We start from the raw sequence: 55314 nt of genomic DNA on the forward strand, positions 1-55314 counted from the left end.
GGGGGTTAACCGGCGCGCCGCCCTGAACACCCGGGGGTCGGCCCGGCCCCTTCACCTTTCCCTGCCCCCCCCCGGCCCCGGGGGGGGGGGCGGGCCCCCCCCCCGGGGGGGGGGGCCGCCCCCCCGGCCGGGCGGTTCAGCGGAACCCGGCCGCGTGACGGCGCGCCCACTGCGCGACGGTGCGCGGCGTGCGGCCCGACACCGCTCCACGTCGGGGCTGAAGCGCCGCTGGGCGGGCGTCGGTTCGCCGAGGACGGACAGGGTGGTCGCGACGACCGGCTCCGGCATGAAACGCCGGCATCCGTGCGCGCGCCTCCTCCCGCCTCTGCTCGACGAAGCGCACCGGCTCGCCGATCGCCCCGCCACCGGCCTCCGCCCGCTGCCGGGGCCTCGTCGGGACGGGGCCGGTCAACTCGTGGACGCGACCGGCGTGTCCGCCCTTCCGGAGGGCCGCGGCGGCGACCTCGGCGATGTCGGCCGGGTCGACGGGGGCAGGCCGACGTCGCCGAAGGGGGCCGCGACGGTGCGGTGGGCGCGGACCGGCTCGGCCCAGGCCAGGGCGTTGGAGTGGAAGCCGCCCGGCCGCAGGATCGTCCGGTCCGGGCCCGCCTCGCGTACGGCGTCCTCGATCGCGCCCGTCAGGCTTCCATGACAACCCGCCCGCGGTTGGCAGTGGCCCGGGAGGGCTGCGACGGGAGGGCGTGACGCCGTCTGGTCCGATGCCTGACGGGTACCCGGTGCGCGAACGGCGGTGAGGGGCACCGCCGAGGCAGGAAGGAGGACACGCCGTGACTCAGCACGTGCGGGACCTCATGACCGCTCCTCCCGTGACCGTGGAACCGCAGGCCTCGGTCACGGACGTGGCACGCATCATGCGGGACGAGGACATCGGGGTCGTCCTGGTCACCGACGACGAGCGGCTGCGCGGCATCGTCAGCGACCGGGACCTCGTGGTACGCGCCCTCGCGGAGGGCCAGGACCCGGGAGAGACGACGGTGGCCGGCGCCTGCAGCGACGACCTGGTCACCGTGGGCCCCGACGACGATCTGGACGTGGTGGTCCAGGTGATGCGCGAGCACGCCGTCCGCCGTGTCCCGGTGGTCGAGGAGGGCCGGCCGGTCGGCATCATCTCCCTCGGTGACCTCGCCATCGAACGCGATCCGGAATCCGCGCTCGGTGACATCAGTGCCGCCAAGGGCAACCAGTAGGCCCGGTCCGGCCCGGTCCGCCGTGTGACCGGGCCGCTCCCGGGAACCCGGCCCCCATGGACGATCAGGCGGACATCCACGGGTCGTACTGGCTGCACACGGCGCCTCCCGGTGATCCGGCACCCCCTCCGGAGGGGCCGCTCACCGTCGACGTCGCCGTGGTCGGCGGGGGCATCGCCGGGCTCAGCACGGCCTGGGAGCTGGCCCGGCGAGGCCGCTCCGTGGCCGTGCTGGAGGCGCACCGGATCGCGGCCGGCGTCACCGGCCACACCACGGCCAAGATCAGCGCCCAGCACACCCTCGTCTACGACCACCTGCGGCGCACCCGCGGCCCGGGGGCGGCCAGGCTGTACGCACGCTCGCAGATGGACGCAGTCCGGCACGCCGCGGAGAACGCCGAGGAACTGGGCGTCGACTGCGAGTGGGAGGACACCGCCGCCTACACCTACGCCGAGGACCCGGCCCGCACCGACGAGCTGAAGGCCGAGGCGGAGGCCGCCCGGGAGGCGGGACTGCCCGCCGAGTACGTGACCGAGACGGAACTGCCGTTCCCCGTCGCGGGCGCGGTCCGGGTCGCCGAACAGGCCCAGTTCCACCCCCGCAAGTACCTGCTGGCCGTCGCCGACGGCATCCGGCGCCTCGGCGGCACCATCCACGAGTACAGCCGTGTCACCGACCTCCACGAGGGCGAGCCCTGCGAGCTGACCGTGGAGTCCCCGGCCTCCGCGACGACGGTGACCGCGTACTCCGTCGTCGTCGCCACCCACTACCCCGTCTTCGACCGCGCCCTGCTCTTCACCCGCCTCTCCCCGCGCCGGGAACTGGTGCTGACCGCGCCCCTCGACGCCGCCGGGGCGCCGCACGGCATGTACATCACCCAGGAGCAGAACACGCGGTCCGTGCGCACCGCACCCCTTCCGGACGGCCGGCGCCTGCTGATCGTGACGGGCGAGCACTTCACACCCGGCACGGGGCAGGACGTCGAGGAGCGCTTCGAACGGCTGGCCTCCTGGGCGACCGACCGCTTCGGCGACCTGTCCTTCACCCACCGCTGGGCCACCCAGGACAACGATTCCACCGACTCCGTGCCCCTCGTCGGCCCCCTGCACCCCGGCAGCAGGAACGTCTACGTGGCCACCGGCTTCGGCGGCTGGGGCATGAGCACCGGCATCATGGCGGGCCGTCTGCTGACCGAGCGGATCACCGGTCGTGACTGCCCGTGGAGCGACCTGTACGACCCCCGCCGCATCGCCTCCGTCGTCCGCGAGGGCGCGGCCTTCCTCAAACACCAGACCGACGTGGCCCGCCACTTCGTCGGGGACCGTCTGCCGAAGGCGAGCGGCCCGTCGGTGGACGAGATCGCCCCCGGGGACGGCGCCGTCGTCCGCGTCTCCGGAGAGCGCCGCGCGGTGTACCGCGACGAGTCCGGACAGCTCCACGCGCTCTCGGCGCGCTGTACCCACATGGGCTGCATGGTGGCCTTCAACCGCGCCGAGCAGGCCTGGGAGTGCCCGTGCCACGGTTCACGGTTCGGCGTCGACGGCCGGGTCGTCCAGGGCCCGGCGCAGAAGCCGCTGGAGCGCCGCGACCTGTGACGCCGTGGTCGGCCGGAGCCGCTCAGCCGACCAGCACCACCTCCAGCGTGCGCGGGCCGTGCACCCCCTCCACCCGGTCCAGTTCGATGTCGCTCGTCGCCGACGGACCGGAGATCCACGTCGACGGCCGGGCCGGATCGAGCCGCTCGAGGGCCCGCGGGACGGAGGAGACGACCTGGTCGGGGACGCGGACGACGCAGATGTGGTGGTCGGGGACGAGGGTGATGCGACGGCGGCCCTGGTCGGGGCCGCCGTCCAGCACGATCGTCCCCGTCTCGGCGACGGCCACCGCGCACGCCGTGACCACGCTGTCGATCCGGTCCAGCTCGTGCGGGGTGCTGTCGGCCCGGTCCGGGACCTGTTCGACGTCGGCCGCCGCGAGCCACTCCGGCTCCAGTCCCGGCGGCACCAGCACGGTCCGCGCGCCCCGCGCCGCCAGCATCCCGGCGATCGTCGCCGCCAGGTCACCGGGCGAGCACCGGTGCACGATCGCCCGGTAGTCCGCCAGGTTCTCCGCCAGCAGGTCCACCGTCCCCTCGGTGCCGAGGTCCCCGTGCTCGCGCGCGTAGTCCCGGGGGACCGCCCGCTCGTACGGCGTGTCGTCCTGCGGCGCGGCGGCCAGCGCGCGCCGCACCCGGCCCAGGACCCGTTCCCTGCTGCTCATTCCGAGGCCTCCTTGCCGCCGTTGGTCCGTTGCCACCAGTCGCGGAACGGCTCCGCGGGCACCGCCGGCAGGTCACGGGTACCGCTCCACGCCCTGCCGGGGCCCGGCAGCGTCCGCGGGTGCAGCCGACGGGTACGGGACGCCAGCCGCTGTCCCGTCCGCAGGATCCCGGGACGGGCGAACGCCCAGCGCGCCGCCCGCATCGCCGCCCGTTCGGCGGCGTGTCCCTTGGCGGGCTTGAGCACCACCCGGTTGCCCTCCCGGGTGACCGGCCCGCCCTCGACGACCCGCTCGCGCAGGTGCACCAGCACCTCCGGGATGTCGATGGCGACCGGGCACACCTCGTAGCAGGCGCCGCACAGGGAGGAGGCGTACGGGAGTGAGGCGTCGATCTCGCTGGCGGTGCCCCGGAGCTGGGGGCTGAGGATCGCGCCGATCGGGCCCGGGTACACCGAGCCGTAGGCGTGGCCGCCGGCCCGCTCGTACACCGGGCAGACGTTCAGGCAGGCCGAGCAGCGGATGCAGCGCAGGGCCTGGCGGCCGACCTCGTCGGCGAGGGTGTCGGTGCGGCCGTTGTCCAGCAGGACCAGGTGGAAGGTCCGCGGTCCGTCCCCGTCGGTCGTGCCGGTCCACATGGAGGTGTAAGGGTTCATGCGTTCGGCCGTGGAGGAGCGGGGGAGGGTCTGCAGGAAGACCTCCAGGTCCCGCCAGGTGGGCACGACCTTCTCGATGCCGACGACCGAGATCAGCGTCTCGGGGAGGGTCAGGCACATCCGCCCGTTGCCCTCCGATTCCACGACCACGAGCGTGCCGGTCTCGGCGACCATGAAGTTGGCGCCGGAGACGCCCACCTTGGCGCGCAGGAACTTCTCCCGCAGGTGCAGCCGGGCCGCCTCGGCCAGTTCGGCCGGGGTGTCGGTCAGACCCTCGGGGGCCGGGCGGCCCCACTCGCTCATCTCGCTCGCGAAGATGTCCCGGATCTCGCCGCGGTTTCGGTGGATCGCGGGGACGAGGATGTGCGAGGGCCGGTCCTTGCCCAACTGCACGATCAGCTCGGCGAGATCGGTCTCGTAGGCCCGGATGCCCTCGGCCTCCAGCGCCTCGTTGAGGCCGATCTCCTGCGTGGCCATGGACTTGACCTTGACGACCTCCGACTCGCCCGTCTCCCGGACGAGCGCGGCGACGATCCGGTTGGCCTCCTCCGCGTCGGCCGCCCAGTGGACGGTGCCGCCCGCCGCCGTGACCGCCTCCTCCAACTGCACCAGGTAGCGGTCCAGATGACGGAGCGTGTGGTCCTTGATCTGCTTGCCCGCCTCGCGCAGCTCCGCCCAGTCCGACACCTCGGCGACCGCCTTGGCGCGCTTGGCGCGGATGGTGTGCGTGGCGTGCCGCAGATTGCCGCGCAGCGTCTCGTTGCCGACGGCCTCGTGCGCGGCTCGGGGAAACGCCGGCATCCCTACGAACGTGCCGCTCATGCCGCCGGCTCCTCCTCCGTGCTCGCCAGGATCTCCGCGATGTGCACCGGCCGCATGCCCGAGCGCAGCCGGGTCATGGTTCCGCCGATGTGCATCAGGCAGGAGTTGTCGGCCGCGCACAGCACCTCGGCTCCCGTCGACTGCGCGTTGCGCACCTTGTCCGCGCCCATCGCCGCCGAGACGTCGGAGTTCTTCAGCGCGAACGTGCCGCCGAAACCACAGCACTCCTCCGCGCCGGGCAATTCGACGAGCTCCAGCCCCTTGACCGCCCGCAGCAGCCGCCGGGGCCTCTCCCCGAGTCCCAGACCGCGCAGTCCGTGACAGGTCGGGTGGTAGGTCACCGTGTGCGGGTAGTACGCCCCGACGTCCGTCACCCCGAGCACGTCCACCAGGAACTCGGTCAGCTCGTACGTCTTCGGCACCACCGGCGCCAGCGTCGCCGCGAGGCCGCCCCCGCGGCCCTCGGCCCGCGCCCGCTCGCCCATCCGCGGATACAGCTCCCGCACCATCGCCCCGCACGACCCCGAGGGCGTCACGATCGCCTCGTACTTCCCGAAGACATCGGAGAAATGCCGGGCCAGCGGTTCCGCCTCATGGCGGTAACCGGTGTTGTAGTGAGCCTGTCCGCAGCAGGTCTGGGCCATCGGGAAGTCGACCTCGACGCCCAGCCTGGTCAGCAGTTTCACCACGGCACGGCCGGTTTCCGGATACAGCGTGTCGTTGACACAGGTCAAGAACAGTGCGACACGCATCGCGGCTCCTAGGGGTTGATCATCGGATGAGTGCAGGGTAGCCCGGCACGGGGGCGGCGGGGAGACCCCGGCTCACCGTGGCGAGCCGGGGCTCCGGTCACCGGGTGGCGAGCCGGGCCTCCGCCTCGCGCCAGCGGGCGGTGCCGCCCTGCGGTTCGTAGCGCGTCAGGGGCTGGGTGCGGGCGAGCAGCCGCCGCATGGCGTGCCGGTCGCCGACCAGCCCGTGCGCCCGGGCCTGGACGAGGACGTTGCCGAGGGCGGCCGCCTCGGTGGGGCCGGCCACCACCGGCAGCCCGCAGGCGTCGGCGGTGAGCTGGCACAGCAGCGCGTTGCGGGTGCCGCCGCCGACGATGTGCACGACGTCGACGGGGTGACCGGCGAGCCGCTGGGCGTCCTCGACCGCGCGGCGGTGCGCCAGGGCGAGCGAGTCGAGGATGCACCGCGTGATCTCGCCGGGCGACTCGGGCACCGGCTGCCCGGAGGCCCGGCACGCCTCGGCGATCCGCTCGGGCATCCGGCCGGGCGCGAGGAAGGCGGCGTCCCCGGCGTCCACCACCGAGCGCAGCGCCGGTGCGGCGGCCGCCTCGCGCAGCAGCCCGCCCAGATCCGGGTCGCCCCAGGACCGTACGCACTCCTGGAGCAGCCACAGGCCCATGATGTTGCGCAGGTAGCGGACCGTGCCGTCCAGGCCCAGCTCGTTGGTGAAGTTGGCGGCGCGGCTCGCCTCGCTCAGGACGGGCGCCTGAAGCTCCAGGCCGGCCAGGGACCAGGTGCCGGTGCAGATGTAGGCGAACCGCTCGCCCGTCGCCGGCACGGCGGCCACCGCGGAGGCCGTGTCGTGCGAGCCGACGGCCGTCACCGGCACCGGGCCGGTCAGGCCCGTCTCCTCCAGTACCTCCGTCCGCAGCAGGCCGGCCGGATCGCCCGGCTGCCGCAGCGGGGGGAACAGCCTGAGGTCGATGCCCAGCCGCGCGGCGACGTCGTACGACCAGTCGCGCGTCCGGGGATCGACGAGCTGCGTGGTGGAGGCGTTGGTCAGCTCGGTGCCCTGCTCGCCGGTCAGCCAGTACGTCAGCAGGTCGGGGATGAGCAACAGACGTGCCGCCTGGGCGAGTTGGGCCGAAGAGGCCGCCGCCGTCAACTGGTAGAGGGTGTTGAAGGGCGCGTACTGCAGGCCCGTCGCCGCGTACAGCTCGGCGGCCGGCACGGTGGCCCACACCTTCTCCGCGACGCCCTCCGTGCGGGCGTCGCGGTAGTGCACCGGGTTGCCGAGCAGTGCCCCGTCGGCGTCCAGCAGGCCGTAGTCCACGGCCCAGCTGTCGATGCCGACGGAGTCGAGCCGGCCCCCGGCCGCGGCGCCGGCCGCCCGCAAGCCGTCCAGCACCCCCGCGTACAGCCCGAGCACGTCCCAGCGCAGCCCCTCCGGGACCCGCACGGGCCGGTTGGGGAAGCGGTGCGCCTCGGCCAGCTCCAGCGAGTCCGGGGTGACCCGGCCGACCATCACCCGCCCGCTGGAGGCGCCGAGGTCGACGGCGGCGTACGAACGCACGGCCGTCACCGCAGGAAGGCGGCGGCGACGCCGGCGTCGACGGGGACGTGCAGCCCGGTGGTGTGGGTGAGGTCCCCGCCCGTGAGCGCGAACACCGCGTTGGCGACGTGCTCCGGCAGCACCTCCCGCTTGAGGATGGTCCGCTGCGCGTAGAACTCGCCCAGCTTCTCCTCCTCCACCCCGTACACGGCGGCCCGCTGTGCGCCCCAGCCACCGGCGAAGATGCCGGAGCCGCGCACCACACCGTCGGGGTTGACCCCGTTGACGCGGATGCCGTGCTCACCCAGCTCGGCGGCGAGCAGCCGCACCTGGTGGGCCTGGTCGGCCTTGGTCGCGGAGTACGCGATGTTGTTCGGTCCGGCGAAGACGGCGTTCTTCGAGGCGATGTAGACGATGTCGCCGCCCAGCTCCTGCGCGATCATCACCCGGGCCGCCTCCCGCGACACGAGGAACGACCCGCGGGCCATGATGTCGTGCTGGAGGTCCCAGTCCTTGGCGGAGGTCTCCAGCAGCGGCTTGGAGATGGAGATCCCGGCGTTGTTGACGACCAGGTCGACCCCGCCGAAGGCGAGCACGGCCGCCTTGAAGGCGTCGGCGATCTGCTCCTCGGAGGTGACGTCGACGGTCACGGCGACGGCCTTGTCCGGCCCGCCCAGCTCCTCGGCGACGGCCGCGGCGTTCTGCGCGTTCAGGTCCGCGACGACGACGCACGCGCCCTCGGCGACCAGCCGGTGCGCGATCGCCCGGCCGATTCCGCTGCCGGCGCCCGTCACCAGCGCCACCCGGGTGGCCAGCGGCTTGGGCTTCGGCATCCGCTGGAGCTTGGCCTCCTCCAGCGCCCAGTACTCGATGCGGAACTTCTCCGACTCCTCGATCGGCGCGTACGCCGAGACCGCCTCGGCGCCCCGCATGACGTTGATGGCGTTCACGTAGAACTCGCCGGCCACCCGCGCGGTCTGCTTGTCCTTGCCGAAGGAGAACATGCCCACGCCCGGGACCAGCACGATCGCCGGGTCGGCGCCGCGCATCGCGGGGGAGTCGGGCTCGGCGTGCCGCTCGTAGTAGGCGGCGTACTCCTCGCGGTAGGCGGCGTGCAGCTCCTTCAGCCGGTCGATCGCCTCCTCCAGCGGGGCGGTCGGCGGCAGGTCCAGGACGAGCGGCCGCACCTTGGTGCGCAGGAAGTGGTCCGGGCAGGAGGTGCCCAGGGCCGCCAGCCGCGGGTGCTCGGCACGGGAGACGAAGTCCAGCACGACGTCCGCGTCGTTGAAGTGCCCGACCTGCGGCTTGTCCTGGGAGGCGATGGCCCGCACGTACGGGGCGAGCGCGGCGGCCCGCTCCCGGCGCTCGGCCTCGGGCAGCGCCTCGTACCCCTCGATGACGGGCCCGAAGGGCTCGGCCTTGCCCCGCTCTTCCAGGAACGCCTCGGCGGTGCGGATGATGTGCAGCGAGTTGCGCTCGCACTCCTCGGCGGTGGCGCCCCAGGCGGTGATGCCGTGCCCGCCGAGGACGCAGCCGATCGCCTGCGGGTTGGCCTCCTTCACGGCCGCGATGTCCAGCCCCAGCTGGAACCCGGGCCGCCGCCACGGCACCCACACCACGCTGTCCCCGAAGCACTCGGCGGTCAGCTTCTCCCCGTCGGCGGCGCAGGCGAGCGCGATGCCCGAGTCGGGGTGCAGGTGGTCCACGTGGGCGGCGTCGACCAGCCCGTGCATGGCGGTGTCGATCGAGGGCGCGGCCCCGCCCTTGCCGTGCAGGCAGTAGTCGAACGCCGCGACCATCTCGTCCTCGCGCTCGACCCCGGGATAGACGTCGACGAGCGCCCGCAGCCGGTCCAGCCGCAGCACGGCCAGCCCCGCCTCGGTGAGCGTCCCGAGGTCCCCACCGGACCCCTTCACCCACATCAGCTCGACGTCGCCGCCGGTGACGGGGTCGGTCTCGGAGCCCTTGGCGGACGCGTTGCCGCCGGCGTAGTTGGTGTTGCGGGGGTCAGCACCGAGTCGGTGGGACCGGGCGAGGAGAGCGGCGGCTTCGGCGTGCGGTGCCATGACTGTCAGTCCTTACGTAGTGAGAGACGGCGAGTGCAGCGCCCCAGAAGGGGCGCGGGGAACTGCGCGACCAGCCACGAACGGCCCGCAGTCCGCAACGAACAGAACCCGGCAGACGCTCACGCCCCCCAGCCGGCCTGCTCGCCACCGACCCGCTCGGCGACGATCTTCTCGGCCCACCCGGAGGCCTTGTACGCGGCGATGGGGTCGGGGGCCAGCCCCATCTCCTCCCGCAGCTCGCGCAGCAACGGCCGCACGTCCGTGTTGTACGCGTCCATCAGCACCGCGTTCGCCTCCAGCACGTCGCCGGCCGCCTGCGCGGCGGACAGCGCCGACCGGTCGACCAGCAGCGCCTTGGCCGTCGCCTCCTGGACGTTCATCACCGAACGGATGATCGCCGGGATCTTCGCCTCGATGTTGTGGCACTGGTCGAGCATGAACGCGACGTCGGGCGTGAACCCGCCCCCGCGCACGACCTCGTACATGATCCGGAACAGCTGGAAGGGGTCCGCCGCGCCCACCATCAGGTCGTCGTCGGCGTAGAAGCGCGAGTTGAAGTCGAACCCGCCGAGCTTCCCCTCCCGCAGCAGCGTGGCGACGATGAACTCGATGTTGGTGCCCGGCGCGTGGTGCCCGGTGTCGACGACGACCTGGGCCTTCGGCCCGAGCTTCAGGCAGTGCGCGTACGCCGTGCCCCAGTCCGGGACGTCGGTCGTGTAGAAGGCCGGCTCGAAGAACTTGTACTCCAGCAGCATCCGCTGCCCGTCCCCGAGCCGCTCGTAGACCTCGGCCAGCCCCTCGGCGAGCCGGTCCTGGCGGGCGCGGATGTCGTCCTGGCCGGGGTAGTTCGTCCCGTCGGCGAACCACAGCTTCAGGTCGTTCGAGCCGGTGGCGTCCATGATGTCGACGCACTCCAGGAGATGGTCGACGGCCTTGCGGCGGATCGCCGCGTCGGGGTGGCAGATGCTGCCCAGCTTGTAGTCGTCGTCCTGGAAGGTGTTGGAGTTGATCGCGCCCAGGCGGACACCCCGGTCCTCGGCGTGTTTCGCAAGTGCGGAGTAGTCCTCCACCTTGTCCCACGGGATGTGCAGGGCGACGGTCGGGGCCACGCCCGTGACGGCGTGCACCTGGGCGGCGTCGTCCAGCTTCTCCTGCGGCGTGCGCGGCACGCCCTGCTGGGCGAACACCTTGAAGCGGGTCCCCGAGTTCCCGTACGCCCACGACGGCGTCTCGACGGCCTGTGTCTTCAGCGCGGCCTTCACCGCGGCGAGGTCGGTCACTTCGGGCTCCTGTGACATCGGTCCGGAGGTGACTCCGGACGTGCTTCGGACGAGCTTTGGAAAAGCTCTTGATGAAACGATTCAGAAGGGGAAGCTATGAGCCCGCCGGGGGAGTGTCAAGCCCTCTGTCCAGGTCGGCCTTCCGTGACCGGTGCGTGACCTTCACCTATCGAAAACTTTTCGAGGCGGACCCATTGACGTGACATGCCCGCCGTGCCTAACGTCCCGGCAATCCAGTTGAAACCTTTCACGACGCTGTGACGGCCCCTGGTGGGTCCGGTCCGCAGACGTCGTCGAGGAGCCACCCATGACCCACCCGTCCGACACGGGACCGGCCCCGGTGCTGGCGCTCAGGGACGTCGCCAAGTCCTTCGGCGCCGTACGCGCCCTGCGGGGCGTCTCCCTGGAGCTGTTCCCCGGCGAGGTGCACGCCCTCGCCGGTGAGAACGGTGCGGGCAAGTCGACCCTGATCAAGACGCTCGCCGGGGTGCACCGACCGGACGCCGGCCAGGTGCTGCTCGACGGTGAGCCCGTCGTCTTCCACGGCCCCGGTGACGCACGCGACGCCGGTATCGCCGTCATCTACCAGGAGCCCACGCTCTTCCCCGACCTGTCGATCGCCGAGAACATCTACATGGGCCGCCGGCCCAGGCGCGCCCTCGGCCGCATCGACCACAAGGCCACCCGCCACGCCACCGCCGCGCTGATGCAGCGCCTCGGCGTCGACCTCGACCCCGACCGCCCGGCGCGCGGCCTGTCCATCGCCGACCAGCAGATCGTGGAGATCGCCAAGGCCCTCTCCTTCGACGCCCGGGTCCTCATCATGGACGAGCCGACCGCCGCCCTCACCGGCAGCGAGGTCGCCCGCCTCTTCGGCGTCGTGCGCACCCTGCGCGAGCAGGGCGCGGCGGTGCTGTTCATCTCGCACCGGCTGGAGGAGATCTTCGAGATCTGCCAGCGGGTGACGACCCTGCGCGACGGCGCCTGGATCGCCAGCGAACCGCTGGCCGGGATGACCGAGGACGACCTGGTCCGCCGGATGGTCGGCCGCGACCTCGACGAGCTCTACCCCAAGCAGGACGTCACCCCCGGCGAGGTCGCCCTCAGCGTCCGCCGGCTGACCCGGGAGGGCGTCTTCACCGACGTCTCCTTCGAGGTCCGCCGCGGTGAGATCGTCGGCCTGGCCGGACTCGTCGGCGCCGGGCGCACCGAGGTCGCCCGAGCGGTCTTCGGCATCGACCGCTGGGACGCCGGCGAGGTCGAGGTCGACGGACGCAGGCTCGTCAACGGCGCCCCCTCCACCGCCATGGCCGCCGGGCTCGCCCTCGTCCCCGAGGACCGCCGCGCCCAGGGCCTGGTGATGGACATGTCCATCGAGCGCAACATCGGCCTCACCGGACTCCGTACGACCGTCAGGGCCGGCCTGATGGACCGCGGCGCCGAACGCAGCCGCTCCCTCGACTGGGCGGTCAAGCTCCAGGTGAAGTACGCCCGGATCGCCGACACCGTGAACACCCTGTCCGGCGGCAACCAGCAGAAGGTCGTCCTCGCCAAGTGGCTGGCCACCGGCCCCAAGGTGCTCATCGTCGACGAGCCGACCCGGGGCATCGACGTCGGCACCAAGGCCGAGGTGCACCGACTGCTGTCGCAGCTGGCCGCCGACGGCGTCGCCGTCCTGATGATCTCCTCCGACCTGCCCGAGGTCCTCGGCATGGCCGACCGCGTGCTCGTGATGCACGAGGGCCGGCTGACCGCCGAGATCCCCCGTTCCGACGCCACCGAGGAAACCGTGATGGCCGCCGCCACCGGGAGGGCCGCCGCATGACGGTGATCACCCCGAACCAAGCCCCCGCCGCCGAGGTGCCCAAGTCCAGCGGCACCCGGCTGGTCGACCGCGTCTTCAAGATGCGCGAACTCGCCATCCTGGTCGTCTTCCTGGTGATGATCGCCGTCACCCAGGCCGGCAACAGCGAGTTCCTCTCCGAGCAGGGCATCAAGGACCTGCTGCTGAACGCGACCATCCTGGTCCTGGTCGCCACCGGCCAGTCCCTGGTGGTGATCACGAGGAACGTCGACCTGTCCGTCGGCTCCACGCTCGGCATCACCGCCTTCGCCGCGGGCGTCTACCTCCAGGGCGGCGGCAACCCGGTCGTCGCGATCGCCCTCGCGGTGCTGCTCGGCATCGGCGTCGGACTGCTCAACGGACTGCTGGTCAGCCTCGGCCAGGTCCCGGCCCTCGTCGTGACCCTCGGCACGATGTACATCGTCCGCGGCATCGACTCCATCTGGGTCGGCTCCCGGCAGATCACCGCGGCCGACCTGCCCGGCGGGTTCGTCGACTTCGGCTCCGGCGGCATCTCCGCCGTGCCGTACCTGGCCCTGATCGCCCTCGCCGTGCTGATCGCCACCGCCTACTACCTCAAGCACTTCGGCAGCGGCCGCGAGCTGTACGCGCTCGGCTCCAACCCGGAGGCCGCCCGCCTCGCCGGCATCCCCGTCCGCAAGCGGATCCTCGTCGCCTACACCTTCTGCGGCGCCCTCGCGGGCCTCGCGGGGGCGATGTACCTCGCCCGCTTCGGCAACGTCGACTCCGGCACCGGCAACGGCTACGAACTCACCGTCGTCAGCGCGGTCGTCGTCGGCGGCGTGGTCTTCACCGGCGGCTCCGGCAGCGTCTACGGCGCCGCGCTCGGCGCGCTGCTGCTGACCTCCATCAACAGTGTGCTGCCCGCCCTCGGTGTCAGCTCCGTCTGGGTGCTCGCCATCAACGGCATCCTGCTCCTCCTCGCCATCGCCGTGGACCGCGTGGTCGCGCTGCGGGTGGCGTCGGCCCTGAAGAAGAGGAACGCCCGCCATGCCTGAGTCCGGATCCTTCGCGAGCCGCGCGGTCCGCTGGGACACGGTCGTCGGCGTCCTTTTGATCGTCCTGCTGCTGTTCTCCTTCACCTTCGTCGACGGCTTCGGCAACGCGCTGAACCTGTCCTTCCTGATCGGCAACACCCTGCCGATCGCGCTGATCGCGCTGCCCATGACCCTGCTGGTGGTCTCCGGGGAGATCGACCTGTCGGTCGCCTCCACGGCCGGCCTGTCCGGCGCCGTGATGGGCGCCCTGTGGAACCAGGGACTGACCATCGAGGCGATCATCCCGATCTGCCTGCTGCTGGGCGTCGTGTGCGGTCTGATCAACGGCCTGCTGGTGACCCGGCTCGGACTGCCGTCCCTCGCCGTCACCATCGGCACCCTCGCCGCCTACCGGGGCATCGCGCAGATCGTGCTCGGCTCCGACGCGGTGACCGACTTCCCGAGCCAGTACCTGGACTTCGCGGCCGGACGCGTCGGCGACACCTTCGTCCCGCAGGCCTTCCTGCCCTTCCTCGTCCTGCTCGCCATCGCCGTGGTCGCCCTGCACGCCACCCCGTTCGGCCGGTCGCTGTTCGCGATCGGCGCCAGCGAGGAGGCCGCGCGCTTCGCCGGCATCCGCGTCAAGCGGCAGAAGCTGCTCCTGTTCACCCTGACCGGACTGATGGCCTCCCTCACCGGCGTCTTCTGGGCACTGCACTACGCCAGCGCCCGCTACGACAACGCCACCGGGCTCGAACTCTCCGTCATCGCCGCGGTGCTGCTCGGCGGCATCGACTTCGACGGCGGCAAGGGCACGCTCGGCGGTGCGATCGCGGGAGTCTTCCTCCTCGGCGCGCTGCAGAACGTGATGAGCCTCCAGGACGTCTCCGCCCAGTCGCAGATCGTCGTCACCGGCGTCCTGCTCGTCGTCTCCGTGCTCGGCCCCCGGGTCGCACGCCAGATCTCCGTCGCGAGGGCGGGCCGTAGAGCCGCCGCCTCGACCCCGACGGCCTGAAACCCCGCTCACCCTCGTAAAGGACCCGTCATGCGCAAGTCATCCCTCCGCCGTGCCTGCGCGGCCCTCGCGGCCGTCACCTCCCTCGCCCTCGCCGCCACCGCCTGCGGCGGCACCACCAAGGAGGACGTGAAGAACGAGAGCACGGGCGCGGCCGCCTCCGGCGCCAAGGCCGACCCGAACGCGGCCACCAAGAAGGGCCTGACCGTCGGCTTCCTGCCCAAGCAGGTCAACAACCCGTACTTCACCACCGCCGACAAGGGCGGCGAGGCGGCCCTGAAGGAGCTGGGCTCCAGCTACAAGGAGGTCGGCCCGTCCAGCGCCACCGACACCTCCGGCCAGGTGAGCTACGTCAACACCCTCACCCAGCAGCAGGTCGACGCGATGGCCGTCTCCGCGCAGGACCCGGGCGCCCTGTGCACCGCGCTCAAGCAGGCCATGAGCAACGACATCAAGGTCGTCACCTACGACTCCGACACCAACCCCGAGTGCCGCAACGCCTTCATCTCGCAGGCCTCCGCCGAGGACCTCGGCCGCACCGAGGTGCAGCTGCTCGCCGAGCAGATCGGCTACAAGGGCGAGATCGCGATCCTGTCCGCCGCGCAGACCGCGACGAACCAGAACATCTGGATCGACTTCATGAAGGAAGAGCTGAAGGACCCCAAGTACAAGGACATCAAGCTCGTCAAGGTCGCGTACGGCAACGACGACGCCCAGCAGTCCTTCCAGCAGACCCAGGGCCTGCTCCAGGAGTACCCGAACCTGAAGGGGATCATCTCCCCGACCACCGTCGGCATCAAGGCCGCCGCCCAGTACCTGTCGGGCTCCAAGTACAAGGGCAAGGTCAAGCTGACCGGCCTCGGCACCCCCAACGACATGCGCAAGTACGTCAAGAACGGCACCGTCGACGCCTTCGAGCTGTGGGACCCGGCGAAGCTCGGCGCGCTGGCCGCGCAGACCGCCGTCGCCCTGGTCTCCGGCCAGATCACCGGCAAGGAGGGCGAGACCTTCAAGGCCGGCGGCACCACCTACACCATCGGCAAGGACGGCGTGATCAGCCTCGGCAAGCCGACCGTGTTCGACGCCAAGAACATCGACCAGTTCAACTTCTGATCCCTGGGGGGATGTTGATGCAGCGCGTGTGCTTCCTGCTGAAGGTCCGGGCCGACCGCCTCGACGAGTACCGCGAGCGGCACGCCGCCGTGTGGCCGGAGATGCTCGAAGCCCTCTCGGCCACCGGCTGGCACAACTACTCGCTCTTCCTGCGCGAGGACGGCCTGCTGGTCGGCTACCTGGAGACCGAGGACTTCGCGGCCGCCCAGGCCGGCATGGAAGCCACCGACGTCAACGCCCGCTGGCAGGCGGAGATGGCGCCGTTCTTCGAGTCGCTGGACGGCGCCCGGCCCGACGAGGCCATGAAACCGCTCACCGAGGTGTTCCACCTCGCCTGATCCCCCGTGTCACACCTGCGTGCCCCACCCCGTCCCCCTCCCTCACCTCGCCCGACGATGGAGTCCCGAGATGAAAAGACGAACGTTGCTGGGCGCCGCGCTCGCCGGTGCCGTGGTCAGCCCCGCCCTCGCCTCCGGCACCGCCCGCGCCGCCGACCCCGGCCCGTCCGTCACCCGGACCGGCACCACCACCCTCGACAGCCAGGCCATCTTCTTCGTGTCCTACGACGGCCTGGTCAACAACAACGCGTTCCAGAAGAACGGCCTGCTGACCTACAAGGGCTACCAGTACGCCGTCTGGTACACCGCCGACCGCAACGCCGTCGTCGGCCGCCGGGTCCTCGGCGGCACCACCTGGTCCACCGTCAGGGTCGGCCACACCCTGCGCTACAACGACTCCCACAACGTCATCTCCATGGGCGTCTCCAAGATCGACGGCCGCCTCCACCTGAACATGGACTCCCACAGCGACGGCTTCACCTACGTCAAGTCGGTCGCCGGGCTCATGGACAACCCGGCGGGCCTGAGCTGGACCGCGAGCCGCTTCGGCACACCGCAGTCGACGCTCGACGGACTCGCCCTCACCTCGCAGTTCACCTACCCGCAGTTCGTCTCCACCCCCGACGGCAGGCTCCAGCTCAGCTACCGCGTCGCCGTCTCCGGCAACGGCCGCAACGCGCTCGCCGAGTACGACGGCACCTCCTGGACCGCTCTCGGCGAGTGGAGCGGCTCCACCGGCACCTACACCAGCGAGCACGGCTCCAGCACGGCCCGCAACATGTACCTGCACGGCATCGACTACGACCGCAACGGCCGGCTGCACTCCTTCTTCACCTGGCGCGAGCAGAACGGCGCAGTGATGTGCAGCAGCGGCGGCATCACCAACCACGACACCGGCTACGTCTACTCCGACGACCGGGGCCGCACCTGGCGCAACAACGCGGGCACCGTCGTCGGCGTGACCGGCGGCTCCGACAAGGTGTCCGTGAACGACGCCGGTCTGGTCGTGGACCCGCTGAACCCGGACCACTCCCTGATGAACCAGGAGAGCCAGTTCACCGACTCCGCGGGCCGGCCGCACGCGATCATCTCCTACGTCCCCGGCCGCTTCGGCCAGTGCACGACGAACTACGTCGCCGACCGGACGAGGAACGGCCGTGCCTTCCACGTCCGCAAGAACGCCTCCGGCGCCTGGCAGAAGACCGAGATCCCGGTCCCGCTGAACTCCAGCCAGCGCACCAAGCTGGTCCTGGACAAGTACGACAACGCCTACGCGATCTTCCCCTTCGGCCGGATCGCCGGAGCCTCCGCGGCCTCCGGACACACCGACTGGAGGCTCCTGTTCGACGGCGGCGGCCTCAACGCCTTCGGCGAGGTCGTCGTCGACGAGACACGCGTCGCGCAGGACAACGTCCTGTCCTTCATGTACCAGGAGAAGTCGAGCGGGACGACCCCCTCGGCACTCCACGTCGTCGACTTCGGGCTCCCCGCCTGACCGGTCTGGTGTGCGGCGGGATGACGGTAATGTGAAGGCCTCGCCCGCCGCCCCTCGTTCCCCTGGAGGTCCCCGCCTGATGGCTCAGTCGGTGGGTATCAAGGACGTCGCCCGTGCCGCCGGTGTCTCCGTCGGCACGGTGTCGAACGTCATCAACCGCCCGGACACCGTCGCCACGGAGACCCGGGCCCGCGTGCTGTCCGCGATCGACCGGCTCGGCTACGTCCGCAGCGAGTCCGCGCGCCAACTCCGCGCCGGCCGCAGCCGGATCATGGGGCTGCTCGTCCTCGACATGGGCAACCCCTTCTTCGTGGACGTCGCCCGCGGCGCCGAGCGGGCCGCCCGCCGGGCCGGGCTCGGCGTGATGGTCTGCAACAGCGCCGAGAGCGTCGGCGAGGAGGCCGAGTACCTGGCGCTCTTCGCCGAGCAGCGGGTGCGGGGCGTCCTGCTCACCCCGGCCGACGCCACCGGCCGCAACATCGACTCCTTCCGCCGCCACGGCATCCCCTTCGTGCTGGTCGACCGGGTCTCCGAGGGCACCACCGAGTGCTCTGTCTCCGTCGACGACGTGGCCGGCGGCGCCCTCGCCGTACGCCACCTCATCGACGCCGGACACCGCTCCATCGCCTACGTCAGCGGCCCGCCCGGCTTCAACCAGGTCCGCGACCGCCGCACCGGCGCCCTCAACGCCCTCGCGGAGGCGGGCCTCGGCCCCGAGCACCTGCGCGAGCTGCCCACCGAACGGCTCGACGTCGCCGCCGGCCGGGACGCCGGCGCGCGCCTGCTCGGCCTCGCCGACCGCCCGACCGCCGTGTTCTGCGCCAACGACCTGCTCGCCCTCGGCGTCCTGCAGGCGATGTACGCCGCCGGGATAACCGTCCCCGACGACCTCGCGATCGTCGGCTACGACGACATCGAGTTCGCGGCCGCCGCGGCCGTCCCGCTCACCTCGGTCCGTCAGCCCGCCGTCACCATGGGCGCCCTGGCCGCCGAGATGCTGCTCGAGGAGACGGAGGAGGACGGCGGCAGGCACGAACACCGGCGGGTGGTGCTCCAGCCGGAACTGGTGGTGCGGCGCTCCAGCCTGTCGGCGCGCTGAGCCCCCGTTCAGTAGTGGGTTCGTGATCCCCGGGGCCGGCCCGGGCCCGGACATGTGCTGAACTGGGCGCGGTCCACACACCCGCTCGTCCCGGGAGCCTCTGTTGTCCCTCACCTACCGTCAGCACGGCGTCGTCCTCACCGACCGCCACTTCACCGTGCCCCTCGACCACGCCGACCCGGGCGGGGAGACGATCGAGCTGTACGCCCGCGAGGTCGTCGCGAGCGACAAGGCGGGGCAGGACCTGCCGTGGCTGCTGTACCTCCAGGGCGGCCCCGGTTTCGGCGCCAACCGGTTCGTCGGCAAGCCGGCCTGGCTCGGGCGCGCCCTGAAGGAGTACCGCGTCCTCCTCCTCGACCAGCGCGGCACCGGCCACTCCACACCCGCCAACCGGCAGACGCTCCCGCTGCGCGGAGGCCCCGCCGAGCAGGCCGACTACCTCGCCCGCTTCCGCGCCGACTCCATCGTCCGCGACTGCGAGCTGATCCGGCGCGAGGTCACCGGCGGCGCCCCCTGGACCGTCCTCGGCCAGAGCTTCGGCGGCTTCTGCACGGTCACCTACCTCTCCCTCGCCCCCGAGGGCCTCGCGGCCGCCGTGATCACCGGCGGTCTGCCCTCCCTGGACGCCCACGCCGACGACGTCTACCGCGCCGCCTACCCGCGCATGGAGCGCAAGGCCGCCGCGCACTACGCCCGCTACCCGCGGGACGTCGAGCGGGTCCGCCGTATCGCCGACCACCTGCTGGCGCACGAGGTGACCCTGCCCAACGGCTACCGCCTGACCGTCGAGGCCTTCCAGTCGCTCGGTATCCTCCTCGGCGGCGGCGAGGGCAGCCACCGGCTGCACCACCTCCTCGAGGAGGCCTTCGTCCCCACCCCGCACGGCCCCGCCCTGTCGGACGCCTTCCAGGAGGAGATCCAGGGCCTGCTCTCCTACGCGGGCCACCCCCTCTACGCCCTCCTCCACGAGGCGATCTACGGCCAGGACGCCCGCCCCACCGCCTGGTCGGCCGAGCGGGTGCGCGCGGAGTTCCCGCAGTTCGACGCGGCGAAGACGCTCGCCGGCGACGGGCCCCTGCTGCTCACCGGAGAGACGATCCACCCCTGGCTGTTCGACTGCGACCCCGCGCTGCGGCCGCTGCGCGAGACCGCCGAGCTCCTCGCCGCCCGCACCGACTGGACCCCGCTGTACGACACCGCCCGCCTCGCCGCCAACGAGGTGCCGGTCGCGGCGGCGATCTACCACGACGACCTGTACGTCGACACCGCCCACTCGCTGCGCACCGCGCGTGCCGTCCGGGGCCTGCGCACCTGGGTCACCGACGAGTTCGAACACGACGGCGTCCGGGCCGGTGGCCCCCGCGTCCTCGACCGTCTGCTGGCCCTGACGCGCGACGAGGCCTGACACCGCCCCCGGCGCCCGCGGACGCCCGGCCCGACGTCGCGGCGGCGGGGCCGCGGGCCGCGGTTAGGCTGCGGGCATGACCGAGCCGACGCCCCCTCAACTCCAGCCCCTGCCCGAGGAGTGGACCCGTGCCCTCGCCGTCGTGGCGCACCCCGACGACCTCGAGTACGGGTGCTCCGCGGCGATCGCCGCCTGGACCGACGCCGGCCGCGAGGTCGCCTATGTGCTGGCGACCCGCGGCGAGGCCGGCATCGACACGCTCCCGCCCGCCGAGTGCGGCCCGCTGCGCGAACGTGAGCAGCGGGCGAGCGCGGCCGTCGTCGGCGTCTCCACGGTCGAGTTCCTCGACCACCGGGACGGCGTGATCGAGTACGGGCCCGCCCTGCGCCGGGACATCGCCGCCGCCATCCGCCGGCACCGACCGGAGCTGGTGATCACCCTGAACCACCGCGACACCTGGGGCGGAGTCGTCTGGAACACGCCCGACCACGTCGCCGTCGGCCGCGCCACCCTCGACGCGGCCTCCGACGCCGGCAACCGCTGGATCTTCCCCGAACTCGCCGAGGAGGGCCTCGAGCCGTGGAACGGCGTCCGCTGGGTCGCCGTCGCCGGATCCGCGACCCCCACCCACGCCGTGGACGCGACCGCCGGGATGGAGCGGGCCGTGGCCTCCCTGCTGGAACACCGCACCTACCTCGAGGCGTTGACCGACCAGGAGCCGGAGGCCTACGCACGCAGCTTCCTGACCGAGGTCGCGACGTCCGTGGCCCAGCGGTTCGGCGGACGGCCGGCCGTGGCGTTCGAGCTGTTCAACCGATAGGAGACCGGTGAACGACGCGGACATGCTGGCCGACCGCTTCGAGGAGCACCGCCCGCACCTCAAGGCCGTCGCCTACCGGATGCTCGGCTCCCTCGCCGAGGCGGACGACGCCGTCCAGGAGACGTGGCTGAAGCTCAGCCGCGCCGACACCCGTGACGTCACCAACCTCGCCGGCTGGCTGACCACCGTCGTCGGCCGGGTCTGCCTGGACATGCTGCGCTCGCGCACGGCCCGCCGGGAGCTGTCCATGGACGACGGCCGGGACGCCTTCGTGCCGGACCCCGTCATCCGCCCTCTGTCGCACCTCGACCCGGAGCAGGAGGTGCTCCAGGCCGACTCGGTGGGACTGGCCCTGCTCGTCGTCCTGGAGACCCTGGAACCCGCCGAACGGCTCGCGTTCGTGCTGCACGACCTGTTCGCCGTGCCGTTCGACGACATCGCCCGGATCGTGGAACGCAGTCCGGCCGCCACCCGGCAGCTCGCCAGCCGTGCCCGCCGCCGGGTCCACGGCGCCACACCCTCGGCGGAGCCCGACCTCACCCGCCAGCGGGAGGTCGTCGACGCGTTCCTCGCCGCCTGCCGCACGGGCGACTTCGAGGCGCTGCTCGCCGCGCTCGACCCGGACGTCGTGCTGCGTGCCGACGCCGGGGCGCTGGTGCGGGGCGTGTCCGCGTCCAAGCTGGTGCGCGGCGCGCCGGCGGTGGCCCAACAGGCTCTGCTCTTCCGCCGGATGGCTCCGTACGGCCGTGTGGTGCTGGTCAACGGCGAGATCGGCGTCGTCAACGCGGCCGACGGGCGGCTGCGGTCGGTCATGGGCGTCACGGTCGCCGACGGCAGGATCGTCGCCCTGTACATCCTCGCCGACCCGGAGCGCCTGGCCGGACTGGAGGTGCCCGCCTGAGCCGGGACGGCGGGGACGGCCGGTGACGGCGGGGACGGCCGGGTGGCGGGCGGGTTCACCCGGGGCGGCACGGGGCCGTCCGGCCGTGGTGCCCGCGTCGGCACCGCAGGTCAGTAGGGTCGTCGGCAGCGCAGGTCAGTAGGGTGGGCCGAATGCGAGAACAGATGGTGGACCGGAGCGACCTGCGCGGCGACTGCGGGAACTGCTTCGGGCTGTGCTGCGTGGCCCTGCCGTTCGCCCGCTCCGCGGACTTCGCGATCGACAAGGACGCGGGCAGGCCGTGCCCCAACCTGGGGGAGGACCACCGCTGCGGCATCCACGCCCGGCTGCGGCAGGAGGGCTTCACCGGCTGCACGGTCTACGACTGTTTCGGCGCCGGGCAGAAGGTCTCGCAGGTCACCTTCGGCGGCCGGGACTGGCGCACCGCCGACCGGGAGCACGCCCGCCGCGTGGTCGAGGTGTTCCCCGTCGTACGGCAGCTCCACGAGCTGCTGTGGTACCTCACCGAGGCGCTCGCCCTGCCCGCGGCCCGCCCCCTCCACCCCGAGCTGCGGCGCGCGCTGGACACGACGGAGCGGCTGACCCGGCAGACCCCCGAGGAGCTCACCGCCCTGGACCTGCCGGCGCACCGCCAGGACGTCAACGTCCTGCTCCTGAGGACCAGCGAGCTGGCCCGCGCGGGGACACCCGGGCGCAGGAAGGACCGCCGCAACGCCGACCTCATGGGCGCCCGCCTCAGGGGCGCCGACCTGCGCGGGGCGAACCTGCGGGGGGCCTACCTGATAGCCGCCGACCTCACCGGAGCCGATCTGCGCGGGTCGGACCTGATCGGGGCCGACCTGCGGGACACCGACCTCACGGACGCCGACTTGACCGGCGCGCTCTTCCTGACCCAGCCGCAGGTCAACGCGGCGCGGGGGAGCGCCGGCACCCGGCTGCCGGCGTCAGCCGTCCGTCCCGCGCACTGGACGGCGGGGCGCTGACGCGTCCTCGTCCCCGGCCGGCGCGCCCGGCGCCGGTGGGGCCGTGCGCCGCTCCGGGCGCAGCCGCAGCCCCGCCGGCATCAGCGTGAGCCGTTCGGTCACCCGCAGCCGGTAGTCCGGGTCGGGGGCCAGCGTGTAGCGGCGCAGCAGCAGACCCAGCACGAGGGTGGCCTCGTGCAGCGCGAACTGCCGGCCGATGCACGCCCGCGCCCCCGTGCCGAACGGTTTGAAGGTGTGCGGCACCCGCGCGCGGACCGCGCCCGCCTCGAAACGGTCCGGGTCGAACCGTTCGGCGTCGGCGCCCCACACCTCGGGGTCGCGGTGCAGCATCGGCGTCAGCACCAGCGCCCACGCGCCCCGCCGCATCGGGTGCTCGCCGGCCAGCACGGTGTCCTCGCGGGCCTCCCGCGCGAACGCCGGCGCCGTCGGCCACAACCGCAACGACTCGTCCAGCACCCGGCGGACGTGACGCAGCTTCGCCACCTGGTCGTAGCCGGGCACCGCGACGTCCCCCCACACCCGGTCGACCTCGGCGCGGGCGCGGGCGGCGACGTCGGGGTGCCGGGAGAGGTAGTGCAGGGCGAAGGAGAGCGCGCCCGAGGTGGTCTCGTGGCCGGCGACCAGGAAGGTGATGACCTGACGGCGCACGTTCTCCGCCGAGAGCCGCTCGCCCGTCTCCGGGTGGGCGGTGTCGAGCATCCGGTCCAGCAGGTCGCCCTGCCCGCCGCCGCCGGTGCGGCGGGCCCGCACCAAGTCGTCGACCGTGCGGTCGAGGAAGGCCATGTCGGCGTCGTTGCGTCGCGCGGCGCGCCGCAGCCAGCCCGGTGAGGGCACGGTGTTCAGCCGCTGGGCGTAGGTGAGGGTGCCCACCATCGCGGTGACGAAGGGATGCGGCCGGGCGCGTTCGAAGGAGCCGAAGTCGTGCCCGAAGCCGGTGCGCGCGATGGTCTCCAGGGTCAGCTTGGTCATGTCGCCGGGCACGTCCACGTCCCGACCCGCGGCCGCCGCGCGGTCCCAGTGACCGGTGAGCCGCTCCGCCACGTCCAGCATCATCGGGTGGTAGGCCTCCATCGCCTCCCGGCTGAACCCCGGCGCCAGCACGTCGTGCGCCAACTGCCAGTTGGGCTCGTGGTTGTACGCCGTGAACAGCCCGTCCCCGGCGACCGGCCGCAGATTGGCCACGCCGAGCCCCACGTGCTTGGCGAACCGCGTCTCGTCCGCCAGGTCGGCGGCGAGCCGCGCACCCCACACGAACACGAACTCCCGGCCGAACGCCCGGCGCCGGTAGATCGGCCCGAGCCGGCGGGCGTGCCGCAGGGAGTCCTGGAGGGGTGACGTGCGGCTCGCCCCCAGGACGTCTCCGAGCAGCGGGAGCCGGTACGGCGGATGCGGGATGCGGTGCAGCTCGGGCCACCCCTGTTCGGCGCTGCGGAAACCCTTCGGCAGACCGTCCCCGGTCGCCGCCCCCGCCGCTGCCCCTCCCGTGGTCCTCGTCATGACGCGATCCCCTCCGAGCCGTCGGCACGTCGAGCCTGTTGTACGTGGGTTCAACAGCGCCGCCAGTCTGCTGCCGCTGTTGAACCGGCGTCAAGTAAGGTGCGGTCATGGCCGCGAACCAGGGGGAGCGCACGCGGCGCCGCCTCAGCACCGAGGAGCGCAGGGAGCAGCTCCTGTCGGTCGGCGCGCGCCTGTTCTCGGAGAACCCGTACGACGAGGTGTGGATCGAGCAGGTCGCCGAGATCGCCGGCGTCTCCCGGGGGTTGCTCTACCACTACTTCCCGACCAAACGGGACTTCTTCGCTGCGGTCGTCGAGCGGGAGAGCGAGCGGATGCTGCGCATGACGGCGGCGGTGCCCGGCGTCCCCGTCCGCGAGCAGCTCACCGCCGGCCTGGACGTCTACCTGGAGTACGTCCGCGCCCACGCCCACGGCTACCGTGCCTTCCACCGCGCCGACGCGGCGGGCGACCAGGCCGTGCGCCGCGTCTACCAGCGGGCGCTGGCGGCCCAGGAACGCCAGATCCTCGCGGCCCTCGCCGCCGATCCCGAGTTCGGCCCCCTCTCCCAGGAGCGCGCCGACGTACGGCTGGCGGTGCGCGGCTGGCTGGCGTTCGTCACGGCGGTGTGCCTGGAGTGGCTGCGCGGCTCGGACGAGTCGCTGTCGCGCGAGCGGGTGCGTGAGCTGTGCGCTCGTGCGTTGCTGGGAGTGGTCCCGCCCGAGGGGTGACCGGCGGCGGGGGAGAATGGCGCATGGCTCCCGCTCCCCCTGGCTCCCTTGCCACGTCCGAAGAGATCCACGGCTTCCTCGCCGCGCAGGTGAATCTCTTGCTGCGGCGGGTGGGCATGTACGGCGGGGTGCCGGCCCTCTGGCCCGCCTTCGAGCACCTCTCGTTCGTCGAGCACGGCACCGAAGCGTGGCGGGCGCAGGGGAAGGAGTGGCTCGACCGCGCCCGCAGGAGCACCGGAGTGCACGGCGTCTTCCGGGACATGTCGCCGGGCCGCCGTGTCCAGGACCACGACGAGGCGTCGGTGTACGCGGAGTTCGCCCGCCGGCGCGGCCGGCTCGTACCGGACCGTGTCATGGCGGCGGACGCCTACGTGTCCCTGCGGGAGGGGGTGCGGGCCTGGGCGGAGGAGGACCGTACCTGGCCGGACGTGGTCGAGGAGTTCGGCGAGCCGTCCGTACTCCTGGGCGGCGCCAGTCCCTACTTCGGCAAGACGCTGGGCTGCTTTCGGGCCGGATCCGGCCGAACCGGTGGTGTGGTTCCACCTCTGGAACGACGCCGCCGGGGCGGAGCCGGGCGCGCCGAGGCGCGAGCAGCCGCTGCTGCTCGCCGTCCGCTTCGGTGACGACGGTCCCTTCGACGACACCTTCACCTTCACTCCTGAGGGGCGGCGGCTGATGCCCCGGACCGACTGCTGGGGTCGGCACGGTTGGCGCGGGCGCCGATCTTCGATAGGTTAGGCAAGGCTTACCTAAGGAGGTTCTGGGATGGGTGACAGCCACAGCTGGACGGCCGCGCCTGCCGCGGCCGAACGGGCCCGGTCGGTGCTCGCCGCCTCGTGGTCCTGCGCGGTGACCGCGGACGGCGGGCGCGAGGAGTTCGTCGGGGCGCACACCGTCGGCGAGGACGGGCGGGTGCGGCTGCACGTGCCCGAGGACAGCGCCCTGCTCACGGCGGCCATCTGCGCGCCCCGCGGTGAGCCCTCCGCCGTGCTGGAGTTCGCGGACGTCGCGCCCGTCCCCGTCCGCAACCGCATCCGCGCCCGGCTCTGGCTCGCCGGCTGGTTCGTCCCCGAGGACGGCCGTCTGACCCTCCACGCCACCCGGGTCGTGCTGAAACAGCCCTCCGGCGCGGTCGTCGTCGACCTCGACGAGTTCGCCGCCGCCGCACCCGACCCGCTCGCCACCGCCGAGGCCCAGCTCCTCACCCACCTCGCGGACGCCCACCCCGACGCGGTCGAACGGCTCACCCGCCTCGTCCAGCGGGACAGCCTGCACGGCGCCGTCCGGGTCCAGCCGCTCGCCGTCGACCGGCACGGCCTCACGCTGCGCATCGAACGCGTCCGCGCCCACGGCGACGTACGCCTGCCCTTCCACGCGCCCGCCGACGACGTCGGGCAGCTCACCGAGCGCATGCACGTCCTGCTCGGCCAGGCCGCCGCGGCCTCCTGCCCGCGCGCCTCCCTACAGCGGCAGCGCACAGACGGCGACGGGTGACGCGAACGGCTCGCCCGCGAGCCGGAGGTCGCCGCTGGTGCCGTCCACCCGGAACACGCTGACCGTGCCGGAGCGCTGGTTCGCGGCGAACAGCAGGCCCCCGTCCGGCGAGAGGGCGATCTGCCGGGGGAAGTCCCCCTCCGCCGGCACCGTGCCGAGCAGCCGCAGCCGGGCCCCGTCCGCCTCCACCGCGTAGCGTGCCAGCGTGTTGTCGCCGCGGTTGGCGAGGTAGGCGTACGCGCCGTCCGGCGTCACCGCGAACTGCGCCGGGTAGTTGGTGTCCGCCTTCGCGCCCGTGGACTGCGGCGCGCCGATCGTCAGGCGGCCCGTGGCCGGCTCGTAGGCGCAGACCGCCACCGTGTCGTCGACCTCGTTGGCCAGGTAGGCGTACCGGCCCTTCGGATGGAACGTGAGATGGCGCGGCCCGGCGCCGGGACGGGTGTGCGCCCGCGCGACCTCGGTGAGCGTGCCGGACCTTTCGTCCAGGCGGTAGGTGTAGACGGTGTCGGTGCCGAGGTCAACGGCGAGGACGTGGCCGCCGTCCGGCGCGGTGAGGAACTGGTGGGCGTGGGGCCCCTCCTGACCGGGACCGGGAGCAGGACGGCTGTGGACGACCCGGTCGGTGCGCTCCCCGAGCGCCCCCGAGGCGGCGATCGGGTGCACGGCCACGCTGCCCGAACCGTAGTCGGCGCTCAGCAGCCACCGCCCGCCCGGATGTACGGACAGATGACAGGGGTGGGACCCGCCCGTCGCCCGGCTCCCCAGCACCGCGCGGTCCGACACCCGTACGGCGGTCACGGCACCGCGTTCGCGCTCTTCGACCGCGTACAGGGTCCGGCCGTCCGGGTGCACCGCGAGGTACGACGGGTCCTGCACGCCCGTGATCGTGCTCCGGCCGGTGATCCGGCCCGACGCCGGGTCGTACGCGGCCATGCCGATGCCCTTGCCGCCGCCCTCGGCCGAGGTGTAGGTGCCGAGGTAGAGCGGGTGGCGGCCGGAAGGCGCCTTCGAGGCCGGCGGTGAGGCGGGCGTCCCGTCCGGCGCCACGCCCTGCGCGCTTCCCCGGGGCCCGGGGTCCCGCGACCCGCCGCCGCAGCCGCTGAGGGCCGCCGCCGCGGTCCCCGCGCCGAGCGCTCCGACGAAGCGGCGCCTGCTCCAGACGCCCCCGCTCCCGGCTGCGGCCGAGCGGGGGGACCCCCAGCGCGCCGGTTCCGTCCCACTGCCCATGTCCCGCACCCCAGGTCGTCGTACGTCACCGTCGTGACAACCACCCTGGCGTGCGGGTGCCGCCGAACGCAAAAACGCCGGGCCGCCGGTCGCAGCTCAGCGGAAAGGCCCGCCGAGCCCCGTGCGGTTGCGCCACAGGTCCTCCTGGACGCCGAGGCGCTCGCGCAGCCGGGACAGACGCGGCATCCGTGCGCTCTGTTCCCCCGACACACGGTCCAGTTCCTCCAGGAGCCGGCGGGAGCGGTGCTCGGTGTCGAGTTCGTCGATGATGCGGTTGACCTCGGTGAGCACCGCGCCGTGCAGCTGCCACTGCCGGGCGTCGTGCTGGAGCTGGTCCAGCAGCAGTTGGGCCAGCTTGTCGCGGGTGGCGGCGGCCTGCCGCAGCTCCGCGGTGAGCCGGGACTCCGCGGCGTCCGCGTTGAGGCTGACGTGCGTGGTGACCAGTACCGCGAAGCTGACCACGGCGTCGGCGATCTCCGACAGCAGCCGCTCCACCACCTCGCCGGTCTCGGGCTCGAACAGGGGGTGCGGCTCGCGCTCCTTGGCGAGGTCGGTGAGGGTACGGGCCAGCACCCGCAGGACGACCGTGCAGATCTCCAGCGTGTCCAGGCCGGTGCGCAGCACCACCCGGTGCAGCAGGCCCTCCCGCACCCGGGGATTGAGCCGCAGACTGTCCTCGGCCTGCCGCAGGGACGCGTCCACCTGCACGATGTCGTGGTCGAGCCGGCGTGCCTCGTGCAGCCGGGCGGCCGCCTCCTCGACCGCCGTGCGACCGGCGGCCTGCTCCCCGAGGCGCAGCATCAGCTGCCGCACCCGCCGGGCCAGTCCCTCGATCGACTCGCCGGCCTCCTCCACCCACACCGGAGGAGGCAGCAGGAGGTTGATGGCGAGACCGACCACGGCCCCGATCAGCGTCTCGAGGATCCGCGCCCAGGCCAGGTCGCTGTGCGCGGTGACCCCGAGCACCAGCATGGCGCTGATCGCCACTTCGGGCACGTACTCGTCCACCCGCACCAGATGCCCGACCGCCAGCGACGCCACGATCAGCAGCGCGAGACTCCACCAGGTCAGCCCGACCAGCAGGCTGAACGCGATGGCGACCAGCACCCCGGCCACCACCGAGTTGACCCGGCGCACCCCGTTGGTGAGTGTCGCGTACAGCGTGACCTGGACGACCAGCAGCGCGGTCAGCGGCGCGGTGAGAGGGGCGGCCTCGGGGCTCAGGCGCAGCGCGACGACATAGGCGATCGTCGCCGCCGTGGCGGACCGGAAAGCCTGGACGACCACGGGTTCCCGGCGCCGTTGCACCAGCCGCACGAACGGCGCGGCACGTTCACGTACATCTGCCATTCCTTGGCCAGTTCCCGTTCCTCTGATGCCTCGAACGTCTCTTCCGTCACCGGTCCGGGGCCTCCCGGGCGGAGGTGGCGCGGCGGTGAAGGCGAATTCCGGCCACGTTCGCCAGATTGCCGCAGTGTCCCCCGGAACACCAGTGGCGGCGGCGGGCCGGGTCGCCGTCGAGCGGTGATCTCAGGCGTACAGCTTGTCCAGGAAGGCGGACAGGTTGCCCGTGGTCCGGGCGATCTGCTCCTCCAGCGTGAGGTTCTCCTCGAAGCGGCCGCCCGCCTCCGGCTTCTTCATGCCCCGGACGTAAAGGGAACAGGCCAGGTCGGTGCACATGTACAGGCCCACCGAGTTGCCCTCGCGGCCCGCCGCCCCCGCCTTGCGGGCCGTCATCAGGGAGACGCCGCCGCCGGGATGCGTGGTGAGACAGAGGGAGCACATGCTGCGGTGCAGGAAGCCGCGCTGCGAGGCGGGGAAGCGGAGGGTCACGCCGACGAGCCGTCCGCCCCGTTCGGTGACCAGATAACTGCGGTCGGGGGCGCCTGGATCGCGCCAGCCGAGGAAGTCGAGGTCGCCCCAGGGGCGTTCGTCGAGGTCACGCGGTACGGACAGGCGCTTGGCCTCTCCCTTGGAGCAGTTCACGAACGAGTTGCGGATGTCCTGCTCGGTGAGCGATCTCATGGGGGGCCTCCTGGGTCTCTTCCCGCAGAACCTAGGGGAGCTAGGTTTCTGCCTACAGTAATCACCGGGGTTGCGGGGGGCCAACGGATTTCCCGTACGTCGAGTTCCCGTGGGGGCGCGCGGCACCGGGTGCAGGGTTCTGCCGATGTCGTGGGTGGCGGCGCCGAACGGAACGGCCTCCCGGTCCACGTCCAGCGCCGGGCCCGACGTCTCGTCCAGGGCGATCGCCGGCACCTGCGCGGCGGTGGTCATCGCGCCGGCCCGCGGACCGCCGGTGAACTCGCCTGCCCTGGACGGCGGTTCGCGCCGCACGAGGCGACCACGATCCCGCATGCCGGACCATCGCCGCCGCTTCGGTTGTCGCCGTCGCCCGACCTGCCCGCCGCGTACGGGAGGCCCGGTGAGTGCGTGAATGTACGCCGCCGACCGGCGGAATCGGCGGGCTCTCTTAGCTCACATCGTGAACTAAGGGTTGGAGAATGTCGCGCCGAGTCGGGCAGCAGCGGTATGTTGCGGGTCGGGCAGGGTGCGAAGGGAGCCACATGGCGGGGCGCAACGGGCGTACGGTACGCGATCTCAGGCGGGCCAACCGCACGGCCGTCCTGCAACGGCTCTACTTCGACGGGCCCCTGAGCCGCTTCGAGCTGGGGCCGGTCACCGGCCTGAGCTCGGGTTCCGTCAGCAATGTCGTCGCCGACCTGGTCGCGGACGGGCTGGTGGAGGAGGCCGGCAGCGTCGACTCCGACGGCGGTCGGCCCCGCACCCTCCTGCGGGTCGCCCCCGGCAGCGGCCACATGATCGGCGTGGACGTCGGCGAGACCCGCGTGCGCATCGAGCTGTTCGATCTGACCCTCACCGAGCTCGCCCGCGCCGAGCGCCCGTTGGAGCAGCGCCGGTACGAGGTCGAGGGCATCGTCGGGCACATCCGCGACGGCGTCGGCGAGGTGATGGCCGCCGCCGGCATCGCACCCGAACAGCTCCTCGGCGTCGGCATCGGCGTCCCGGGCATCGTCGAACGCACCCTCGACCGGGGCGCCGTCGTGCACGGCCAGACGATCGGCTGGGACGCCGTTCCCCTGGAGGAGCTGCTGCGTGAGGGCTCACCGCTCCCGGACACCGTGCCGTACTTCATCGACAACGGAGCCAAGACCCTGGGGCAGGCCGAGATGTGGTTCGGCGGCGGCCGCGGCGCCCGCAACGCATGCGTCGTCCTCTTCGGCTCGGGTGTCGGCGCCTGCCTCGTCACCCCCGAGGTCGAGCACGGCCGGGCCGTTGAGTGGGGGCATCTGACCGTCCGGGTGCGGGGGCGCCGCTGTCGTTGCGGGGCGCTCGGCTGTCTGGAGGCGTACGCGGGGGCCGAGGCCCTCCTCGACCGCTGGCGCGAGGAGGGCGGCGAGCCTCCTCGGGGGGCCGACGAGGAGACCGCCCTGACCGCGATGCTCGCCGCCGCCTACCCGGCCGACGGCGGCCCGGCCGACCCGGTCGCCCTCGCCGTCCTGGAGGAGACCGCCGAGTACCTGGGCGCCGGGCTCTCCGACCTGATCAACCTGTTCCAGCCGGAGCGCATCCTCATCGGCGGCTGGGCCGGCCTCCAGCTCGGCACACGGTTCCTGCCCGCCGTCCGCCACCACGCCACGGCGTACGCGCTGCGCCATCCCGCCGCGAAGGTGACCGTCGAACTGGGCCGGCTGGGTCCCGACGCGGTCACCGTGGGCGCCGCGATCCTGCCCCTCGCCGACTTCTTCTCGCGCGGCGGCCGACGCCCCGAACCCCTGCCCAGCGGCCCCGCGCCCGCTTGGCGCACGGCACTGGAGGAACGTACTCCGTACTGAGGTTTCGCCGGTCGGGGGCGGAGGTACTCGCGTGGGGTTTCGTACGACCCGAAGGGAGAGCCCCGTGGCCGACCGTCGCCTCGAAGGCCCCGGCGAGAACGGCACGCCGATCCCGCGCGACCTGCCCGACCAGCAGGCCGACGCCGGTGAGGACCCCTGGGAGGTAGCCCCGGCCGGATCCGGCGAGGGCGAATCCGGGGACGAGGAGTCCGCCACCGACGTCCCCGACACGGACGAGGCCGGCACGGGCCGCCAGGGCGCGCCCCGATCGGCCGGCGTCCACCCCGAACACCCCGTCCCGGACGAGCCGTCCGACTGAGGCGGCGGCTCGTCCGGGAGCGTGGCTCGTCCCGCCGACCCGCTCCGGCCGTCCCTCTCAGCGACTGCGTGAGGTCAGCGGCTGACGGCCGTGTGCGGTGACGGCAGGCTCTCAGCCCACCTTGCGCCCGCGCAGGGGCTCCGTGGCCTCGCCCTCTCCCTGCCGCATGCCGCGCAGGAACTCCTCCAGCACCTCCGTCGCCGTGCGCTCCGGCCGCCAGCCGAGTTCGACGCGCGCTCGGGTGCAGTCCATCATCGGCAGCCGCAGGACCGCGTCGAACAGGTGCGGGGAGGCCGGCAGCAGTCGCAGGTTCCACGCGGCCGCGATCGCCGAGCGGGCCGCCGTGCGGGGGAGCCGTACCGGGCGGGCGTCGAACATCTCGCCCAGCAGCTCCGCGTCGAGCGGCGGATCGGCCGCCAGGTTGAACGCTCCGCGCACCTCCGTGCGCACGGCGAGCCGGTACGCCTCCGCCGCGTCGTCGGTGTGCAGCGCCTGCACGCGCAGGCCCGGGATGTCCGGCAGGAACGGCAGCAGGTCGGGGCGGGCGACCTGCCCCGGCAGGAACCGCCCGCCGAAGATGCGCCGCTGCTCGCTCGCCGACTCCCGTTTGAACAGGAACGCCGGCCGCATCCGGACCACCCGCATGTCCGGATGGTCACGCTCGAAGGTGTCCAGGGCGCGCTCCAGGTACGCCTTCTCCCGGCAGTACGCGGCGTCCGGCCAGCCGTGCGTCGGCCAGGACTCGTCCACGGCGTGGTCCTTCGGGCCCGGTGAGTAGGCGCCCACGGAGGAGGCGTGCACGAGGACCGGCACCTGCGCGGCGGCCGCCGCCTCGAAGACCCGCATGCTCCCGAGCACGTTCGTCCGCCAGGTCGCCGCCGGATCGTGCGTCGGCTGGAACGCCCACGCCAGATGCACCACCGCGTCCGCGCCCTCGAAGACCCCGCCCAGGTCGGCCTGCTCCGACGCCAGGTCGACCGCCGACCACTCCGTCTTCGGCGGCGCCCACTCCGGGATCCGCCGGGCCAGCCCCACCAGCGACCCGACCTCCGGATCCTCCGCGAGGAGCCGCACCACACTCGTGCCGACGTTGCCGGTCGCGCCCGTGACCACGACCTTCCTGCCCGACCCGCTGCTCACCGTCGACTCCTCTCGCCGTGTCCTGGCTGGAGCGACCCGAGTACCCCGGTGCCGAGCGATGCACGCGACGCGGCGCGCCCCTCGGTGCGTTGCCTCTCCGCCGGGCCCGGCCAAGAGGGCAGCGCGGCCCCGTGGGTGACCGGCTCGGCGCGGGTCCCGGCACGAGGGCGGATCGGCCGACGGACGCCCCTACGGCCCCTCGGACCGGCCGGCGAAGGCGTTCACGCCCGTCAGCTCCGCCGACAGCTCCCACAGGCGGGCCGCCTGCTCCGGGTCCGTGGCCCAGTCCTTGACGCCGACGCGCTCGCCGTCCGCCGGGGCGGGCTCGGCGATGTCGCAGTCCTCGAGGTAGACGCCGCCCATCCCGGCGAGCTGCGGTGAGGTCGCCGCCCACACCTGCGTGGCCGCGCCCTGCTGCGGTGTCTTGAAGCCCTCCGGGTTCAGAGGGTTGCCGGCCTCGTCGATCCACCCGTTCGCCACCATCTCCTCCTTCGGCAGGTGCCGCTGGAGCGGGGTGAGGATGCCGCCGGGGTGGAGGGAGAAGGCACGGACGCCCCGGTCCCGGGCGAGGTGGTCGAGGTGGACGGCGAACAGGACGTTCGCCGTCTTCGCCTGGCCGTACGCCTGCCACTTGTCGTAGCCCTGCCGCCAGTGGACGTCGTCCCAGCGCATGCCCGAGAAGTGGTGACCGCGCGAGGAGACGGAGACCACGCGGGCGCCGCCGGGCTCGATCGCCGGCCAGAGGCGGTTGACGAGGGCGAAGTGGCCCAGGTGGTTCGTCGCGAACTGGGCCTCCCAGCCGGGCCCGACCCGCGTCTCCGGGCAGGCCATGATGCCCGCGTTGCCGATGACGAGGTCGAGGCGGCGGCCCGAGGCGAGGAAGCGGTCGGCGAAGGCGCGCACGCTGTCCAGGTCGCCCAGATCGAGCTCGTCCACCTCGACGCCGTCGAGGCCGGACAGGTTCTCCCGGGCGGTGGCCGGGCGCCGGGCGGGGACCACGACCCGGGCGCCGACCTTCGTCAGCGCGCGTGTGGTCTCCAGGCCGAGGCCCGAGTATCCGCCCGTCACGAGGGCGAGTCGGCCGGTCAGGTCGATACCGGCGAGGACGTCGTCGGCGGTGCTGCGGGCGCCGAACCCGGATCCGATCTTGTGCTGTGCGGTGCTCATGTCCGGAACGCTACGAAGTGGAGTGCTCTCGAAGTCAAGGCCGACCACGCGGTCAGGGGGAAAGAGGGCGACGAGCGTCGGGAGGTGGGGGAGAGGGGACGACGACGAGCGCCGGGAGGGCGGCGGAGAGCGAGGAGGAGCGGGCGCACGAACGCGGGGGACGCGCCGGGAAAGGGGAAGCCCCGACCGGACGGGGGGATCACGGTCGGGGCGGTCAGGTGGTGGGCGCGGATGGCGGTCGCCTCTCGGCGAAACGCTCCACAGGGCTTCAGCCGAACGATCGTCCCTGTGGGCAAAAGGTGAGGCCCGGGGACACTGTCCCATCCGCACCCACGGCTCGTTCAACGGCGAACCACTGGCCGGTGTTCCCGCCCCCGCCCCCGTTCGGGGTGATCCGCGTCACTGTGTCCGTTTTTTCTGCCGGGTGCCCGGAAGGACCTCGGCCCACAGGTTTTCCGCCTGGAGGAGCAGGGTCCCTAGGACGGCCGTGGGCGCCGCGCCCTGCCCGGCGTGGTCGCGCAGGTCCCCTTGCAGCCGGGCCCGCAGCTCCTCCATCTCCGACTCCACGCTCCTCCCCTCCACGGTCCCCGCCCCGACGCCGTCCGCCTCGGGCGTCTCGGCCGGCGCGCCCGTCCGTGCGCCGGCCCACGGCGCCGGGAGACGCCCGGCCTCCGCCTCGCACGCGTCGCCGATCAGCTCCAGCAGCCGGGCGTACGCCCGCAGTGCCGCCGCCTCCGGCGGGGCCGGTGAACGGTCGTCGTCGGCCGCCACCGCGAGGGTGCGGGTGAGGGCCGTGACGTGGTCCGCCACCCGGCCCCAGCGGGCGTCCTCCGACTCCGGCGGCACGTCGAGCGGCACGCGGTGCAGTGCGCGCAACGGGCCGGCCGTCAGCCGCAGGCTCTCCCGGCTCCAGCCCCGCGCCGACCGCAGCCCTTGGCGCCGCTGTTCGAGACGGGCGGCCCTGTGCGACCAGTCGGCGGCCGTCCCCGCGTCCCACTCCCCGTCACGCAGCCCGGCGGAAACCGCGTGCAGCGCCTCGCCCGCCTCCCTCGCCAGTGCCGCGAGATTCTCCCGCACGTCCCGCAGGTGCACCGGCGGCAGCACGAGCGCGTTCACGGCCACCCCGATCACCGCGCCGAGCGCCGCCTGCCCCACCCGGTGCCCCACCGCCGGTACCGACACCGCGCCCGCGGCCAGCGTGAACACCGCCGTGGTGGCCGCGTAGATGCCCTGGTCGCCGAAGCGCGGCCAGTGCGCCAGCAGCATCAGCAGCGGCACGGACAGCGCCAGCGCGCCCAGTGTGTTGCCGGTCAGCGCCTGCGCCGCCGAGGCGAGCAGGGTGCCCGCGCAGATCGCCGTCCACTGCTGGGCGGCCTGCCGCAGCGAGCCGTACACCGTGGCCTGCACCAGCACCAGCGCCACCCAGGGCGCCATCAGGGCCATCGGGTCGCCCAGCCAGACGCTCGCCACGCACCAGGCGAGCAGCGCGGCCAGCGCCGCCTTGAGCGCCTGCACCACCAGGTCCCGTTCGCGCCCGGGACCGCTCAGGGCCGCCCGCGCGGCCCGCCCGACGGCTCCCGCCTCCCGCCGTACCGCCTCCGCCCAGTGGGCTCCGGCGCCTTCCGTCCCACGCGTCCCCATGCGGATACTCATGCCAGCGGGCTGTCCTCCAGGGACGCCAGCAGGTCGGCGGGGTCGGCGTAGACCTCCTGGGCGCCCGCCTCCTCCAGGTCGGCGCGCGGGATCCCGCCGCACAGCACCCCCACACAGCGCACCCCGGCCCGGCGGCCCGCCCGCATGTCCCAGACGCTGTCCCCGACGAAGACGGCCCGCTCGGCGGGCACCCCCACCAGGTCCAGGGCGTGTTCGACGGGCTCCGGCGCCGGCTTGCCCTGCTCGACGTCGTCCGAGCTCGCGGTGGCCGCGATCGCCTCGTCGGCGTCCAGGGCGCGCCGCAGCGCCGACAGTTCCGCCCCGCTCGCCGAGGTGGCGAGCACCACCGTCCAGCCGTTGCCGTGCAGTCGCTTCAGCAGCGCCCCGGCGTCCCGCAGCGCGGGAAGCCGGTCGAAGTACTGCCCGTACAGAGCCTTGTGGGCGTCGCTCAGGCCAGCGTCCCCGTCCTTGTCCCGGTCCTCGCCGAGGAGATGCGCGATCAGGTCGGTGGAACTGAGGCCGATCGCCCGGTGCACGGCGTGCATCGGCACCCTGTGGCCGGCTTGCCGCAGCGCCTCCCACCAGGTCACGACGTGCAGGTGGTTGGTGTCGACGAGGGTGCCGTCGACGTCGAAGACGGCGGCGCGTTCCATCCGAGGTCCTTTCTCTCACGGGCGCCCGGGTCCCTCACGGACGCCCCGGTTCGCCACGGCTGCCCGTGGGCAGGGCTCGAGCGCCCGGGTGGGCGGCGCCCCGGGTACCACGTCAGCGGCCCGCCACGCTCGCGGGCACCCGGCCCTCATGTGTCCAGGCCAGCAGGTCGTCCGCGGGCCAGGTGTTCACCACCCGTTCCGGCGGCACCCCGCACTCCTCGGCCCGTGCGCAGCCGAGGACCTGCCAGTCCAGCTGGCCGGGAGCGTGGGCGTCGGTGTCGACGGAGAACAGCACACCCGCCTCGACGGCCCGGCGCAGCAGCCGGCGGGGCGGGTCGAGCCGCTCGGGGCGGCTGTTGATCTCCACGGCCGTGCCCGACTCGGCGCACGCCGCGAACACCTCGTCGGCGTCGAACTGCGACCCCGGCCGGCCCCGCCCGGTCACCAGCCGCCCGGTGCAGTGTCCGAGCACGTCGGCATGCGGGTTGCGGACCGCGTTCACCATGCGGCGGGTCATCGCGCGGGACTCCATGCGCAGCTTGGAGTGCACGGACACCACCACCACGTCGAGCCGCTCCAGCAGCTCCGGCTCCTGGTCGAGGGAGCCGTCGTCCAGGATGTCGCACTCGATGCCGGTCAGCAGCCGGAACGGCGCCCAGGTCGCGTTGAGCTCCTCGACCACGTCCAGCTGCCGCCGCAGCCGCTCCGGCGACAGCCCGCGGGCCACCGTCAGACGCGGCGAGTGGTCGGTGAGCGCCGCCCACTCGTGCCCGAGCGCCGCCGCGGCCCGGCCCATCTCCTCGATCGGACTGCCGCCGTCGGACCAGTCGGAGTGCACATGGCAGTCCCCGCGCAGCAGGGCCCGCAGCCGCGCGCCGCCGTCCGTGAGCGGCTGCCCGACCTCGCCCTCCAGCTTCTCCAGATAGGCCGGGACACGCCCGGCGAGCGCCTCCCTCACCACCTGGGCCGTCTTCGGGCCGACGCCCCTGAGCGACTCCAGCGTCCCCTCCGCCGCCCGTTGCCCGACCTCGTCGGCCGGCAGACGCCCCAGGACGCGGGCCGCGGTGCGGAAGGCCCGCACACGGTACGTCGGCGCCAGGGACCGCTCCAGCAGGAAGGCGATCCGGTCCAGGGCCTCCACGGGATCCATGGCCACCTCCTGGCTCCAGAGTTCCCCAGCCCGGCCCGGCCCGCACCGCGGACCGGCGGCCGGTCACCGGCGGTTTGTCGCGTACGCACCCGGGTACTGCGACGTCCCACCCCTCTCGCCGTCCAGGAGGAGGCCACGGATGTCCGCCCCGACCGCTCCCCACCCCAAGGTGGCCGTGATCACCGGTGCCGACTCGGGCATCGGCCGCGCCACCGCCGTACGCCTCGCCCGGGCCGGGATGGACATCGGCATCACCTGGCACAGCGACCGCGAGGGAGCGGAGGAGACCGCGCAGGAGGTCCGCTCGCACGGCCGGCGGGCCGCCGTCGCCCAGTTGGACCTCACCCGGCTGCCCACCGCCGCCGACACCGTCGACGAGCTGTGCGACCGGCTCGGCCGCCTCGACGTGCTGGTCAACAACGCCGGTACGGGCACCATGACGCCGTTCCTCGACCTGGAACTGGACGACGTGCGCCGCGTGCTGGACGTGGACCTGGTCGGCCCGTTCCTGTGCGGGCAGAGGGCCGCCCGGCACATGATCCGGCAGGGCGACGGCGGCCGGATCGTCAACGTCACCTCGGTCCACGAGCACCAGCCGCGCGTCGGCGCCGCCCCCTACTGCGCCGCCAAGGGCGGCCTCGGCCTGCTCACCCAGGTCATGGCGCTGGAGCTCGCCGAGTACGGGATCACCGTCAACGCCGTCGCCCCCGGCGAGATCGCCACGCCGATGACCGGGCAGGAGGACACCGACGTGCACGCCGTGGGCCGCCCCGGCGTCCCGCTGGGCCGGCCCGGCGACGCCCGCGAGGTCGCCGCCGTCATCGCCTTCCTCGCCGGCCCCGACGCCTCGTACGTCACCGGCGCGTCCTGGAGCGTGGACGGCGGCATGCTCCGCATGGGTCCGCAGGCCGGGTCGCACCTGGACAGCGACGACTGGCGCCGTCCCTGAGCGATGAGACTGCGTACGAGCTCCTGCGACCGGCCCGGCTTCTCGCGCGTCCGCCACGGCCGTGGCTTCCGCTACCTGGACACGGCCGGCGAGCCGCTCACCGACCCCGAGCAGCTCGCCCGGATCCGGGCCCTGACCATCCCGCCCGCCTGGCGCGACGTGTGGATCTGCCCCTGGACCAACGGCCACCTCCAGGCCGTCGGCACCGACGACGCGGGACGCCGCCAGTACCTGTACCACGAACACTTCCGCGCCCAGCAGGACGAGGCCAAGCACGAGCACGTCCGGGAGGTCGCGCGGGCCCTGCCCGACCTGCGTCACCGCGTCTCCGCCGACCTCGCGGGCCGCGGCCTGAGCCGCACCCGCGTCACCGCGTGCGCCGTCCGCCTGCTGGACCTCGGTTTCTTCCGGATCGGCAGCGACCGGCACACCAAGGTGAGCGAGACGTACGGCCTGACCACGATGCTGCGCGAGCACGTCACCTGTGGTCGCGGCGAGCTCGCGTTCTCCTTCCCGGCGAAGGGCGGCACCGAGATCGTCCGCGCGCTGGTGGACGACCAGGCCCACGCCGTGGTCCGCGCCCTGCTGCGGCGGCGGACCGGCGGTGAGCGGCTGCTGGTCTACCGGGAGCGCGGCACCTGGCACGACCTGCGCGGCGGCGACCTCAACGAGGCCCTGCGGCGGCTGGCCGGCACCGACATCACCGCCAAGGACTTCCGCACCTGGCACGCCACCGTGCTGGCCGCGGTCGCCCTGGCCGTCACCACGAAGGAGGCCCGCGCCACTCCATCCGCCCGCCGCCGGCAGGCCGCCCGGGCCGTGCGCGAGGTCAGCCGCTACCTCGGCAACACGCCCGCGGTGTGCCGGACCTCCTACATCGACCCGCGCGTCTTCGAGCACTTCGAGCAGGGGCGCACCATCGCGCCCGCGCTCACCCGGCTGGGCGAGCACGGGAACTTCGGGCGCCCGGCCACCCAGGGCGCGGTCGAGGCGGCGGTGCTCGCCCTGCTCGACGGGGGGAAGCGGTGACGGAACGGGGCGAAACCGGGAGATTCCTACCCGTCGGTTGCGTTCTAGGCTCTATGACATGACCGAAATCGCGAGCCCTTACATCTCCCACCCGCGGATCACGGTGCTCGGGGTACAGCCGGGCACGCCGCCGTTCCGCATCGTGGAAATCGATGGCGAGGTGGTCGGTGAGGCGAGGGCCGTCACCGACGTCCTCCACGCAGCCGCCGCGTTCGGCATCACCGTCCACGACCTCGACGACCCGGACGTGGTCCGTTGGGTGGGCGGTGACCGGTACACCTGGCGACCGCGCTAGGCCGGCTCCTCCTCAAGGGCCCGGGTGCGCCATGTCGGTGAGGAAGAAGCCCTGGGCCGCGACACGCGGGAACCGCCGGAGCGCCACCGGTTCGATGCGCCCGCGGCGGCCGCCCGTGTCACGCGCGCCGCTTGCGCGCGTGGACCGCCCGGCTCATCCGCCGGCCCACGAGCAGGTAACCGATCAGCGCGCCCGTCGTGTTGAGGATGACGTCGTCGATGTCGAAGGCGCGTCCGGTCACCAGCGCGCCCTGCGCGAACTCCACCAGCAGCATCACCGACGCCGTCAGCAACAGCACGCGCAGCAGCCCGCGCGCCCGGGGCGCCAGCACCGGCACCAGGACACCGAACGGCACGCCCAGCAGCAGGTTCCCGCCGATCTGCTTGACCGCGTCGCGCAGTTCGGGCTGGTCCAGGTAGGCCCGCAGCGAGCGGCCCGGCCGCAGGTTGGAGTGGACCAGGGCCTCGGACGCGGGGGACGGCTCCAGCGTCACGCGGGCCAGCACGACGGCGAAGCCCACCATGAACGCGAAGGCGCACACCATCGCCAGCAGCCGCAGCGGGAACGGCAGCGGCCGGCGCTCGTCGGGCCCGGCGTCCTTCGTCCTGCCGCCCTTCGCGCCGCCGGAACCCTTCCCGCTCCTCGCCCCACCGGCGTTCCTCACCTCCTCGGGCGGCTCGGTCGACGCCGACGCCCCGGACTTGGCCGGGCCGCGCAGGCGCAACACGCTCCGCGCGCGGAGGGCGGCGGTACGCGGACGTAGGGCTGCACGGGCCATGCGGTCCTCCAGTCTTCAACTTCGCTGCGTAGTAAGCCGGTTACCCCTGAACGACCGGAGGATGCGGACACCGCCGGCGGTCCCGTCAGCTGCCGTAGGTCACGCGCACCTCCTTGAAGCCGAGGGAGCGCAGCAGGCCCTGGAGCATGTCGGTGGTGTTGGACTCGGCGCGCGCCGTCAGCTCGCTGTCCTCGGCCGCCTCGCCGATGTGCCGCACGGCCAGCTTCTGCACGGCCTGCTCGCCGTTGGGGTTGTCCGAGAAGAGGTCTCCGAGGCGGTCCAGGAGACCGCGCTGCTTGGAGACCGCGTAGGAGCGGTCGGGGTCGAGGGCCGGGGTGCCGAGGCGCGCGTGGGGCAGCCTGAGGGTGGCCGACGTGCGGTCGCCGTTGACCGACACGTCCTCCTCGCCCACCTTGCCGAGGTCGACGTAGGCGTCCACGGTGCCCGCCCCCACGTAGAGCGTGCGGGTGCCGCGCAGCGCGTCGGGGAGGAACTTGGCGTCCTTCTCCAGGTCCACGACGACCTGGAAGTTGCCGGAGGCGGCGTCGTAACGGCTCATGTCCTGGATCGACTTGAGCAGTGCGGGGCCCGAGCGGTCGCGGGTCTCGGTGCCGAAGAAGTCGCGCAGGCCCGGCAGCAGGCTCAGCCGGATCCCGGCGAACATCACGACGAGCACGACCACGACGGCGGTGAGCACCTTCGCCCAGCCGGGCGTGCGCCTGGGGAGGCGCTTGATGGAAGTCGTCATGTCGACGGTCCTCCTTCCTATGGACCGGATTCCCGCCAATGCCCTTGGCAGACCGCCTTGTTGAGGAGCTGTGACAGTGCGACCCGCGGCCGGGCGGCGGGTCGGCGGTCGCCGGCCGCAGACCAACGACTGCCGTCCGCGCCCCCGCGGGCGCCGTCCAGCCCTGGCGTCCCGCACGTCCAGGGGCGTCCTGGCAGCTGCCACGGCGGCCGCGAGCCGCACCGCCGCCAGCCGTGCGCGGACCCACCGACGCCGGTCGGGCCTGGCCTTGCCGGGCCGGGTGTCCGCATCATCCGGGGTATGCGCGCCGGCCCGGCAGGATCGGACGGAGACTGACGTCCGGCGCCGGCTCACCTCGGCGCAGCATCGCGGAGGCTGACGTCCGGTACCGGCTCACCTCCGCGCAGCAGCGCCGGATCGATGCCCCTGAGGCCGGTCCGGGGCTGCTACCCCGTCGCCGCCGTCGCCGACCTGGGCGACTGCCGGCCGGCCCTGCCCACCCAGTAGGGCTGGTTCCGCCCTGCGCCAATCGGCTCACCGCAGCCGAGCGGCTCACCGCGCCCGACCCGCGCGCGACCGGCGTCCCGCGCCCTGCCTGCCTCGCACCCCGCGACCGGCGTCTCGCTCTGCGTCCCGCGTCCCGCGTCCTGTGTCCCGCGACCCACCTCCCGCGACCGCCTACCGCCCCGCGACCCCGCCTCCCGCGACCGGCCTACCCCCCCGCGACCCCGCGTCCCGCGTCCTGTGTCCCGCGACCCACCTCCCGTGACCACCTACCGCCCCGCGACCCCGCCTCCCGCGACCGGCCTACCGCCCCGCGACCCCGCCTCCCGCGACCGGCCTACCGCCCCGCGACCCGCCTCCCGCGACCCACCTCCCGCCCCGCGACCCGCCCCACCACCTACCCCGCCCCGCCCCGCGTCCAGCTGCCTGTGCCGCTCCTAGTCGGCGCCCACGACCACCAGAACCCTGCAAACGCGCGCGCGCATGCCGGAGTCCGCTCCGCGGCCACGCTGCCCGCCGTCGTCGGCGCGGGCAGCATCGTCGGCCCGAGCCACTGTCGTCGACGCGGGCGGCCTCAACGGCCCGAGCGGCCCACGGCCGACCGGGGCGCGTCGCCCTCGCGTCCGCAGCCAGCCGGTGTGCGGTCTCCCGAGCGTCCGCGGCCGACCGGGGCGCGGTCTCTCGAGCCTCCGCGCGCCTGCAGCCGGCCGGGGCACGGTCGGCCGGTTCCCGTAGTCGTGAGGGTGACGGGGCGGGAGGGATCGGCCAGCATGGGAGAGCCACAGCAGGAGAGAGCCCCGCCGGACGAGGTCATACGAGGAGCCGATCGTGCGAGACATCTCCGTGTTCAGCGGCAGCGCCCACCCCGAGCTGGCCGCCGAGGTCTGCGCCCACCTCGGTGTCCCCCTGAGTCCCACCCGGGTCAGCCGGTTCGCCAACGACTGCCTGGAGGTGCAGCTCCAGGCCAACTGCCGGGAGCGCGATGTCTTCCTGGTGCAGCCGCTGGTGCGGCCCGTGCAGGAGCACCTCGTGGAGCTGCTGCTGATGTGCGACGCGGCCCGGGGGGCGTCCGCGGGCCGGATCACCGTCGTCATGCCCCACTATTCCTACGCCCGCTCCGACAAGAAGGACGCGCCCCGCATCTCCCTGGGCGGGCGCCTGGTCGCGGACCTGATAGCGGCGGCCGGCGTGCACCGGGTCCTCGCGATGACCCTGCACTCGCCCCAGGTGCACGGCTTCTTCTCGGTCCCCGTCGACCATCTGCACGCCCGCCGCGAACTGGCCGCCCACTTCCGCCGCTACGACCTCACCCGCACCACCGTCGTCTCACCGGACCTCGGCAACGCCAAGGAAGCCGCCGCGTTCGCCCGGATGATCGACGCGCAGGTCGCGGCCGGCGCCAAGCAGCGTTATCCCGACGACCGGGTCAGCATCAGTTCCGTGATCGGTGAGGTCGCGGGGCGTGACGTCATCGTCCTCGACGACGAGATCGCCAAGGGCAGTACCGTCCTCGAACTGCTCGACCGGCTGCGTGAGTCGGGCCCCAGATCGATCCGGGTGGCCTGCACCCACGGGCTGTTCGCGGCCGGTGCCCTCAAACGGCTCAGCGAGCAGGACGACGTCCTGGAGATCGTGTGCACCAACACCGTGCCGGTGCCGGCCGAGGAGTACACCGACAAGCTGCGGATCCTGACCGTCGCCCCCGCCCTCGCCGAGGCAGTGCGCCGCATTCACAACGGTGAGTCCGTGAGCGCCCTGTTCGAGGCGCCGCGCAGCCAGTAGACGGGAAAGAGCGGCGAAGGTCGTCACCGGGCGGCGGGCGGGCGGAGGGCCGGCGCCGGTCAGGTGGGGAAGTTCGTCGAGCAGCGCCCCGGAGCGCGTTCGTCGCGCCGGGGCGCGGTCATAACGAGCCGGACGTGGCCTCGGGCTGTCCCAGGGCCGTGTCCAGCGTCGGTGCGGGCGGCAGCAGCCGGGACAGCCCGGTGGTGCGCAGCACGCGCAGGGTCAGCGGATGTGCGCAGACCAGGTGCAGATGCCCGCCGTGGTCCAGGACGCGGGTGCGGGCGCGGTAGAGCAGACGCAGCCCGGAGCAGTCGAAGAAGTCGATACGGCTGAGGTCGATCACGACCCGCGGTGCGGAACCCGCCGTGGCGTCGTCGAGGTGCGGGGCGATCTCCGTCGCCGCGACGATGTCGATCTCGCCGCGGAACTCCAGCACCGTGTACCCCCGCTCGCGGTGGACGCGCAGGTGCGGGGTGTCCACGGCGGGTTCCTGCTGCACGACGACATCGCCTCCAACCCGCTCCACCGGTCGGGAGCCTTCAACGGCGGGGGACCGCACAGCAGTTCCCCGCCCCAGCAAGTTACCTCCGATGGAGTGAATTCCAGCATGTTCGCTTGACATATGTCTTGGAATTGAGGCGTGTCTCGACCGAGTTTTTTCGGGTCGTGAGCGAAGGGGTGTGCCACGAGAGCGGCGAGGCCCGTGCTGGAGCGGCACGACGGGCTGTCGGCGGCGCAGCTGGGCCCGGGGTGAGCGCCGTGTAGCGCCGCAGACCGGGAGTTCACGTGGCTGCGCCACCCCGGCGTCGTCGACGCGCTGGCCGCCCGCGGCACCCTGGTCGTCGTCGGGACGCCGCCCTGCGGCAGCGAAGTCGCCCTGGCCGTCCACGGGTTGCTCGGCGGCAAGCGGGTCGTCGCGCTCACCCTCGGCGACAGCGAGACGCAGAGCTTCGTCCCGGCCCTCGTCGGGCCGGTCAAGGAAGGGCGGCTCCCGCTGCACCGCCTGATCGGCACCTACGCGTTCGAGGACGTCGACCAGGCGGTGCGTGACATGACCTCGGGCAAGAGGATCAAGCCCGTTCGCACGTTCCGGCCATGAAACGCCCGGGAGCCCGTTCCTGGCGGTCAGTCGACGGTCAGGACCAGCTTCCCCGTGGTCCGCCCGGTGTCGCCGAGCCGGTGCGCCTCGGCGGCTTCGGCCAGCGGAAACGTCCCGGCGATGGTGGCGCGCAGTGTGCCCGCCTCGACCATCCCGGCGATCGTGCGCATCCCGGCCCGGTCGGCGTCCACGAGCATGCGCACCGCGCGCACGCCGAGCGCCTCCGCCTCGTCGAAGAACTCCCGCGACCCGACCGGCAGGATCGACACCACGACGCCGCCCGGGCGCAGGACGCGCAGGGAGTCCGTGGACGTGCTCCCGCCGATGGTGTCCAGCACCACGTCCACGTCCTTCACGGCCGCGGTGAAGTCCGTCGCCCGGTAGTCGATCGTCTCGTCGGCGCCGAGCTCCCGCAGGAAGGCGTGCTTGCCCGCGCTCGCGGTGCCGATGACGTACGCGCCGCGCTCCTTGGCGATCTGCACGGCCACGTGCCCGACACCGCCGGCCGCCGCGTGGATCAGGACCCGCTGCCCCGCCCGCACGCCGGCGACCTCGTCCAGCGCCTGCAGGGCGGTGAGGGAGACCAGCGGCAGCGCGGCCGCGTGGACGTGGTCGATGCCGGCCGGCTTGTGCCAGAGGGCGCGGACCGGGGCGATGACGTACTCGGCGTGCGAGCCGTGGCCGAACGGGTAGGGCAGCATGCCGAAGACCTCGTCGCCGGGCGCGAAGGCGGCCACGCCGATGCCGACCGCCTCGACGGTCCCGGAAAGGTCCCAGCCCAGGACGAAGGGCGGCTCGCCCAGGAAGCCGCCCGAGGCGCGGTGCTTCCAGTCGGTGGGGTTGACGCCGGCGGCGCGCACCCGGACCAGTACCTCGTTCGGACGCGGCGCGGGCCGCTCCACCTCCTTCTCCTTCAGGACCTCGGGACCGCCGAGGACGTCCTGGCCGATGACGCGCATGGTGCTCACAGTGCTCATGGTGGACCAGCCTGCCGGGGTCCGCCCGCCCGGGAAATGGCAGGATTGCCAACTTCCGATAAGATCGTGCCATGCGAACCAGGCACCGTGTGGTCGTCCTCGCCCTCGAGGGCGTCTACCCCTTCGAACTCGGCATCCCGAGCCGCATCCTCGGCGCGGCCGACGGCCACTACGAGGTGCTGACCTGCACGGTCGACGGCCGGCCGGTGCGCACGAACGCCGACTTCACCATCGGCGTCGAGCACGGCCCCGAGGTGCTGGAGACGGCCGACACGGTGGTGATCGCACCGGTCGCGGCCGACCGGATCACCGAGGAGCTGCCGGACGGGGTCGGCGAGGCGCTCGCCCGGATCCGACCCGGCGCACGGATCGTCTCCATCTGCACGGCGGCCTTCTTCCTCGCAGCCGTGGGCCTCCTCGACGGCCGCCGGGCCACCACCCACTGGTGCGTCACCGACCGTTTCCGGCGCATGTACCCGCGGGTCGACCTCGACCCGGACGTCCTCTTCGTCGACGACGACCGCGTGCTCACCTCGGCCGGTGCCGCCTCCGGCGTGGACATCTGCCTGCATCTCGTCCGCAAGGACCACGGCAGCGAGCTCGCCAACAAGGTGGCCCGCCGCTGTGTGGTCCCGCCCTTCAGGGACGGCGGCCAGGCCCAGTACATCGAACAGCCCGTCCCCGAGGCGGGCGTCGCCAGTACGGCGGCCACCCGTGCCTGGGCGCTCGAACGCCTCGGCGAACCCCTCGCCCTGGCCGACCTCGCCGCGCACGCACGGATGAGCCTGCGCACCTTCGCCCGCCGCTTCCACGACGAGGTGGGCCTCAGCCCCGGCCGCTGGCTGATCCAGCAGCGCGTGGCGCACGCCCGGCACCTGTTGGAGTCCAGCGACCTGACGGTGGACCAGATCGCCGGCCGGGTCGGCTTCGCCACGGGCGCCTCGCTGCGCCAGCACCTCCACGCCTCGATCGGCGTCTCGCCGCAGGCGTACCGCAGGACCTTCCAGACGGCCCGCTGAACGTTCCGTGCCGCCGGCGCGTCGCAGGAGCGCAGGGACGGCCGGTGGAGAAGGGGCGGCGATGCGCAGAGGGCTCGTGGCGGTGACGGTGCTGGCCGCCGTGACGGCGGTGGCGTGCGGCGGCGGGAGCGGGCCGCAGGTCGTCGTCGGGGGAACACCGCCGCCGACGCCGTACAGCGGTCCGCTGGACGTCCCCACCAGCGCGCAGGACGAGGACACTCCGCAGGCGCTGCGTGCCGTGTCCGGCGCCGCGGGCCGGGCCCTGGAGTGCGACGGGGAGATCTACCACGGCGGCGGGCCCGACGGCTGGAGCCGGAGTGACGGCGGGGACACACCGGAGGACGGACTGCGGCTCTACTTCGACCTGTTCGATCCGGAGGTTCCGCGGCACGGCTACCGGGTGGAGCACAGGACCGCCGACCGGGTCCTTTACTCCTTCGACGTCGGCGGCCGGACGAAGGTGGCGGTGGTGGTGGCACGGGACCAGCAGGAGCGGCCCGGGTGGGGCCCGGAGACCGACGCCTCCTGCGACCCGGCCGAACTGCCCGCGGACGTCGCGAACTCCCAGTGGTACGAGATCTGGACGGACGAGAAGGGCGAGCGGCAGCCGGTCGCGCAGATCCACACCTCCGCCGGCGCCGAGCACTGCGGCTGGCAGGAGGCGCGCTTCCTGGCCCTGGGCCGGGGCGCGGACGGCAGGACGTACGTCCGCGACCCCGAGGGCGTCCTCGAGCCCGGCATGCTGACCGCCCCGTACGACGGCGACGCACGGATGCCCGCCGACGCGCACGACACCGGATACCGGTACCAGGACTGGCAGTTGTGGCTGACCGACGACCGGGCGACGGCGTACGTCCGCACGCCCGACGGTGTCGAGGCCTGGCCCTCGGCCAAGGACGGCGTGGGGTGCATGTGAGGGCTCAGCGGCTCGCGTGCAGCGCGACCAGCAACTGCCAGACCTGGTCGGCGATCTCGGCGGGCGTGGCCTCCAGCATGCCGTGCAGCCAGTCGGCCAGCACGCCGGCGAAGGTCGCGGCGACGGCCGAGGCGACCAGCGGCGCGTCCGCGGCCCCCGCCCGCTCGCGCTCGCGCAGGCTGTACGCCCGCAGGTCCCGGTGCAGCACCCGGCCGAGCGGTCCTCCGCCGCCCGGCGTCAGCAGGGTGCGGTACAGCGCGCGGTGCGGGGTGAGGGAGGCGAAGAACTCCGCGAGGGCCGCCGGGGCGCGCACCGGATCCGGTCGGCCCTTCCAGGCGTGCAGCGCCTCCACCGCCTCGCGCACGACGTCCGCGCAGGCGTCGACCGCCAGGGCCTCCAGGTCCGCGTAGTGGACGTAGAAGGTGGCGCGGCCCACGCCGGCCCGGCGCACCAGGGCGGCGACGCCGACCTCCTCCAGTGGCCGCTCGGCGCACTCCTCGAGGAGGGCCGCCCGCAGCCGGGCGCGGGTGCGGGCCGCCCGCGGGTCCCCGGCCTCGTCGCGGGTCACCGGGCGAGGAGGACGGCGGCCAGGGCGAGGGCGCCGGGGAGTGCCTGCCCGACCAGGATGCGGCGGTTCGCCGTGGCGGCGCCGTACACGCCCGCGACGATCACGCAACTCAGGAAGAAGACCTGCGCGCGGAAGCCGGTCGGGTCGGCGGCGATCAGCCCCCACACCAGGCCCGCCGCGAGGAAGCCGTTGTACAGACCCTGGTTGGCCGCCAGCGGCGCGGTCGCCCGTGCCGTCTCCGGGTCGAAGCCGTGGAGCGAACGCCCGGGCTTCCTCTGCCAGAGGAACATCTCCAGCACCAGGATGTAGACGTGCAGCGCGGCCACGAGGGCCACCAGCACGTTCGCTACGGCTTCCATCTCTCTCCCCACTTCCTGGACAGGTGTCCACTATAGCTGGACGTGTGTCCAGGAAGTCTCCGAGGGGCCGGAGGCCGCCGGCGCGGGTCGCAGAACCGGCGCCCGCGGTGTCTGCCGCCGGGTTCGGGACCCCCCACGCGCCGACGACACCAACCGGCCGCCCGTTCATGCGCCTTGGGTCCGGTGCGCCCACACTGGAGACATGACCTCAGCTCCCGCACGCTCCCCGCAGCAGCGCAAACGCGACACCCTGCACCGCCTGGAACACGACGTCGACGCCTGGGTCGCCACGGCCGCCGAGGACGGCGGAGTCCCCTACCTGGTGCCGCTCTCCTTCGTGTGGGACGGCGCCACCTTCCTCCTCGCCACCCCGGCCACCAGCCCCACCGGCCGCAACCTGCTGGCCACCGGCCGCACCCGTCTCGGCATCGGCCCGACCGACGACGTCGTCATGGTGGAGGGCACCGCCGTGGCCGTGCCGCCCGCCGAACTGCCCGAGGAGGACGCGGAGATCTTCGCCGGCAAGACCGGCTTCGACCCGCGCCTGCTGTCCGCGCCCTACCTGTACTTCCGCGTGCTGCCCCGCCGGATCCAGGCCTGGCGCACGCCGGGTGAGATCGAGGGACGTGAGCTGATGCGCGACGGGGAGTGGCTGGTGGGCGACTGAAACCGGGGTATCCGCAAGGTTCGGGGCGGGACCGGTCCGTCCCCCACCGACCTGCGGAGGAGACATGGCACTGGTGAAAGCGGGCGTCGTGGTGCTGGACTGCGCCGAGCCCGAGAAGCTCGCCGAGTTCTACAAGGGCCTCCTGGACGCCCGGGAGACCGACGTCACCGCCAACCGGGTGGAGATCGAGGGCGCCGGGGGAACCCGGCTGGCCTTCCGCCGCGACGTCAACGCGACCCCGCCCAGCTGGCCCCGCCCCGAGAACTCCCTCCAGGCACACCTGGACTTCCTCGTCGACGACCTGGACGAGGCGGAACGCAAGGTCGTGAGCCTCGGCGGCCGCCCCCTGGAGACCAGGGGCGCCCCCGGCCCTCACGAGGAACGCGGCTACGCCGACCCGGCCGGCCACTCCTTCACCCTGCGCATCACGGCCTCCACGGCACCGAAACAGGGTTGAGGGCCGCCGGAGCGGCAGGAGACACCGGCGGACACGGCGCGGGGGAGCGGCGCGGCATCGGGCGGCGGTCGTGCCCACCCGCCACCGTCGGCCTGTCCTACCGTCGCGGGCCGGGCCGGGCCGGGCCGGTCGGATCCACTCCGCACCGCCCCGCCGCGACCACCCCGGAAACCTCAGTCCCGGCCCCCCTTCTCCTTCGTCGGCCACACCCCCGTGGACCGCTCGATCGCCTTCGCCCCCGTGCGGTCGGCCGCGCTGCGCACCGCGGCGAAGATCGCACCCTGGATGGCCGCGGCCAGCAGGACCTCCCCCCAGCCGCGGTCCCGGTCCAGGGCGTCGGGGGCGTCGTCCTCGTGACGGATCACCTTCCACACCTTGCGGAAGGCCATCCCGGCGAGCGCTCCGCTCGCCCAGCCGAACACGAAACCGACGGGCTGGTAGACAAGGGGGAGTTTCTGTTTCTTGCCCACGTGGGCCTCCTTCTGCGTAAGGACGGGAAAAGGGGAAGGGACGGGCAGGGTCAGGGCCGGCCGGGGGACGGGACCTCCTCCTCGGCGCGCACCGGGTCCGGCGGCGTCCCGTCGCCGAACGGACGGCCGCCGAGCTCCTCCCGGTGATGCCGCGTCAGCCAGGCGGACAGGTCGGGTCCGAGGGGGACGATCCCGGTCGGGTTGATACCGGAGTGCACCTGGTAGTAGTGCCGCTTGATGTGGTCGAAGTCGACGGTGTCACCGAAGCCCGGAGTCTGGAAGAGGTCACGGGCGTAGGCCCACAGGACCTGGTTCTCCGTCACCTTCCAGAGGTTGCACTTGAAGTGCCCGTGATACACGGCGTCGAAGCGCACCAGCGTGGTGAACAGCCGGATGTCCGCCTCGGTGATCGTGTCGCCGACGAGGTAGCGCTGCCCGGCCAGCCGGGACGCCAGCAGTTCCAGCCGCCGGAAGACACCCGCGCACGCCTCCTCGTACGCGCGCTGCTCGTGCGCGAACCCGGCCCGGTACACCCCGTTGTTGACGTCCTCGTACACCTCGGCCATGACCGTGTCGATCTCGTCGCGCCGCTCCGGCGGGTACAGGTCGGGAGCGCCGGGCCGGTGCAGACCGCTCCACTCGGTGGCGAGGTCGAGGGTGATCCGCTGGTAGTCGTTCGTCACCAGCTTCCCGCTGGGCACGTCGACGACCGCCGGCACGCTCACCCCGCCCGGATAGTCGCTCTCCCGCTCGTCGTAGGCCTCGGAGAGGTAGCGGATGCCGAGGACCGGATCGCGGCCGTCGGGGTCGAGGGTGAAGCGCCAGCTGCGGTCGTCCTGGATCGGATCGGCGATCGCCAGCGACAGCGCGTCCTCCAGGCCGAGCAGCCGCCGTGAGATCACCGCCCGGCTCGCCCACGGGCAGGCTCGGCTGGCCACCAGGCGGTAGCGTCCGGCCTCCACCGGCCAGCCGTCCCGGCCGTCCGAGGTGATCCGGTCGGCGAAGTGGCTCCTGGAGCGCTTGAACGCCTTGTGTCCGTAGGCGCTGTTGCCGTCGCTCCCGCCGCTCATGCTGCCTCCCTCGGTGGTGCCTGTGCCTGCACAACGCGTTCCCCTTTTTCCGCCGACGGCACGGTGTGAGTCCCACCGGCCCGGGGCAGTCGGCGGAAGTGACTGGGACTTCCTCGGAACGCACGACTGAAAGGACACCGGCAACAGATGCCGACAAGCGCGCCGAACGGGCGACGGACCGCAGGACACGCGTCACCGTGCTGGTGGCCCTCACCGCCAACCTGATCATCGCCGTCGCCAAGGCGGCCGGCGGCCTCCTCGCGGCCTCGCCCGCCCTGCTGTCGGAGGCGGCGCACTCCGTCGCCGACAGCCTGAACGAGGTCTTCCTCCTCGCCGCGCTGCGCCGCAGCCGCCGCCCCGCCGACCGCCGCCACCCCTTCGGCTACGGCAAGGAACGCTTCTTCTGGTCGCTCCTCGCGGCCGTCGGCATCTTCGTCATGGGCGGCTGCTTCTCCTTCTTCCAGGGCCTCGAGGCCCTCAGGACCGGCGGTGAGGAGGAGCTCCAGGGCTATGTGGCGGGCCTGATCGTGCTGGCGGTCGCCCTCCTTGCCGAGGGGCTCTCCCTGGTCCGGGCCCTGCACCAGGTGCGCCGGGAGGGCGGCGCCGCCGGACTGCGCGACCCCGCCCTGCGCACGGTCGTCGCCGAGGACGGCACCGCCGTGCTCGGCGTGACCCTCGCCGCGGCCGGCATGGTCCTGCACATGGTCACCGGACAGGTCGTGTGGGAGGCGTCCGCCTCGCTCGCGATCGGCGCGCTGCTCGTCTACGTCGCCTACGGCCTCGGCCGCGAGGCCCGCGACCAGTTGATCGGCGAGGCCGCCGACCCCGAGACCGGTGGACGCATCCAGGCCCTGCTGGCGGCCCAGCCGGAGATCGACAGCGTGGAGGCGCTGTTCACGATGAAGACGGGCATCGACTCCGTCCTCGTGGCGGCCCGCGTCGACCTCGTGCCCGGCCTGGACAGTGAGCGGGTCGAGGAGGTCGCCGTCCGTATCAAGCGCTCCATCGCCGGCGCCGTCCCCGCGGCGCACCAGGTCTTCCTCGACGTGACCGACCGTCCCGCCCAGGAGGCAGGAGAAAGCCCCGCCGCGACGGGGGAGCGCGGCGGGGCCTGACGTCCGGGTGCCCGGCCCCGGCCCGTGCATGCGCGCCCCGGACAAATTTTTCTGCGGAGTTCCCGGCGGACCCTCACTCGCGGCGCTGGCCCACTGCCGCTCCCGGCGGGGCGACGGCCTCCCGCTCCCCGGGCCCGTCGGATTCCCGCTGCCGGGTGGACGGGCCCTTCTCTCCGGTGGGCGGGCCCTTCTCTCCGGGGCGGTGGACCCTCGCTCCCGGGTCGGCGGACCCCCGCTCCGGGTCGGCGGGCCCCCGCTCCCGGGGCGCGGGCCGTCTCTCCGGGGCGGGGCAACCGGACCTTCTGGCCCCTGGCCGTCAGACCGTCCAGCGCCAGCCCGCTGGACTGTGCTCTCCCAGATCAGTGACCGTCCGCCGGCTCCAGGACGAAGACGGGGATCTCCCGCTCCGTCTGCGCCTGGTAGTCGGCGTACGGCGGGTAGGCGGCGACCGCGCGCTCCCACCATTCGGCCTTCTCCGCGCCGGTCACCTCACGGGCCGTCATGTCCTGCTTGACCGGGCCGTCCTGGAGCTCGACCCGAGGATCGGCCTTGACGTTGTGGTACCAGACCGGGTGCGTGGGCGCCCCGCCGAGGGAGGCGACCGCGGCGTACCGCCCGTCGTGTTCCACCCGCATCAGCGGCGTCTTGCGGATCTTGCCGCTCTTCGCCCCGCGGGTCGTCAGCAGGATGACGGGCAGGCCCGTGTCCTGCAGGGTCGTCCCCTTCGTACCGCCGGAGCTCTCGTACAACTCCACCTGCTCGCGAACCCACTGGGTCGGGCTGGGCTCGTACTCACCTTCGAGGGGCATGCGTCCGTTCCCTTCGTCACGTCGTCGTCCGAGTGGCAGCGTGCTTCAACACCGGTACCCGCCCGTTTCATCCGTACCAGCACTACGCCGTCACCGCACTCGGATCCTCACGCGTGCGCATGACCCGAAGAGGTGAGCCGGGCCCGGCTCGAGGCAGGGAACGGGCGCGCCACGGTCCCGGGATTCGGTGCCGGGCCGGACAGCCCGACGGAGGCCCGAGCGCCGGCGCGGCAGTGGCGCGCCGGCTCGTGTTCCCTCCGCTGCCTACGCCACCATCCGCACCGCCAGCACGGTCATCACCCCGCTCGACACGAGGGCCGTCACGAGTCGCCCCCGGTGCCCGGTCAGCGCGCGGCCCAGCAGGGCGCCGCCTCCGGTCGGCAGCACCTGCCGGCTCGCCGACGCGGCGGAGGCCGCCAGCACGAACACGGCCTGTTCCAGGGGCCGTACGGCGTCCGCGCCGCCGCTGCCGAGGACCAGCGCGGCGAAGTAGACGACCGTGGTCGGGTTGAGGAAGGTGATGCCGAGCAGGCTCAGGTAGGCCCGGGCCGGGCTCGGCGGGGGCGGGTCGGAGCGGGTGGGATCCCGTGGGCGCGATAACGGCGTACGGCCGCCACCGCGCCCCAGACGGCCAGCGCCAGCAGCACCAGGGCGGAGGCCTAGCGCAGCGGCCCCAGGACCGGGCGCAGGGGCGGCCGCGGAGCCCCCGGCGGTGGCCGGCAGGGCGTAGAGCCCGTCGGCGGTGGCGACGCCGAGTGCGGCGCACACACCGGTGCGCAGGGACGTGCGGGCGGTGAGGGAGACCAGGTAGGTGCCGACCGCGCCGACGGGGACGGCGATGCCGTAGCCCGCGACCAGGCCGGCGACCGGCGCGGCCGTCACGGGCGCGCGGGATCGGGCCTCCGGGGACGGCCGGGCCGCTGCTGGAGCCGCGCCGGAAGAGAGGCGGCGGACAGCGGCGGACGAAGGGCTGCATGGGTGAACATGGCCAGATCCTGCGGGTGGAGCCCGCCCGTCGGCAACCGGATATCCGCTGCCCGCGCGGTGACGGGACGCACCGGCACCACAGCGACGGCGCGGCCGGTATCCGCTTCAACTGTCCGAAGATGAACGGAAGTCCGGTACATCCCGGGATGCGGGTACGCAACCGAGGACGGAGGATGGAGGGGCGGTAAGGCACCCGGTCCACCACCGGTTCACCCCGTGCGCCGAGACTCCTTCCGAAGTACATGCCGACGATGCGGCGGCGGCCCGCTCCGATGCGTCGACCGCTCCGACGCTCGTGTGCCCGTGAACCGGACGTCCACCCGGGACCGGTCCCTGCCCGAGGCAGGAGCATCGTCATGACACAGTTGATCGACAAGCGGAACCTGGAGTACGACCGGCTGGCCGAGGTCGGCGGCGCCGACGCCTTCCTCGAGGAGACCGCGCGGGTCGCGGAGTCGGTGCACCACACCCTCATCGCGGAGGACAGCAAGGTCAACCGCTTCACCGGGCATCTGACCGAGCTCCGCGTGGAGGGCGCGCCCGCCCTGCCGGACGGGGCGCGCGACGGCCGTCCCGACGGGGAGTACATCGCCCGCGCCAAGGAGTACCTCGCCTCCGTCGCGGAGGCCATCGGGTTCGCCTCCGGTGAGCCCGCCGAGTTCGAGGCCGATCCGAAGGTGATGGCCACCAGCGAGGGCCTGCGCGTGGTCAGCCTCCAGCAGACCCTCAACGGCATCGAGGTCTGGGGCATGGCGCCCAAGGTGTGGCTGCGCGGGGACGGCACGGTGGACCGGGTCGTCGGCGACACGGCCAGCGTGGGGGTCGACGTGCCCACGATGCCGGTGGTGCCGCCCGAGACGGCCCTGGCCGTGGCCGCGGCGAAGGCCGCCGAGGCGAGAACGCTCGAAGGACCCTTCGGCAGCGACGAACTGCCCGCCCTGGACGTCTCGGCCGGCTTGTCCCGGCTCACCCAGCAGGCGCGCAACGCGCAGCCCATGACCTTCGACCGGGGCCCCTTCGACGAGGCGATCCCCGCCCGGCTGGTCTACCTGTACATGGGGGACGCGGTCCGTCTCGCCTGGTCGTTCGGGTTCTCCCGCGAGCAGGGGGCCGTGCAGTACCACGCGCTGGTGGAGGCCGACGACCGCACGGCGGACCGGTCGGCTCCCCAGATCCTGTACTTCCAGGACCTGACCAGCCACGTCATCGCGGGACGGGTGTTCCGGCGCAACCCCGCCGAGAGCACCTTCGAC

General features: G+C 73.2%; 52 protein-coding genes and 3 pseudogenes (1 of these 55 only partly in view). 29 read left to right on the forward strand and 26 right to left on the reverse strand.

Translation table 11 applies throughout. The features are described 5' to 3' along the window. Positions 1–136 precede the first annotated feature (136 nt). Positions 137–669 (reverse strand): annotated as a pseudogene (locus ACIHAR_RS08090) (NmrA family transcriptional regulator); the annotation flags it as partial. Positions 670–788: 119 nt separating this feature from the next. On the opposite strand from ACIHAR_RS08090, the gene ACIHAR_RS08095 reads away from it, so the two are divergent. Both ACIHAR_RS08095 and ACIHAR_RS08100 read left to right on the forward strand, forming a co-directional pair. Beyond that, positions 789–1208 (forward strand): CBS domain-containing protein, encoded by a 420-nt coding sequence (locus tag ACIHAR_RS08095; protein WP_365457055.1) that lies wholly within the window; start codon positions 789–791, stop codon positions 1206–1208. Between the two features lie 56 nt (positions 1209–1264). Next, positions 1265–2803, forward strand: a complete 1539-nt coding sequence (locus ACIHAR_RS08100; protein ID WP_400017908.1) for an FAD-dependent oxidoreductase — start codon at positions 1265–1267, stop codon at positions 2801–2803. Positions 2804–2825: 22 nt separating this feature from the next. Here the strand turns inward: ACIHAR_RS08100 and ACIHAR_RS08105 are convergent, their stop codons facing one another. From ACIHAR_RS08105 to rhaI, 6 genes are all read right to left on the reverse strand, one after another. Beyond that, positions 2826–3467 (reverse strand): LUD domain-containing protein, encoded by a 642-nt coding sequence (locus ACIHAR_RS08105; RefSeq protein WP_365457061.1) that lies wholly within the window; start codon positions 3465–3467, stop codon positions 2826–2828. After that, positions 3464–4942: a LutB/LldF family L-lactate oxidation iron-sulfur protein gene (locus ACIHAR_RS08110; protein WP_400017910.1), complete on the reverse strand. Its 1479-nt coding sequence runs from the start codon at positions 4940–4942 to the stop codon at positions 3464–3466. Before ACIHAR_RS08110 ends, ACIHAR_RS08105 begins: the two co-directional genes overlap by 4 nt. Then, positions 4939–5694 carry a (Fe-S)-binding protein gene (locus ACIHAR_RS08115; protein ID WP_365457067.1) on the reverse strand — a complete coding sequence of 252 codons (756 nt, stop codon included), beginning with the start codon at positions 5692–5694 and terminating at the stop codon, positions 4939–4941. The genes ACIHAR_RS08110 and ACIHAR_RS08115 overlap by 4 nt, the downstream gene beginning before the upstream one ends. A 97-nt stretch (positions 5695–5791) precedes the next feature. Continuing rightward, the gene (locus ACIHAR_RS08120; RefSeq protein ID WP_400018218.1) at positions 5792–7243 is read right to left on the reverse strand and encodes a rhamnulokinase family protein; all 1452 of its coding nucleotides are present in this window, start codon (positions 7241–7243) and stop codon (positions 5792–5794) included. A gap of 5 nt (positions 7244–7248) precedes the next feature. Then, positions 7249–9288 carry a bifunctional aldolase/short-chain dehydrogenase gene (locus ACIHAR_RS08125; RefSeq protein WP_400017913.1) on the reverse strand — a complete coding sequence of 680 codons (2040 nt, stop codon included), beginning with the start codon at positions 9286–9288 and terminating at the stop codon, positions 7249–7251. 119 nt (positions 9289–9407) lie between these two features. Then, on the reverse strand, positions 9408–10568 hold the full coding sequence (rhaI, locus tag ACIHAR_RS08130; protein WP_384648886.1) for an L-rhamnose isomerase: 1161 nt from the start codon (positions 10566–10568) through the stop codon (positions 9408–9410). A 307-nt stretch (positions 10569–10875) separates the two neighbouring features. On the opposite strand from rhaI, the gene ACIHAR_RS08135 reads away from it, so the two are divergent. From ACIHAR_RS08135 to ACIHAR_RS08185, 11 genes are all read left to right on the forward strand, one after another. Then, on the forward strand, positions 10876–12393 hold the full coding sequence (locus ACIHAR_RS08135) for a sugar ABC transporter ATP-binding protein (protein ID WP_400017916.1): 1518 nt from the start codon (positions 10876–10878) through the stop codon (positions 12391–12393). After that, positions 12390–13430: an ABC transporter permease gene (locus ACIHAR_RS08140; RefSeq protein ID WP_365457082.1), complete on the forward strand. Its 1041-nt coding sequence runs from the start codon at positions 12390–12392 to the stop codon at positions 13428–13430. The genes ACIHAR_RS08135 and ACIHAR_RS08140 overlap by 4 nt, the downstream gene beginning before the upstream one ends. Further along, positions 13423–14424 carry an ABC transporter permease gene (locus ACIHAR_RS08145; protein ID WP_400017919.1) on the forward strand — a complete coding sequence of 334 codons (1002 nt, stop codon included), beginning with the start codon at positions 13423–13425 and terminating at the stop codon, positions 14422–14424. Before ACIHAR_RS08140 ends, ACIHAR_RS08145 begins: the two co-directional genes overlap by 8 nt. Positions 14425–14454: 30 nt before the next feature. After that, positions 14455–15537, forward strand: coding sequence for a rhamnose ABC transporter substrate-binding protein (rhaS, locus tag ACIHAR_RS08150; RefSeq protein ID WP_388746930.1), 1083 nt, complete (start codon positions 14455–14457; stop codon positions 15535–15537). A 17-nt stretch (positions 15538–15554) separates the two neighbouring features. After that, entirely contained in the window at positions 15555–15875 is a 321-nt protein-coding gene (locus tag ACIHAR_RS08155; protein ID WP_067280349.1) for an L-rhamnose mutarotase, read from the forward strand. 70 nt (positions 15876–15945) lie between these two features. After that, on the forward strand, positions 15946–17370 hold the full coding sequence (locus ACIHAR_RS08160) for a BNR repeat-containing protein (protein WP_365457091.1): 1425 nt from the start codon (positions 15946–15948) through the stop codon (positions 17368–17370). Between the two features lie 79 nt (positions 17371–17449). After that, complete coding sequence (locus ACIHAR_RS08165; RefSeq protein ID WP_365457094.1) at positions 17450–18469, forward strand: LacI family DNA-binding transcriptional regulator; 1020 nt, start codon at positions 17450–17452, stop codon at positions 18467–18469. 103 nt (positions 18470–18572) lie between these two features. Next, entirely contained in the window at positions 18573–19874 is a 1302-nt protein-coding gene (locus ACIHAR_RS08170; RefSeq protein ID WP_400017922.1) for an alpha/beta fold hydrolase, read from the forward strand. Positions 19875–19950: 76 nt separating this feature from the next. Further along, complete coding sequence (locus ACIHAR_RS08175; RefSeq protein ID WP_365457100.1) at positions 19951–20694, forward strand: PIG-L deacetylase family protein; 744 nt, start codon at positions 19951–19953, stop codon at positions 20692–20694. Positions 20695–20701: 7 nt separating this feature from the next. After that, on the forward strand, positions 20702–21595 hold the full coding sequence (gene sigJ / locus ACIHAR_RS08180; RefSeq protein WP_365457103.1) for an RNA polymerase sigma factor SigJ: 894 nt from the start codon (positions 20702–20704) through the stop codon (positions 21593–21595). A 152-nt stretch (positions 21596–21747) separates the two neighbouring features. After that, a complete protein-coding gene (locus tag ACIHAR_RS08185) occupies positions 21748–22578 on the forward strand; it encodes a pentapeptide repeat-containing protein (protein WP_400017926.1) in 831 nt (276 codons plus the stop codon). Here the strand turns inward: ACIHAR_RS08185 and ACIHAR_RS08190 are convergent. Then, positions 22540–24075 (reverse strand): cytochrome P450, encoded by a 1536-nt coding sequence (locus ACIHAR_RS08190; RefSeq protein WP_400017928.1) that lies wholly within the window; start codon positions 24073–24075, stop codon positions 22540–22542. The two genes, ACIHAR_RS08185 and ACIHAR_RS08190, sit on opposite strands and share 39 nt — an antisense overlap. Before the next feature lie 107 nt (positions 24076–24182). On the opposite strand from ACIHAR_RS08190, the gene ACIHAR_RS08195 reads away from it, so the two are divergent. The 3 genes from ACIHAR_RS08195 (at position 24183) to ACIHAR_RS08205 (ending at position 26297) form a co-directional block, all read left to right on the forward strand. After that, positions 24183–24803, forward strand: a complete 621-nt coding sequence (locus tag ACIHAR_RS08195; protein ID WP_365457112.1) for a TetR/AcrR family transcriptional regulator — start codon at positions 24183–24185, stop codon at positions 24801–24803. A gap of 23 nt (positions 24804–24826) precedes the next feature. Beyond that, positions 24827–25426, forward strand: a complete 600-nt coding sequence (locus ACIHAR_RS08200) for a hypothetical protein (RefSeq protein WP_400017930.1) — start codon at positions 24827–24829, stop codon at positions 25424–25426. A 142-nt stretch (positions 25427–25568) separates the two neighbouring features. Next, positions 25569–26297 (forward strand): DUF2470 domain-containing protein, encoded by a 729-nt coding sequence (locus tag ACIHAR_RS08205; protein ID WP_400017932.1) that lies wholly within the window; start codon positions 25569–25571, stop codon positions 26295–26297. Here the strand turns inward: ACIHAR_RS08205 and ACIHAR_RS08210 are convergent. The 3 genes from ACIHAR_RS08210 to ACIHAR_RS08220 all read right to left on the reverse strand — a co-directional run bounded on the left by ACIHAR_RS08210 (position 26265) and on the right by ACIHAR_RS08220 (position 29549). After that, the gene (locus tag ACIHAR_RS08210) at positions 26265–27524 is read right to left on the reverse strand and encodes a lactonase family protein (RefSeq protein ID WP_400017934.1); all 1260 of its coding nucleotides are present in this window, start codon (positions 27522–27524) and stop codon (positions 26265–26267) included. The two genes, ACIHAR_RS08205 and ACIHAR_RS08210, sit on opposite strands and share 33 nt — an antisense overlap. Before the next feature lie 96 nt (positions 27525–27620). Beyond that, a complete protein-coding gene (locus ACIHAR_RS08215) occupies positions 27621–28874 on the reverse strand; it encodes an FUSC family protein (RefSeq protein ID WP_365457124.1) in 1254 nt (417 codons plus the stop codon). Between the two features lie 180 nt (positions 28875–29054). After that, entirely contained in the window at positions 29055–29549 is a 495-nt protein-coding gene (locus tag ACIHAR_RS08220) for an FBP domain-containing protein (protein WP_388746896.1), read from the reverse strand. A 542-nt stretch (positions 29550–30091) separates the two neighbouring features. On the opposite strand from ACIHAR_RS08220, the gene ACIHAR_RS08225 reads away from it, so the two are divergent. Beyond that, the gene (locus ACIHAR_RS08225; RefSeq protein WP_400017937.1) at positions 30092–31381 is read left to right on the forward strand and encodes an ROK family protein; all 1290 of its coding nucleotides are present in this window, start codon (positions 30092–30094) and stop codon (positions 31379–31381) included. A 64-nt stretch (positions 31382–31445) separates the two neighbouring features. Continuing rightward, on the forward strand, positions 31446–31700 hold the full coding sequence (locus ACIHAR_RS08230) for a hypothetical protein (RefSeq protein ID WP_365457136.1): 255 nt from the start codon (positions 31446–31448) through the stop codon (positions 31698–31700). Positions 31701–31811: 111 nt separating this feature from the next. Here the strand turns inward: ACIHAR_RS08230 and ACIHAR_RS08235 are convergent, their stop codons facing one another. From ACIHAR_RS08235 to ACIHAR_RS08255, 5 genes are all read right to left on the reverse strand, one after another. Next, positions 31812–32840, reverse strand: a complete 1029-nt coding sequence (locus ACIHAR_RS08235) for an SDR family oxidoreductase (RefSeq protein ID WP_400017939.1) — start codon at positions 32838–32840, stop codon at positions 31812–31814. A 189-nt stretch (positions 32841–33029) separates the two neighbouring features. Next, positions 33030–34007: an SDR family NAD(P)-dependent oxidoreductase gene (locus ACIHAR_RS08240; protein WP_400017941.1), complete on the reverse strand. Its 978-nt coding sequence runs from the start codon at positions 34005–34007 to the stop codon at positions 33030–33032. 399 nt (positions 34008–34406) lie between these two features. Next, complete coding sequence (locus tag ACIHAR_RS08245; RefSeq protein ID WP_400017943.1) at positions 34407–35660, reverse strand: aromatic acid exporter family protein; 1254 nt, start codon at positions 35658–35660, stop codon at positions 34407–34409. Beyond that, complete coding sequence (locus ACIHAR_RS08250) at positions 35657–36313, reverse strand: HAD family hydrolase (protein ID WP_365457148.1); 657 nt, start codon at positions 36311–36313, stop codon at positions 35657–35659. Before ACIHAR_RS08250 ends, ACIHAR_RS08245 begins: the two co-directional genes overlap by 4 nt. A gap of 112 nt (positions 36314–36425) precedes the next feature. Next, entirely contained in the window at positions 36426–37463 is a 1038-nt protein-coding gene (locus tag ACIHAR_RS08255) for a PHP domain-containing protein (protein ID WP_365457151.1), read from the reverse strand. A gap of 139 nt (positions 37464–37602) precedes the next feature. Here ACIHAR_RS08255 and ACIHAR_RS08260 point away from each other — a divergent pair, with 139 nt between their 5' ends. The 3 genes from ACIHAR_RS08260 to ACIHAR_RS08270 are packed head-to-tail and all read left to right on the forward strand — an operon-like array spanning position 37603 to position 39736. Then, positions 37603–38412 carry an SDR family oxidoreductase gene (locus ACIHAR_RS08260; RefSeq protein WP_400017946.1) on the forward strand — a complete coding sequence of 270 codons (810 nt, stop codon included), beginning with the start codon at positions 37603–37605 and terminating at the stop codon, positions 38410–38412. 3 nt (positions 38413–38415) lie between these two features. After that, a complete protein-coding gene (locus ACIHAR_RS08265; protein ID WP_365457157.1) occupies positions 38416–39441 on the forward strand; it encodes a DNA topoisomerase IB in 1026 nt (341 codons plus the stop codon). A gap of 58 nt (positions 39442–39499) precedes the next feature. After that, complete coding sequence (locus ACIHAR_RS08270) at positions 39500–39736, forward strand: hypothetical protein (RefSeq protein ID WP_365457160.1); 237 nt, start codon at positions 39500–39502, stop codon at positions 39734–39736. A gap of 118 nt (positions 39737–39854) precedes the next feature. On the opposite strand, the gene ACIHAR_RS08275 is transcribed toward ACIHAR_RS08270, so the two are convergent. Together ACIHAR_RS08275 and ACIHAR_RS08280 are read right to left on the reverse strand one after the other, a co-directional pair. Further along, positions 39855–40514 carry a VanZ family protein gene (locus ACIHAR_RS08275; protein ID WP_365457163.1) on the reverse strand — a complete coding sequence of 220 codons (660 nt, stop codon included), beginning with the start codon at positions 40512–40514 and terminating at the stop codon, positions 39855–39857. Between the two features lie 85 nt (positions 40515–40599). Then, positions 40600–41262 carry a DUF4230 domain-containing protein gene (locus ACIHAR_RS08280; RefSeq protein ID WP_365457166.1) on the reverse strand — a complete coding sequence of 221 codons (663 nt, stop codon included), beginning with the start codon at positions 41260–41262 and terminating at the stop codon, positions 40600–40602. 1332 nt (positions 41263–42594) lie between these two features. Here ACIHAR_RS08280 and ACIHAR_RS08285 point away from each other — a divergent pair. After that, positions 42595–43548: a ribose-phosphate diphosphokinase gene (locus ACIHAR_RS08285; RefSeq protein ID WP_400017950.1), complete on the forward strand. Its 954-nt coding sequence runs from the start codon at positions 42595–42597 to the stop codon at positions 43546–43548. A 118-nt stretch (positions 43549–43666) separates the two neighbouring features. Here ACIHAR_RS08285 and ACIHAR_RS08290 read toward each other — a convergent pair whose 3' ends face one another. After that, complete coding sequence (locus tag ACIHAR_RS08290; RefSeq protein ID WP_365457169.1) at positions 43667–44047, reverse strand: anti-sigma factor antagonist; 381 nt, start codon at positions 44045–44047, stop codon at positions 43667–43669. Positions 44048–44356: 309 nt separating this feature from the next. On the opposite strand from ACIHAR_RS08290, the pseudogene ACIHAR_RS08295 reads away from it, so the two are divergent. After that, positions 44357–44647 (forward strand): annotated as a pseudogene (locus ACIHAR_RS08295) (NAD(P)-dependent alcohol dehydrogenase); the annotation flags it as partial. Positions 44648–44673: 26 nt separating this feature from the next. On the opposite strand, the gene ACIHAR_RS08300 reads toward ACIHAR_RS08295, so the two are convergent. Continuing rightward, positions 44674–45624, reverse strand: coding sequence for an NADP-dependent oxidoreductase (locus ACIHAR_RS08300; RefSeq protein ID WP_365457172.1), 951 nt, complete (start codon positions 45622–45624; stop codon positions 44674–44676). A gap of 71 nt (positions 45625–45695) precedes the next feature. Here ACIHAR_RS08300 and ACIHAR_RS08305 point away from each other — a divergent pair, with 71 nt between their 5' ends. Then, positions 45696–46643: a GlxA family transcriptional regulator gene (locus ACIHAR_RS08305; RefSeq protein WP_400017953.1), complete on the forward strand. Its 948-nt coding sequence runs from the start codon at positions 45696–45698 to the stop codon at positions 46641–46643. Between the two features lie 61 nt (positions 46644–46704). Next, a complete protein-coding gene (locus tag ACIHAR_RS08310) occupies positions 46705–47559 on the forward strand; it encodes a hypothetical protein (RefSeq protein ID WP_365457178.1) in 855 nt (284 codons plus the stop codon). A 4-nt stretch (positions 47560–47563) separates the two neighbouring features. Here ACIHAR_RS08310 and ACIHAR_RS08315 read toward each other — a convergent pair whose 3' ends face one another. Further along, complete coding sequence (locus ACIHAR_RS08315; protein WP_365457181.1) at positions 47564–48127, reverse strand: TetR/AcrR family transcriptional regulator; 564 nt, start codon at positions 48125–48127, stop codon at positions 47564–47566. Beyond that, a complete protein-coding gene (locus tag ACIHAR_RS08320) occupies positions 48124–48486 on the reverse strand; it encodes a DUF1304 domain-containing protein (protein ID WP_400017956.1) in 363 nt (120 codons plus the stop codon). The genes ACIHAR_RS08315 and ACIHAR_RS08320 overlap by 4 nt, the downstream gene beginning before the upstream one ends. Before the next feature lie 202 nt (positions 48487–48688). Between ACIHAR_RS08320 and ACIHAR_RS08325 the strand changes: the two genes are divergently transcribed. After that, the gene (locus tag ACIHAR_RS08325; protein WP_365457187.1) at positions 48689–49153 is read left to right on the forward strand and encodes a pyridoxamine 5'-phosphate oxidase family protein; all 465 of its coding nucleotides are present in this window, start codon (positions 48689–48691) and stop codon (positions 49151–49153) included. Between the two features lie 64 nt (positions 49154–49217). Then, positions 49218–49610, forward strand: coding sequence for a VOC family protein (locus ACIHAR_RS08330; protein WP_365457190.1), 393 nt, complete (start codon positions 49218–49220; stop codon positions 49608–49610). 173 nt (positions 49611–49783) lie between these two features. Here the strand turns inward: ACIHAR_RS08330 and ACIHAR_RS08335 are convergent, their stop codons facing one another. Together ACIHAR_RS08335 and ACIHAR_RS08340 are read right to left on the reverse strand one after the other, a co-directional pair. Then, entirely contained in the window at positions 49784–50080 is a 297-nt protein-coding gene (locus ACIHAR_RS08335) for a DUF4235 domain-containing protein (protein WP_365457193.1), read from the reverse strand. Between the two features lie 50 nt (positions 50081–50130). Beyond that, complete coding sequence (locus tag ACIHAR_RS08340) at positions 50131–51150, reverse strand: glutathione S-transferase family protein (RefSeq protein ID WP_400017960.1); 1020 nt, start codon at positions 51148–51150, stop codon at positions 50131–50133. Between the two features lie 98 nt (positions 51151–51248). Here ACIHAR_RS08340 and ACIHAR_RS08345 point away from each other — a divergent pair, with 98 nt between their 5' ends. Beyond that, entirely contained in the window at positions 51249–52265 is a 1017-nt protein-coding gene (locus tag ACIHAR_RS08345; protein WP_400017962.1) for a cation diffusion facilitator family transporter, read from the forward strand. A 359-nt stretch (positions 52266–52624) separates the two neighbouring features. Here the strand turns inward: ACIHAR_RS08345 and ACIHAR_RS08350 are convergent, their stop codons facing one another. Together ACIHAR_RS08350 and ACIHAR_RS08355 are read right to left on the reverse strand one after the other, a co-directional pair. After that, complete coding sequence (locus ACIHAR_RS08350) at positions 52625–53074, reverse strand: nitroreductase family deazaflavin-dependent oxidoreductase (protein ID WP_400017964.1); 450 nt, start codon at positions 53072–53074, stop codon at positions 52625–52627. 264 nt (positions 53075–53338) lie between these two features. Beyond that, positions 53339–53956 (reverse strand): annotated as a pseudogene (locus ACIHAR_RS08355) (LysE family transporter). Positions 53957–54417: 461 nt separating this feature from the next. Between ACIHAR_RS08355 and ACIHAR_RS08360 the strand changes: the two are divergent. Further along, on the forward strand, positions 54418–55314 hold the 5' portion of the coding sequence (locus ACIHAR_RS08360; RefSeq protein ID WP_400017967.1) for a M36 family metallopeptidase. The gene runs 1116 nt beyond the window's last position; only the first 897 of its 2013 coding nucleotides appear in the window; it begins with the start codon at positions 54418–54420; its stop codon lies off the right edge, out of view.

This window comes from Streptomyces sp. NPDC052016, assembly GCF_044548445.1.
In the GTDB taxonomy this organism is placed as follows: Bacteria; Actinomycetota; Actinomycetes; order Streptomycetales; family Streptomycetaceae; genus Streptomyces.

Bases quoted from the DNA above. Each gene is read 5' to 3' on its own strand.
- ACIHAR_RS08205 (WP_400017932.1), top strand. From the start codon at position 25,569: ATGGGTGACAGCCACAGCTGGACGGCCGCGCCTGCCGCGGCCGAACGG.
- ACIHAR_RS08145 (WP_400017919.1), top strand. From the start codon at position 13,423: ATGCCTGAGTCCGGATCCTTCGCGAGCCGCGCGGTCCGCTGGGACACG.
- ACIHAR_RS08270 (WP_365457160.1), top strand. From the start codon at position 39,500: ATGACCGAAATCGCGAGCCCTTACATCTCCCACCCGCGGATCACGGTG.
- ACIHAR_RS08320 (WP_400017956.1), bottom strand. From the start codon at position 48,486: ATGGAAGCCGTAGCGAACGTGCTGGTGGCCCTCGTGGCCGCGCTGCAC.
- ACIHAR_RS08220 (WP_388746896.1), bottom strand. From the start codon at position 29,549: ATGAGATCGCTCACCGAGCAGGACATCCGCAACTCGTTCGTGAACTGC.
- ACIHAR_RS08140 (WP_365457082.1), top strand. From the start codon at position 12,390: ATGACGGTGATCACCCCGAACCAAGCCCCCGCCGCCGAGGTGCCCAAG.
- ACIHAR_RS08215 (WP_365457124.1), bottom strand. From the start codon at position 28,874: ATGGCAGATGTACGTGAACGTGCCGCGCCGTTCGTGCGGCTGGTGCAA.
- ACIHAR_RS08100 (WP_400017908.1), top strand. From the start codon at position 1,265: ATGGACGATCAGGCGGACATCCACGGGTCGTACTGGCTGCACACGGCG.
- ACIHAR_RS08250 (WP_365457148.1), bottom strand. From the start codon at position 36,313: ATGGAACGCGCCGCCGTCTTCGACGTCGACGGCACCCTCGTCGACACC.
- ACIHAR_RS08190 (WP_400017928.1), bottom strand. From the start codon at position 24,075: ATGACGAGGACCACGGGAGGGGCAGCGGCGGGGGCGGCGACCGGGGAC.
- ACIHAR_RS08305 (WP_400017953.1), top strand. From the start codon at position 45,696: ATGCGAACCAGGCACCGTGTGGTCGTCCTCGCCCTCGAGGGCGTCTAC.
- ACIHAR_RS08325 (WP_365457187.1), top strand. From the start codon at position 48,689: ATGACCTCAGCTCCCGCACGCTCCCCGCAGCAGCGCAAACGCGACACC.
- ACIHAR_RS08135 (WP_400017916.1), top strand. From the start codon at position 10,876: ATGACCCACCCGTCCGACACGGGACCGGCCCCGGTGCTGGCGCTCAGG.
- ACIHAR_RS08155 (WP_067280349.1), top strand. From the start codon at position 15,555: ATGCAGCGCGTGTGCTTCCTGCTGAAGGTCCGGGCCGACCGCCTCGAC.
- ACIHAR_RS08175 (WP_365457100.1), top strand. From the start codon at position 19,951: ATGACCGAGCCGACGCCCCCTCAACTCCAGCCCCTGCCCGAGGAGTGG.
- ACIHAR_RS08245 (WP_400017943.1), bottom strand. From the start codon at position 35,660: ATGAGTATCCGCATGGGGACGCGTGGGACGGAAGGCGCCGGAGCCCAC.
- ACIHAR_RS08210 (WP_400017934.1), bottom strand. From the start codon at position 27,524: ATGGGCAGTGGGACGGAACCGGCGCGCTGGGGGTCCCCCCGCTCGGCC.
- ACIHAR_RS08260 (WP_400017946.1), top strand. From the start codon at position 37,603: ATGTCCGCCCCGACCGCTCCCCACCCCAAGGTGGCCGTGATCACCGGT.
- ACIHAR_RS08280 (WP_365457166.1), bottom strand. From the start codon at position 41,262: ATGACGACTTCCATCAAGCGCCTCCCCAGGCGCACGCCCGGCTGGGCG.
- ACIHAR_RS08185 (WP_400017926.1), top strand. From the start codon at position 21,748: ATGCGAGAACAGATGGTGGACCGGAGCGACCTGCGCGGCGACTGCGGG.
- ACIHAR_RS08105 (WP_365457061.1), bottom strand. From the start codon at position 3,467: ATGAGCAGCAGGGAACGGGTCCTGGGCCGGGTGCGGCGCGCGCTGGCC.
- ACIHAR_RS08125 (WP_400017913.1), bottom strand. From the start codon at position 9,288: ATGGCACCGCACGCCGAAGCCGCCGCTCTCCTCGCCCGGTCCCACCGA.
- ACIHAR_RS08310 (WP_365457178.1), top strand. From the start codon at position 46,705: ATGCGCAGAGGGCTCGTGGCGGTGACGGTGCTGGCCGCCGTGACGGCG.
- ACIHAR_RS08225 (WP_400017937.1), top strand. From the start codon at position 30,092: ATGGCGGGGCGCAACGGGCGTACGGTACGCGATCTCAGGCGGGCCAAC.
- ACIHAR_RS08240 (WP_400017941.1), bottom strand. From the start codon at position 34,007: ATGAGCACCGCACAGCACAAGATCGGATCCGGGTTCGGCGCCCGCAGC.
- ACIHAR_RS08275 (WP_365457163.1), bottom strand. From the start codon at position 40,514: ATGGCCCGTGCAGCCCTACGTCCGCGTACCGCCGCCCTCCGCGCGCGG.
- ACIHAR_RS08265 (WP_365457157.1), top strand. From the start codon at position 38,416: ATGAGACTGCGTACGAGCTCCTGCGACCGGCCCGGCTTCTCGCGCGTC.
- ACIHAR_RS08200 (WP_400017930.1), top strand. From the start codon at position 24,827: ATGGCTCCCGCTCCCCCTGGCTCCCTTGCCACGTCCGAAGAGATCCAC.
- ACIHAR_RS08330 (WP_365457190.1), top strand. From the start codon at position 49,218: ATGGCACTGGTGAAAGCGGGCGTCGTGGTGCTGGACTGCGCCGAGCCC.
- ACIHAR_RS08300 (WP_365457172.1), bottom strand. From the start codon at position 45,624: ATGAGCACTGTGAGCACCATGCGCGTCATCGGCCAGGACGTCCTCGGC.
- ACIHAR_RS08195 (WP_365457112.1), top strand. From the start codon at position 24,183: ATGGCCGCGAACCAGGGGGAGCGCACGCGGCGCCGCCTCAGCACCGAG.
- rhaS (WP_388746930.1), top strand. From the start codon at position 14,455: ATGCGCAAGTCATCCCTCCGCCGTGCCTGCGCGGCCCTCGCGGCCGTC.
- ACIHAR_RS08160 (WP_365457091.1), top strand. From the start codon at position 15,946: ATGAAAAGACGAACGTTGCTGGGCGCCGCGCTCGCCGGTGCCGTGGTC.
- ACIHAR_RS08340 (WP_400017960.1), bottom strand. From the start codon at position 51,150: ATGAGCGGCGGGAGCGACGGCAACAGCGCCTACGGACACAAGGCGTTC.
- ACIHAR_RS08350 (WP_400017964.1), bottom strand. From the start codon at position 53,074: ATGCCCCTCGAAGGTGAGTACGAGCCCAGCCCGACCCAGTGGGTTCGC.
- ACIHAR_RS08255 (WP_365457151.1), bottom strand. From the start codon at position 37,463: ATGGATCCCGTGGAGGCCCTGGACCGGATCGCCTTCCTGCTGGAGCGG.
- ACIHAR_RS08110 (WP_400017910.1), bottom strand. From the start codon at position 4,942: ATGAGCGGCACGTTCGTAGGGATGCCGGCGTTTCCCCGAGCCGCGCAC.
- ACIHAR_RS08165 (WP_365457094.1), top strand. From the start codon at position 17,450: ATGGCTCAGTCGGTGGGTATCAAGGACGTCGCCCGTGCCGCCGGTGTC.
- ACIHAR_RS08115 (WP_365457067.1), bottom strand. From the start codon at position 5,694: ATGCGTGTCGCACTGTTCTTGACCTGTGTCAACGACACGCTGTATCCG.